Source organism: Brachyspira hampsonii (assembly GCF_002214805.1).
Taxonomy (GTDB): Bacteria; Spirochaetota; Brachyspiria; order Brachyspirales; family Brachyspiraceae; genus Brachyspira; species Brachyspira hampsonii.
Genome location: NZ_CP019914.1, coordinates 1,268,770 through 1,326,440, shown reverse-complemented (window position 1 = coordinate 1,326,440; position 57,671 = coordinate 1,268,770). Strand labels below are relative to the sequence as shown.

Genomic DNA, 57,671 nt, shown 5'->3' with positions numbered 1-57,671 from the left:
GCAGCTAAAGGCGACATTATTCTTTTAAAGTCATTATATATATTTAAAGCTTCTATTATTTTATTTTGTTCTATATATATATGACCTATAGCATACAAAGCAAATGCACCGTCCTGAGTAAGCTCATTAGTATATTTTGAATATGTACTTATAGCTTCATTATACATTTTATTATTAAGATAAATATTAGCTAAATCAAATTCAAGTCCTCTTCTTTCATCTCTAGTTAAGTCCGGCATTTTTAAAGTGTCGTTTAATATGCTTATAGAACTTGCTGTATCGCCTAAATTAGCATAAAGTATTGATATATCTTTATTAACACCTATTAAATGTTCTTTGCTTCTTGCTCTTTTTTTAGCTTCTAATTTTGCCCATAGAGTTTCTTCTATATCCTGTCTGTTTTGATATATATAATTAGCATAGGAAGAATAGCTTTCAAAAGTATCTTCTTTCATAGCCTGAGCTTTAAGATTATCAGCCTGCTGTCTTGTAGTTTTAAGCTGTGCATCTATTCTAGCAATAAATTGTTTTATTTGCTGATAAGTTTGATTTTGCTCTCTTGCTGCATCTCCCATGTCTTTTCCTCTATGGAAAGTTCTTTCTGCTCTTGAAAGAGTTTCTTTAGCTTTATTTAAATACTCTGCCTCTTTATCATAAGGAGTGTCTTTAGAACGTGCCAAATATTCATAAGAAGCGGCCAAATTAAAGTAAGCAGGATAAATAAGTTTTTCTAGTTTTATAAGCTCTTCAAACATTATAGCAGCTCTTTCATAGTTTCCGTCCATAATAGCCTGATTGCCCACAGCAAAGTATACATTAGACATATCAAAGCCTATAGTAAGCATTCTCTCTTCTTCCTGCTTTTTCAAATCCTGAAACTCTGCTATTTTTTGATTAGCTTCATCTCTTGTAATGCCATTTTTAGCAATGTCCCCATTACCCATAAAGCCTAAAAGTTTCTGATATGTTTTTATTCTTCTATTGTATAAATCTATTTTGGCAAGAGAATATGAACTTACAAATATCTCTCTTGTTAAGAAATCATAATGAGAAATCTCTTCAGCAGTTCCCTGCATAGTATAGCTGTTCCAATAATCTTCTTCCGTTTTAAACTCTGGGAAAGGAAGCTCATACATTTTTACGAAAGTTATCTCTTCGTTTCCGTCATAAATATTTTTTCTTGCTGCTGAAATTAAGCCTTCATCTAATAATGCATTTAAATCTGCTGCTATTTTTTCATTCTCATAATCTCTTTTTAAATGCTCTTTAGCAATATCTTTATAGTCATTAACAGTAAGTACCTTAAAGAACTCTAATTCATCAACTAAAGCATATTTAATAGGCTGAACTTTGAATACTAAACCATAAGCCTTGAAGTAGTAATCACCAAGCCTGTAAAGTCCGTCTCGTCTCCAAGCCATATAATAAGGTCTTCCAGACTCTATAAAGTCTTTATCAACGGCATCGCTTATATCTCCTAGCCATCTGCCGTCTGTTTTCATAAGGTTTCCGTATATTCTTTCAAATACATTACCCTTTTGGTCATATATTTTTAAATCTGGTCTTCTTCTTTCAACCATAGTGTAATATACAAGTCCGAATACTTGGTTGTCTCCTCCTTCTGTAGCAAATATTGCATTATCTGTAAGAGAGTTCATCATATTGTATGAATAGTCATGGTTGCTAAAATCTTTTGAGTTATTATTACGGCTTAGATTCATTACAAATATAGGAATCATTATTGCAAATATTGCTATAAGTGATATTGCATGATAAGGTTTTAATGTGGTATCTGCACTTTCTTCTTTAGCAGGTTTTAATACATTTTTTATATTAGTATTAAAATATTCCATATACCATTGAAAACCAAAGCCTATTATCACAAGCATATATAAAGTTGCTGGAAGGAAGAATACTTCTACAAATGATAAAGTTCTAACACTTGGAGGCGGATTAGTATATGCCATAAGCGATACGGCAAAACTTAAAAGCCCGAATACTGAAAATATACCTATAAATTTATTTTTCTTAAATATTTGAAATAGTCCCGGTATTAAGAACAGTAATCCTAATACTGTCAATTGAGTTTTAAAGATATTTATCAAAGCAGATACCTGTTCTGGGTGAAGTATGAATGCTGCAGCAACATCGTTTCCGGAAGTACCGTACTGTTTTCTATGTATCATACTAAATAAATAGCTTAAATTCTCCCAGCCTGAAGGTTCATTTAATTGTCCCCAGTTTAGAGGAGGCAAAGCTCTTGCTCTTATAGGCATGTACGCATATATCATAACGCCTACTGCAAGCATTAAAAGCATTTTATAATATGATATTGATATGCCTGTTATAAAATCATTATCATTATTAAATTTATCTATTTTGCACAAGAAATATCTATATACTAAGCACCAAACAACTACTAAAAATAAAGGCCAGAATACTAAAAACATTCCCTTGTATAGAGTAGGGTAGAATGGAGCTTTAAGATTCTGTATCATATCTGGTCTTAAATAAGAACCGTTTGCAAGTGCTGTAAATATATCGCTCATTATATTCATATCAGCGAAAGGCTTAAATATTATAGAGAATATTGAATCATTAGAAGCTACTCCCGGAGGGAAATACAAATAAGCCTCATAATTCATAATGAATCTATAGTACCCAAATCCTCCTATAAATAATAATACCAAAAATACGAATATTGATATAAAAGAAGTTTCTATATGATTAATGTATCTGTCTTTATGAACCAAAAATAAAACTATTGCTATAAACAAAAGCGGAGCAAAAGCAAAAGGTAAAGTTACATGGTGATTTGCAAGTGCTACACCATAAAGAAATCCAAAAGCCATTAAATATTTGTTTCCATAATAAGGCACTTCATCATCGGCATGTTTCCATACATTTTCAAACCAATAAACAAGTATTAAAAGCATAGAAGCTATTTGAAGTATGTTCAAACTGTAAACTTCAGCCATAGTAGCCTGTGCCCACATATTATCAGATATAGCGAATGCAATACTTGCAAAAAGTGCTGGTATTTGTACTATTGGAGAAAATCCTCTTTCAACTCTGTTTTGTCCAAGCACTTTTACCATAATAAGATAGAAGAAAATCATAGCAATAGCAGCACAAGTACCAGAAAATAAATTGGTTCTCCAAGCTATATTTCCAAAAGGTATATAAGTAAATAATTTGGACATTAAAGTATAAAAAGGATATCCCGGGGCATGCCCTACACCCAAGAAGTAAGCAGCCGTTGTAAGCTCTCCGTTATCTCCTGCTGAAAGTGAAGGAGTGAGTGTAAACAGATACAAAAAGAATGTGAAAAGAAAAGCTATAGCAGCAAATACAGCGTCTATTTTTGAAAGATGATATGGTTTTATTTCATACCTTTTAAAAATAGGCTCTTGATTATCTTTTTTTGAGAATAATTTTGAAAGTATATTTCCGCTGTTTTCTTTATTAGCTTTTTCTTTTTTGCCGTTATTTTTTGTACTAGTTTTTTGATTATTTTGCAGATTATTAATATATTCTTCTATTAACTCTCTGTCTTTTTCTAGCTTTTTTGTAAGCTCATCAATGCTTTTATTTTTGTAATTAGCTTTGATATACTCTTTTTCCAGATGTGAAAGTTTTGCCATTAATTATTTACCTCTTATTTTATTATATATTCAATAGTTTTCGATTGTTATTGTATTTTGGATATATGCGGCAATGAAGTTATTTTGTACTTTTTCCCGCCGCAAAAAGTACCAAAAAGTGCAAATACTTATTATCTATTAGTTTATATAACTTTACATAATAATATAATTTTTTAAATAATTCAACTATAGAAATTACTATTATATAATAAAATCGCTTATTATTCAAGAATGTAAAACCTATTTTATATTGAAATAAAATAAGTTTTAAATTATAGTATAATTATATTTAGAAGACATATTTAGGAAGTAAAATGAAATTCTTGAAAAAAATATATATTATATTAATACTCATTATAATTTCTTACATCTTTTATAATGATTTGATAAAAAATAATAATAAAAACTTAGAAAACAATATTCATAAATTAAACTATATAGAAAATAACTATATTATAGAAAATAATTATAATACAGACTCTGAAATTGAATATCAAAATATAAGAAGAAGAAGATACAGACATGATCTTGACCTTAAAGAAGACAGAGTATTTATTATGTTCACAGGCTCTCTTATTATAGGTTTTTTACTTAGTTTTATATTATTATCAAAAAATAAATTCTATAAAAAAGAATTAATTCCTGCCAAAATAATACTCATTTTATCTATTATAATTACAGGGATAATTATTTTTATAAATTATGAGAATATAAAAAACATATTGGAGTATTTATCTTTACCTATAGGCTTTATAATAGGCTTTGTATTGGCAAGATTAATATTTAAATGAAAATAATATATTTACTTAAATTAAACTTGATTTTCATTCCCGCCCTTTAAGATTTGTAAGCCTATTTTTTTTTAATAAATATTACTTACATTTAAAAGCTTCATTTATATTTTTGAGCACCCGCCCAAGTGTTTATTAATATTTGCAATTTATTCAACGCACGGTAAATTGATTAATAGGAAATATTTAAATTATAATATTAAACAGCTTTATTTTTTTAGCTTCACTCTGCGTGCGTTTAAATAACTAACAAATTTAAAAAATTTGGGCGGGCAGCTGAAATAACATGTTATATTAAAAAGAAATATAACACAAAAATTGCAGTTATAATAAAAAGCCTAAAGGGTGGGCAAATGTAATTAAGTTTTAAAACTTATTTTATTCTATCCACCCTTGTTTTTTAAGTTAACTTTATTTAATACAAAGTTAAGTAACATTATAAATCATAAATTTACAATATTAACTTAAGTAATTTTAAATTAATACTCAAAATATTCTTCTATATTATCTATTTCATCCTTACCTAAATATATATTATATAAATCCTGAGCTATATTTCCCACAGGTTCAGGTTTTCCATCTACTTCTAAAGCATGTACACGCCAACCATTTTCTTCATCATTTATTCTAAACTGTATTATTACATTAAATCCAAATAAATCACCATAAATATTAACATAATTTTTTCCATCATTAGCTACTATTTGTTCCCATTTAGGATTATCTATTGATCCATTTATTAACTCTTCTACGGTTATATTTGGCAAAGAATTAAATGTTGAGTTTTTTACTAATTGAATATATTTTCCATCTCGTGCAGCTGCTTTAGGTATTATAAGAAAAGAAATAATGAAAAATGCAATAACTGAACAAGCTGATATTATTAAAATTTTTTTATAATCAGAAGGAAATTTATGTATACTTTTAAATTTTTCTACTCTGCTTTCAGTATCTTTTTCAGTTTTGGCAATTTTTACTCTTTTTTTAAATGTTCTATAAAAAGCTCCGCTATTGCTTATTATGTAATTTATAGCAACTCCTATAAAAATTGACTCAAAATAATGAGCTGTGATACATGCTAAAATGATAAATGCAGCATATATTAATGATGATAAAAAAGCATATCCATTCATTCCGTAATAATAGTAATCTGCCATTGGTAAAAAACTTCCTAATGAAAAATTAGGTTTTTTAAATAGATATTTAATTACATTTGGTTTAGTATCATAGAATTTAAATAAAGTTGCATAACTGCCTATCTCTCTATTTTTATTATCATCTAATTCTCCTGTTATACACAAAAATGCTGCAATATATTGTTCATATTCTCCTAAGGCTTTCGCATTATTTTTTCCTATATACCTGTATTCTAAATTATCTGTTTTATTATATGATGTTTTTTCTATTTCAATGTATTCTTTTTCAGGATATTTTTCTAATTCTTTATTGATTTTATATATAAACAAATTAAGAGTTTTTTTATCATTAGTTAATCCATTTATATATTCACATAAATTTTCATTATAATTTATTGTGATTAAGGTATCTAACAATTCAACTTTATCTATTGTTTTTAAAGGTATTGAAAATTTTTCATTTATAATAGATTTAAAAATTAATCTTTCAGTAAATATAATTCTTTTTGTAGTTAAAATAACAAAAACTTTTTCATTACTAAAAGATTTAACTTTTTACCTTGTAACTAGATATTAATTTATGCAACAACAAAATAAAATATTTGTTTAGTGATAAAAGTAAATTTGATAATATAAATTTTATAGATAATGAATTAATTACTGTAGACTGTCACAAGATTTTTTCAAAAAAACTAACATAACCATGTATTTATGGTAATATAATATTTAATTGTTGTCAAGCATTTATAATATTGTAAATTATAATTTAATTTAAAAACTTCATTTTTTAGTTTTATTATTCATGCGGTGAGTATTTTATATAGATATAAAAAATATATTTTTAACTATACATGAGTTATATATATGTTTATTTTTTAATAACGCTTTGGGTGGGTTATGAAATTTAGAATTAAGTTCTAAAGATAATTAATATTACAATTTAAAATAAAGATTAAAAATTTAAAGGGCGGGGTATGTAATTAATTTTTTAAAAACTTACCCAAAATCCCACCCTATAGGCTTTCAGTTCTTTAAGACTTTTATAAACTATTTTTCTTTTAAATCTAAATAGTCATTTTAGCTGCCCACCCAATTTTTTTAAAATTTCGTACTAATTTTATCGCACGCAGAATGAGTTAAAAAATACAGCTTATTTGATATTAAAATTTTTGTTATATATTTAATTTAGTTCACCGTGCGTTATATAAATTCTAAATTTAATTAACTCTTGTGGGTGCTAAAATTTAGAATTAAGCTATAAAGATAATATATATAACTTTCTTAAATAAAAATTAAAATCCTAATTCTTCATCTATAAATATTATATGTATTCTATTCTTTATATGGCATTTATTAACTATAATAGTATACGCACATAATCTATTTTCTATATCGCAGTTTTCCTCATCACATATCATATCACCTGTACAGCAAGGATTATCTACTTTAAATCTAACAGAATTTTCACCTGCGGCAATACTTCTTACTCTTTTTATAGCATCTTCAACAGTATTACAAACTTTATTCCTTCCAACAATCAAAAATACTTTTTTAGGTCCGTAAATAGTGGCAGCAACTCTGTTTCCGCCTCCGTCTGTAGATACAATATCACCATTTTTTGTTATTGCATTGGCAGAACATAAATAAACATCGCTTGTAAATGCTTTTATCTCTGCTTCTGATTTTAATTCTTTATTGTTTCTGTCAATAAAATTTTTATATCCTTTTAAATCTTCCAATATACCCATTTGATTAACAGAAGTACTTCCTCCAAATGTTATAGTATCATTTTCTTTTATAAGAGATAATACAAACTTTTTTGCCTCTTCCTTATTACTAAAACTATCAAAAGCAAAGCCTTTTTTATTAAACTTTTCTTTTAAAACTAAAGATAATTTTTGAAAATATTCTTCCTGAACTGTCATAAAAATCCCTCATTTATTATATTTATTAAACTAGTATAAATAGAACTTATATTTTTTTCAATATTATTTTAACTCCAAACACTTAAAGATTTATCATTCATACTGCAATTTTAATACTCATTACATTCATAAATTCATCTGTTATTACAGCACTAATACAAGTATTTTTAATTTTACAATCTGCACAATGTAGAAAAACGGTAAGTTATTATATGTTTAAAAATAATTAATTAAAAATTAATCAGCTTTTTTATATTTTAAATCATCACTATGCACGCAAAGCTAAATTTATAATATATCATTATTTATAATTAAACAAAAATATGAAATTATAATCAATATTATTAATCTAATCAATATTTGGGTGGTATGCCTTTTATAATTAAAACATCTAATTTAAAATGGAGTTGTATGTAATGGTATTATAAAAAAATAGCCAGTCCCATTAAAATTAATGAGACCAGCTATTTTTAAATTAGTCTGCTATAAACGCACTAAATCATTGTACCAAACGTAAAACACCTTGGTTCATAGTATTAGCTTGAGCCAACATAGCCAAGTTAGTTTGACTAAGTATTTGGTCTTTAGCAAATTTAACAGAAGTTTCAGCCATATCAGTATCTCTGATTCTGCTTTCAGAAGCTGCAGTGTTTTCATAAGCAATCATCAAACCTTGAGCAGTAAGCTCTAATCTGTTTTGATAAGCACCTAAGTTAGATCTTTGTTTAGAAACTTTCATTAAAGCTTCATCAACTATACCTATAGCACTATTAGCTTTGTCTATAGAAGAAATAGAAATACCAGTACCTTCAGCAGTTTGTAAACCTAAAGCAGCAGCAGTCATAGTTCCTATATAAACTCTTCTTCTTTCATCCATGTTGGCCCCCATATGAAACCACATAGAAGCAACAGGAGAACCGCCTTCATTAGGATTAGCAAATCTTCCAGTTAACATGTTAAGAGTATTGAACTGAGCTTGGCTAGCTATACGATTAACTTCATCAACTAATTGAGAAACTTCAACTTGAATAAGCATTCTGTCAGCATCAGTATAGATACCGTTAGCAGATTGCACAGCTAATTCACGAATTCTTTGTAAGATGTCTTGACTTTCTTGAAGATATCCTTCAGTAGTTTGAATGAAAGATATACCGTCTTGAGTGTTTCTTTCAGCCTGACGCAAACCGCGGATTTGTGTTCTCATTTTTTCAGATACTGCAAGTCCTGAAGCATCGTCGCCAGCTCTGTTGATTCTTAATCCAGAAGATAAAGCAGCCATGTCTTTAGAAAGGTCTACATTTCTGAATTTTAAAGTACGCTGTGCATTTATAGCACTAATGTTATTATTGATGATCATCGTCATCCTCCATGATATTTATTCAAAAAGGCATCCGTGCCTAATTGGCAAAAAATATTAAAGAGAATTTAAGGTATTCCGACAATCTAAATGACTATATGAAGTTGCCAAAATACCATTAAATCCTATAATAGAATATATTAACGCCAAAATATATTCTTAATAAATTATATGGTATCAACTAAGCAAATAGGGAGTTCGAGACCGCCAAATACTTGAACTCTCATTTTGCTATATAATAATTTTCGGTCTAATCGGAATAAAGTTTAATTTGGTTTAGCATTTTTTTCCTTTTTTTCTAAAAGAAAACTAAAAATAATCATTATGTGATACATTTTATACATAAAATACAAATTTATTTAAAATCATCTTAATTTATATTTAAAAATATCAAATATAATCATCAAATTTATAGAAAATAATATCTATTTTCTATGTTTTTAGCTTCTAAACTTCAAATATTTTTTAATCTTTAGTAGTTTTATTAATTATTTTAAATAATTTTAAAATTAATCACATTAAAACCATAAATTTATAGATTACAAATTTAAATAGCACTTGGGCGGGCATATTAAAATTCTATATAAACATTTAAGAAAATTTAAATATTATTTTCTAAATGAATTAAAAAATATAAAGGGCGGGGTATGTAAATGATTTTTAAAATTTAATCACACTTGCCCACCCTCTAGCTTTATAACATAAATCTGGAATTCATATCTTTTATTTCTTTGTTATTAAAATTAGACTTTTTAATTCCCACCCTAATATACTTAGATTTAAAACTTATTCAGACGCATGCAGAGTAAAAATTTAGGGTATCTAAATAAAATTTTTTATTTTGTCTTATAACAAATTATAGATTTTAATCAAAATTTCCAATTTATTTCTAATTTTCATAGTAAAATTATATATTTGCGGCTAATTTTTTAATATTTGTAAATATATTTTACATTGATTGATTATATATAACTCATTTATGTATTATATGTATTAATAACTAATAAATATCTATATATTTTGTAAATTTTATGTAAATTATTTGTAAATAAATATTGCTTAATTTTTACATTCTGCTATAATTATAAATGTAAAGAGATTTTATAATATAAACCTAAGGAGATACATCATGACTAACAGCTTAAACCTTTTTATTAAAATTACACCTAGCAAATTACCTGAAAATATTAGAAGATTTATCGCTTCTAATTACAGCAAAGCTAAAATCGTTTATATTGACATAAGAAAAGAACAATATGAGATTAAATTAAATAATGGAATTTATATCAATTTCGATAAAAACCGAGCTTGGAATTATATAAGCAGTGATGACAAATTATCTGAAAATATACTTCCGAAAAATATAGCAGGTAAAATAAAAAACATAATGAAAAAATATAATAATGCTTATATTTTTGAAGTTAGCAAAAGAATAGAATTCTATAAAATAAGATTGACTAATTCTTTGGAAATATGCATAAGAAATAACGGACAATTAATAATGGCGTAACTCTTATCACTTTGTATCTCCTAAAGTAATTAAGTATAAACTAAGATTTATGCATTTTAGATATTAAAAAATAAAAATAAAGGTATACAGGGTATTGACAAAAAACTATTATATAATAAAATAATAAAAACTAAGAAGATATATGAAAAAAAGTAAGTAAAATGCAATCACTTTAATTATAAGTGATTGCATTTTTGTTTTATTAATTTTAATGCAAGTATAAGATTATATATTTTTATTAATTATAAAATCAATTCAAATTGTATATAAAATTCTTAAGTAAATTCAAAATCAAATCTGTAACTTAAACTTAATTTAAATAAAATTGTAATTTCAAAATATATTGATAAAAAATAATAAGATGCAGGTATGTAAACAAAGTTTTAAAACTTAAATTGCATATTCCCTCCCTCTAGACTTTTTATATTTATCATTCATGTTTATATTATTTTTCTTTTTAGTTTCAAACTGTTATTGCAGCACCCACCCTAGATTTATTTAAGTTTAAAAATATATTTAACGCACGAATAATAAAATTATAAATATCTGCTTATTTTAAATGATAATTTTTATTATGTAGAATAATTTTACACCGTGCGTAATTAAATAAACATCTATAGCGTATTGACAAAAAAACTACATACATTAAAATTGAAAGACTATATACGGTAAAATAATTTTAATTAAAGAGTACTTAAATAAAAATGAAAATTAAAAAAAATGATAGCAAAGATAATGTAATATTTTTTATACTATATCTATTCTTGTCTTTAATTATACCTTCTACTGCAATAACAATTTTTGCTATGGCTGATAGAAATATACAAGAAAAAAAAGAAATAATAGATAATAATAAACAAAATAATGCAGCAAATTTTGACAAAGAAGAAACACTTCAAAAAATAATAACATTATTATTATTAAAAGGAACTTCATCATCTAAATATAGCGGATCAAAAGCGGATTTGAATATTGTTGGTGTGAGAGTATTGCTTGTATATGCAATGACTTATATATTATCGCTTATAATTACATCACTTATAGCCCAAAAATATTATAATGAAGAGATAAAAATAAAAGAAGATATTAGAGAGACTATAGTATCAACATTAATAGGGTTAGCTACTTTGGCTGGAATTCTATTTCTTTTAATAGTAATAGTAATAAAAATGGAAAGTAATAGAGAATATTTAGCTTTCAGCGGAGTGATTTTTGGTTCTATAGCCTATATTATAATTAGGAAAATAACTTCTTAATTAAATTTATTAGTATTATAAAAAATATATATTGAAAATTTTTAACTTTATAATTTTTTTATTGTTCTTTTTTCCGCCGCACACCTGCCTACGGCACGCAGAGCGAGGCGGACTTCGTCAAAAGAACCTTATATCCTCGACAAGCTCGGATACGCTTCGTGAAAGTGCAAGCCTAAAAATAATATTAATTATGTTTTATATGTAGAATAAATTATTAAATTTAACCTAAAATATAGCCTTTTTGCTTCTTTGTGGCACGCCGCAGGCGGACAGCGTCCAAAAGAAGTGGGGTTGCCGAAGGCACGCAGAGCGGGGGCAAAGCCCTGCAAATATTTTAATTTGACTAATTATAATTGTTTAGGTATATACTAAAAATTTTTAGGTTTGTCAATTTAGTTTTGAAACAAGTCTGCTCTATTGACAAAAAAAGCATATATAAATAAAATATAGTTTAGGATTATGAAAAAAGTAAAATGCTTCTAAATTTAATTAGGCATTTATTAATTTACACAATACAGTTTTATTTTCTATTATAAAAGTCTATATTATCATAAATAAAAAAGTATTGTTTTTTAATCATTATATTTTACTAAAAAGATCTTCATAAATATATAAATTTAAAAAATATGAGGTAGTTATGAGAAATAGAAAATATAGAGAAGAAAATATTTATATAAGAGCTATTCTTGTTATTATATCTACTATGGCAATACTTATAGGATTGATATTGTTTGTTATTAATTCCCCTGCAATATTAAATAAGTATGATGTAGTAAATAATAAATCAGAAACGATTGCTAAATATTCTAAAAAATATGATTTGACTAATGAAAAATATGATTTGCTTAATTTAGTTATACATTCTATATATCCTAGACGACTTCATTATGGGAGATTTGAATGGATCCCAGAGAGTTTATTTTTTAGAGTTACAATCATGTTTCTTCTTAGCTTTTCATCATCACTGTTTGGTATTTTAGCAGTTCATAAAATAAAAAAAGAAGGATTAAAAAATAAGAAGGAGTTAATAATTAATTTTCTTCCATTACTATGGATTTTAATTACTATATTTGCTTTTCTTATGCTAAAAGATAATATTATAAATGCCAAAGAATATTTAAGTATAGCGGCTGGTATTATATTAGGTTTACTACTTGCAAATTATAAATACAAGTATTAATAATTAAGGAGAATAAAAAATATTTATGAAAGATATGATTTTTAATTTAATATACAAAATCAATATACCAGAAAATGATTTATTTAGAATGTCTGCATTATTTTTATGCTCTTTTATAATAGTGTTCTTAATATTAGTATTGATTAAAGGGGATTTGAATCTTGATGATTTTTTAGGTGATAGTTATGGTTTAGGTCCTGGTATAGTTATAATATTAATAATAGCATTTTTTGGAGTATCAGAATTTTTTATAATAAAATACATTGAAAACATTTATGAATATATATTTATAGCAATTGGTATTATAACGGCATTATTTAATATAAAAGATGAAAATATAAAAAAAACATTTTTTGTTGCTTTTATATTTTTTCTTATTATTTTATACGCAGCATTTTTTAATGCCCCTTCAACTATAAATGATACAGCTATCAATAATCAAAACATTACAAATAATTATACTAATGATTTGAAATCAACTTTATCTACTCAAAGAGATATTACTTACTTATTATTAGGATATAACAATCTTTTTGCTGGGGTTTTATTTGGTGATATTACATTAAAAGATTATATAATTATATCATTAATTCTAATTTTATCTACAATTGTAATTATTTATATAATTAAAAGAATTGAAAAGAGAAAATCAAAGTAATGTATTTTAATAATTTTAATTTTGCTATTTTTTATATTTTTATAATAGTTTCACTATAAAATTATTCATTCTTTTTATCCTTATCTCTAAGGTATTTACTAATTCTCAATGCTATAAATGATAGTATACCTCCAGAAAAGAAAGCCAATAACTCTATCATGCTTTCAACACTTCCGTTCATATTAAAAATAGCCATGTTTCCATGTATTTTATAAATAATGGCCAAACTCATTATAAGAATTACAGCAAATGTAATAAGATAAAATTTATAAGAGTAATTCTTAAAAAAAAGCATATCTACCAAAATGCCTATGACAGCACATCCTACAAAAAATATTATTACCAATCTAATAAATAAATCTTCTGAATCCTCTTCAAAATCTACATTAGGATGCTCTCTATCTCTCCATCTGAGGTAGTTACGGCGAATTTCTTTAGTTTCTATACTGTTATCAAAATCATAACTATTTTCTAAAATGACATTATTATCACTTACTATATAGTTTCCATTATAGATGTTTTTTTCTTCATTATTACTTTCTTCTATACTATAATGATATTTTGCCATTTCATCATAAAATATAAAAGAAAGAATAATTAATACAACTGCTAATACACTAATTTTCATAATACCTATCTTTTTAATAAAAAACAAATTAATACATGTTATTTATTATAAATTTAAATAATTTTTATTTCAAGGAATTTTACTATAACCCCCACCCTCTATCTTTTTTTAGTCTATTCTAAATTGCTGCTTTTTCTTTTTTACTGCTTAATTAACATCTATTAGCACCCGCCCAAGTTGTTTTTTAATTTAAAAATTTCACTAAACGCACGGTAAATGATATTTTAATAAATAAATTTTTATTGAATTGATAATTATATTTATTTCTTAATTTAACTCTGCGTGCGGTTAATAGGTGCAAAAATAAGAAAAATAAAAAACAAGAGTACCATTTTTAAGCAGCACCCTTGTTTTTATAATTATAAAAAATATTTTTTATTTACTATTTGATTTGATCCACTCTTCATTTATCTTTATTACTTCCATAATAGCACTCTCACTAGGACTTCCAATCATTGTTTTGTTTGAAACCTGAGCCTCTGGAGTTATACAAGCGTAGATATCGTCTTCAAATAAATCTGACTCTTTTTTATATTCTTCTATTGAAAGAGTAGAAAGATTTTTGTTGTTTTTTATTGAGTATACAACAAGACGACCTGAAACACCATGTGCATCTCTAAAAGGCATACCCTTTCTTACAAGATAATCAGCAACCTCAGTAGCATTCAAAAAACCTTCATTAACAGAATTAAGCATATTTTCTTTATTAACTTTCATAGTTTTTAATACATTAGGAAGTATTGATAAACAGTTTTTCACATTATCCAATGAATCAAATATACCCTCTTTATCCTCCTGCATATCTTTGTTGTATGCTAAAGGCAAAGACTTCATCACTGTTAATATAGAAAATAAATTACCATACACCCTTCCTGTTTTTCCTCGAATAAGCTCGAGTATATCTGGATTTTTCTTTTGGGGCATAAGGCTAGAGCCTGTGGTAAACTCATCATCAAACTCTACAAATTTAAACTCAGAAGTAGAATATAATATAAGCTCCTCAGAAAAACGGCTTAAATGCATCATTATTATTGATAAAACAGATTCTACTTCAATAACAAAATCCCTGTCAGATACAGCATCTAATGAGTTAAGCATAACATTCTTGAAGTTTAGAGTTTCAGCAGTCTTTTTATTGTCTATATTGTATGTAGAACAAGCCAAAGCTCCTGCACCTAAAGGCATAACATCTATTCTTTTGTAGGCATCGGCCAATCTGTCAAAATCTCTTTTAAACATCTCAACATAAGCCCCTAAATAATGAGCAAATGTTATAACCTGTGCCCTTTGAAGATGAGTATATCCGCTCATATAGGTTTTTGTATGCTCTTTTTGAATGCTTACCAATGTAGAAATTAAATCTAATATCAAAGATTTAATATTTTCTACTTTGTTTTTTAAATACATTCTTAAATCAAGTGCCACCTGATCATTTCTGCTTCTTCCTGTATGAACTTTTTTTCCTATTTCACCTATTCTATCAATAAGCCATCTTTCAACTTGTGTGTGAATATCTTCTAATTCAAAATCAAATTGAAGTTTATTATTATCAATATCATCTAAAATTTGCTTTAGAGCATTTATTATAGTTACGCTTTCATCGAGAGGAATAATAGAGCATTCACCAAGCATTTTTGCATGTGCTATGCTTCCAAGTATATCCTCTCTGTACATCTTACAGTCGAAAGCCAATGAAGAATTAAAATCATTAGCTTCTTTGTTAAGTTCTTTAGAAAAGCGTCCCCCCCATAATTTTTCTTTCATAATTAATTATTTTAACCCCATTTTTTTCACTTGCTCTTTCATCAAAGCATTAACTTTTAAAGGCAAACCGAATAATGTAATAAATCCCTGAGCATCATGATGATCATATAATTCGCCTGTAGTAAAGCTAGCCAAACTTTGATTATAAAGAGAATAAGGAGAAGTTACTCCTGCAGGTATAATATTTCCTTTATATAATTTTAATTTTACTTTACCTGTTACAGTTTCTTGAGTGCTGTCAATAAATGCACTTAAAGCCTCTCTTAAAGGAGTAAACCATCTTCCGCTATATACAAGGTCAGTTAATTTATGAGAAACTATATGTTTAAAATATAATGTTTCTCTGTCTAAACATAAATGTTCAATTTCTCTATGAGCAGCATAAAGAATAGTACCTCCCGGAGTTTCATATACACCGCGGCATTTTATTCCTACTACTCTGTTTTCTAATAAATCAACTATACCAACAGCATGCTTTCCGCCTATTTCATTTAAATATTTAACTAAATCAGAAGGAGAGAAAGTTTTTCCGTCTACTTTAGTAGGTATTCCTTTTTCAAATTCTAATTCTACAAATTGTCCTTCATTAGGAGCATTCTCTATAGTATTTGATAATTTAAGAAGTCTTTCATAATTAGGCATATTAGCAGGATCTTCAAGCTCTAATCCCTCATGTGATAAATGCCAAAGGTTCTTATCTCTTGAATAAGAATCATCTTTTTTCATAGGAACTTCTATATTTCTGTCTTCCAAATATTTAATTTCTTCTTCTCTTGAAGATATATCCCATTTTCTCCAAGGAGCAATAATTTCAAAATTAGGAGCTAATGCCTTAACTGTTAATTCAAATCTTACTTGGTCATTACCTTTTCCTGTAGCTCCATGTGCTATAGCAGTAGCACCTTCTTCTAAAGCAACTTCTACTAATTTTTTAGCTATTAAAGGTCTTGCAGCAGAAGTACCAAGTAAATATTTATCTTCATAAGTAGCTTCAGCTTTAACTATAGGATAAATATAATCTGTAACGAACTCATCTTCGCATTTTACTAATCTGTATTTTACAGCTCCTGTTTTTAAAGCTCTTTCTTCTAAGCCGTCAGTTTCTGTACCTTGACCAACATCCACACAAACAGCTATTACATCATAATCATAATTTTCTTTAAGCCATGGTATTATAACTGTAGTGTCCAAACCGCCTGAATAGGCTAATACTAATTTTTTTTTCATGATAAATCCTTTCTTTATTTATAAAATGTTTTTATTTAATTATTATATTTGTATTTTTAGCAAAACATATACAATTATAAAAACTTTTAAGAAGTCTCAGCAAAAAATCTGATAATCATTTTACCAAAAATAAAATTGTTTAAGTATATATTAATTTTCTATTATTCTTTTACTATACTGCTCATTATAGCCATTTGGGTATGCATTCTGTTTTCTGCTTCTTCATAAATATACTGAGAATTCATATTGAATACTTCTTCGCTAATCTCCTCGCCTTTATGAGCAGGTAAACAATGTAAAGCTATAGCACCTTTATTAGCAAGAGCAAATAATTCTTTAGTGAGAGTAAAGCCTTTAAATACATTAAGTCTTTTTTCTTTTTCACTCTCCTGACCCATAGAAGCCCATACATCAGTATAAACTACATCGCTGCCGCTTACAGCCTCTTTTACATCATTAACAATATCAACAGTACAGCCATTTTCTTTAGCTATTTTTTTGGCTATTTCTGTAGTTTTAGCATCAGGTTCATAACCCTTAGGAACTCCTACTTTGATATTAACGCCTAAAGATGTACAGCCTGTTAAAAGACTATTGCATACATTATTACCGTCGCCTATATATGATAATGTTAAACCTTTCAATTTACCGAAATGCTCTTTCATAGTAAATAAATCAGCCATAACCTGACAAGGATGCGAAAGATCTGTCAAAGCATTTATAACAGGAACCTTTGAATATTTAGCAAAATCCTCAACATCGCTATGAGCAAAAGTTCTAATCATAATTAAATCGCAGTATCTTGAAATAACATTAGAACTATCTTCTATACTTTCTCTCTGTCCTAATATAATCTCATCTTGTTTTAATACAAAAGCATCTCCGCCTAATTTTTTCATTCCTATTTCAAAACTTAAACGAGTCCTCAAACTAGGTTTTGAAAAATACATCACCATAGTCCTATTTTTCATTATATCTATTTCTTCTCTATTCCTAACTTTTGATTTTAACTCGAAGGTATAATCAATCAATGCTGATAATTCTTCGCTTGTAAAATCTTCCAAATTAATAAAATGTCTTCCAGATAAATTAACTTTTTTCATAATTTTTTCCCGTTTAAATTTTTATATTATTTTTTTGAGTAATACTATATATCGTTTTTATAATTTTGCAATATTATGTTTCTATAATTTTTACAATTTGAAAATAAAATATATAAAAAAAACGTATAACATAAAACTATGCCATACGCTTAATTAAGATATAAATATTCTATATTAAACTTGCTTATTTACTAATACTGATAATTTCCTATTAACAACATGCTCTTTGCCTTTATTGTTATAGCCTACTTTTTTACTTTCATTCAACACTTCTTTCATATTTGCAAATAAATCTAAAGCTTCATCAAAAAGTTTAGGAGCTAATTTATTTAAATGTTTTAATCTAGCCATTAGAGTAACTAATTCAAGACGAAGTGCTGATATTCTAGCTGTTTTATTTAATGGTATTCTTCTAATAATATCAGATAATGTTGCTGTTTCTGATAAATGAGGGAATTTATTCAATACTATTAAGTCTATTACATTTTCTCTCATTTTTCTAAGCTCATTAGCTTCTGTCATTTTCTCATTCTGATGATCACAGTATAAATGTATATCCTGCAATCTTGTATTAATTATAGAATTAACTTTTTTCTCTTCATCCTCTAATATTATTTTATATACTTCTATTTCTTTTGATAAAAGTATTTCGATTTTTGTAAGCTCTTCGTATAAGTTAAACATAAATACCACCTTTAAGTTAAAGCCAACCAATTTTATTAATCAGCTATGTGATAATTTATCGGCAGTTATTATGATTACTTTACATAATTTTTAAAAATATTATGTTAATTTTCTGTGTCTATTGACTTTATAGCTTCTAAACAGATATTTCTATATTCAGCATCAGAATAAGTAAACCAAGCAAGCAATGCCAGCTTTTTAGCGGCACAAGCTACTGTAATAATATGGTCATTATCTTCTAATTCTTTTTCATATACTATACTTTCTATTTTACCGCTTTGAGATTTAATATCAAGTTTTTCTCCTTTATCTTCTCCGGCAATGTCTATCTGTTTTAACACATATTCCATTATTACATCTATCTCTTCATTTGCAAAAGAATAAACCTGCATAGCTATATATACATTAATATCTTTGAATTCTATTAAAGATTTATTATTTTTAAATACATTCATACGCATAGGCAGAATGATAGTAAATCCTGCTGCTATAGAAAAACGAGCCTTTTCAAGTCTGAATCCTATCTGAAAAGCCGGCTGCTGATTAACTGTTTTTTTGCTTTCTATAAATTTAGCTAAATTTTCATCATCTAAATAATGAGCAATATCAATAAGTATATCCCAAGGGTATTTTAATGAAGAATCTTTTTTATATGCTTCCTGAAAGGCATACATAATTTTTTTGTACATAGTTTTTTCTTTATTATCAATAGCCTCTCTGAATGGGAAATAAAGCCAAATCATACTGATAAAACTTTTAAACCAAAATTGAGCATTTATATCTTCAGTATCCCATAAAAAGAAATCTGCTGCTAAAATTAATCTGTCCTCTTCATCGGCATCTATAAAATCAGCAAACCAATTTTTTCCCCAATATCCTAAAGAAGATAAAGCAAAATACTCTTTTTCTATTATAGGATAATCATAAGGCATAGATATCATAAAATTACTGAAGCCTTTATCATGATGAGCTATAAGCATTTTAGCATAATCAGCCAAAGAATTAACAAAAAATCTTTTTAAAGATTCAAAATCTCTGCTTTTAAAATAACCGCTTGGATCTTTATGAACTGAATCTTCTTTAAACTCTATATCAAGTCTTCTTGCTATTCTGTCCAATACACCAACTATAAATTTATGATATCCGGCTCCGAAAGAACCTGTACTAATGGTTATAAACAAAGTGCCTGCTTTAAACTCAAAATATATAGGATCAGCAGAAGGGTGAAAGGAATATATGAGAGTGTTTCCGTCTTCTATTATAGAAAACTCTGAAATCATTACAAGAGGATTAATATTAACTTCATTTAAAGAAGAAACTATCGCTTTAAATAATCTGTCTTGGTTAGGAATAACCCTTCTATTATCAAATGCCGCTGAAAGCAAAAATTCTATATTCATTTTAATAAAATTCTACTTAATTTTATAATATTTACATTATAATATAATAACATTTTTTATTATTTTAGCAATATATATTTAATAAAGTTTTACATACAAAATAGTAAAAATACAAATTTAATATGCTTTAATTTTATAAAATACTTGACTTTTTTTTAATGATATGCTAATATAATCTAACATTTCAAAAGAAAGGGCGATTAGCTCAGCTGGGAGAGCGGGTGCCTTACAAGCACTAGGTCGGCGGTTCGAACCCGTCATCGCCCAATTTTTTACCCCCGCGAAAATAAATCTTTTTTGATAAAACTTCCTACTAAATATGTTTTTTTTAACGATAATAAATTTGAATTTAATATTAATATATGTTAATATTATGTAAACAAATAATTTTTACAGAGTAATAATAAAATAATATGACCGTTTTACAATATGTTTTAGTAATAGCAACAATACTAGTAGTACTTGCCTTAATAAGTTTTATAATAAAAGCAGGATCTAAATATAAGGTATTTACAATAGCACTTATGACAATAATTGTATCCTCTATATCAGCTGTAGGAATCATATATATAAATAACACCAAAGATATAATATCTAGCTCTGATATAAAGCAGATTCAGCTTGAAGAGGAGAAAAAGAGAATAAGAAAAGATATAATAATAAGACCTGGAGCAATAGAAACTATAGCACTTCATTTAGCATATTCAAACAGAATATCGCCTCCAACTATAAAAAATAGAGAATTAGGATTTTATTTAGATGGGATATGGTTTAATTGGGCTAATGGAAAACTTCTAACTGATGAAGATATGACTAATCAGGATAATTATATACCTTTCGGATTCTACTCTTATACTGTAGACGGAATGCCTGAGGTGCAGAAAGAAACTCCGGAAAGAACTAAAGAACTTCAGGAATACTATAAAAAAAGGGTAAATAATACTAAATATATTAATAATAAATTCTTAGATACTCTTTATGACGGAACTAGTGAAAGGAGTATGGTAAAACATATAAGCACCAAAAGTATATTAGGCTATAAAGTAAGAGTTCATGACTATGTATATGAACCGCTTTCAAATGTAAGTGTAGAAGTAAAACTTATAGCACAGACTAATCAGGAAGTAGAAAATTTTCTTGATTCTTTAAAAATAGTAAGCGGATATGTTTGGAAAATAATTTCAAAAAGTGCAAGCAGAAGCTATCATAGTTATGGGGTTGCTTTTGATACTTTACCTAAGAAAAATAACGGTAAGCAAATATATTGGGCTTGGACTAGAGTTAATAATAAAGCATGGTATGCTGTGCCTTATAATAAAAGATGGCATCCGCCAAAAGAAGTTGTTAAAGTTTTTGAAAAGTATGGATTTATATGGGGCGGCAAATGGCATAATTATGATACAATACATTTTGAGTACAGACCTGAACTCATTATATACAATAAAATTAAAAATGATGAAGATGCTACATACGAACTTATAGAGAAGTACGGCATATTCTGAAAATAATCTGATAGAGAAACAAAATGAATGATACTATATTCACTAAAAATATAGAGCTTTTAAATAAAAATAAATATAATTTCAGAGCTGTAAAGAAATTAATAGAATATAATACCAAAAATAGTAAATACCAATTAAAACAGGCAAAAAATAATTTATTCGCTGTTATATATAATAATAAGCCTTTAACTTCTCTATATAATCCTATGGAAGAAGCTAAAAGATTAATATCGCAATTTATAACAAACAATAATGAACATATAGGAATATTTTTATCTATTGCTTCATTCTTTCATATAGAATATTTCTTATCTTTAAATGAACATAATAAAGCAATCATAATAGAAAAAGACATAGAAATAGTTAAACTCATTCTATCAAATTTAAAACTTTCAAATGAAAATATATTAAAAAACATAATACTTATTTTAAATGAAGATTTAGAAACAATATTGGCATTCTTTAATTTTTATATGAATGATAATGATTCAAAAAAAATAGTTTATATAAGACATGTAAGAGCTTCAAATATAGATAATGAAACAAGAGAATATTATGATAATATTAATATATCACTTGCAAACTCTATCAAAGAAAAATTAATGTCATTAACTTCTAATTATTATTTTGCTCCTATATGGACTAGAAACATATTGTATAATATGCATTTCAATGAAGGATATTCTATAAAAACATTCTGCAATATCTTAAAAAAAGAAATACCTATTTTATTTGTATCTGCCGGAGCTTCTGCTGATGACTATATAGAAAATATTAAAGAACTATCGAAAACTCATTTTGTTATAGTTTTATCACATGCTTTTAATACTTTAATAAAAAATAATATAAAACCTGATGCCGTTGTATCAACAGACGGAGGTTTTTATTCTTCAATACATTTAAAAGAACTTCTTAAAAAAGAAAATCAAAACATAAATATATTCACTACACATACAGCATATCCTTTTCCTCTTACTCATATAGAAAATAAAAGAATATTCTATTTTTCACATGATGAAAGTTTTGAAAAGATACTATATCCTATAAATGATGATAACAATAATAATATATACTTCTATATGGAAGGAAGCGTTATAATGCCTGCTTTAAGAATAGCATATATGCTTAATCCTAAATATATATTGCTTGCAGGATGTGATTTTTGTCATATTGATGATAAAACACATTCTAAATATTCAAATGCATCTGCCCATGATTATATTAACAGCAGTAAATTAAAAACTTTTGAATCTTCCAAATATAAAAGACTTAATGATAATCAAAAAGTAAAATGCTATGACAATGTTTATAGAAATACTTCTTCAGCACTTTTGAGTTATAAAAATCATTTTGAATCTTTAATACAAGAGATTTCTGAAATTACAGATATTTTTACTTTGACTATTCAATCAGCATTCATAAAAAATGTAAAAATATACAATCATAGCAATTCAAATTCTAATAATAAAAATATAGAAATTAAAAAATATTTAAAAGAAAATATAGACAAAGAAAAACTATTAAAAGAAATAGATGAATTTATAAAAAATATTAATAGCGAAAATATAGATAAAAATAATTTAAATAACAATATTAAAAATATTGCTTACATAATATCACCTTGGCATGTTGAGAAATTTGAAAAGTCTGTTATTAGCTATGAAGAGATTAAAAATTATATGAATAAATGGTATAATGATATAAAATCACTTATTTATTAAAAAATAATAATTTTAAGGTACTAATGCTATACATTTTTAGCGAGTTTATCGCTAGCAACAATAAAAAAAATTGATATTTTTTTATTTCTAATACTTTACAAAAAATTAACGAGAATTATAATTAAGTAAACATAATATATAAATAAACATAGGAGAATAAAAATATATATGAATAAAATTTTACTTCTATTTATAACATTATTAATAATATCAATGCAAGCATTCTCTGCTGCTGTAACTACACATTATAATAATTGGAAAATAAGAAGAATAAGCTATAACAATACTGATACAAAAACTGTTACAATGACTATAAAAAATAATAACAGTTTGGAAATATATATAGCTGCTAGAAATAATCAGCTTAGTGTAAGTATAAATTGGTATAAAGATAAAATAGATGAAAATACTCCAATAGTAGAATATAGTTTTAATAATTCTCCTTATAAATCTGTAGAGCCTTTTATGAGGTCTTCAAGCGATAATTTTGATATATTATATACAATATCACCTGCTTTTGGAATCATACAGGAAAAAGAAGTTATTGAATTTATGAATAAATTAATAAACAGCAAAACTTTATCAATAAAACCCAATACTGATGCTCAAGCATATACTATTGATGTTACAGGCTTAAAAGAAGCAATACAAAAAACTGATTTCTCAGGAACTTTATTTGAGAAATACAAAAGTCAAATATTAAAATAATACTAAGAATTTCACATTGATAACGCACGCAGAGTAAAGTTAAAAAATACAGCTTATTTGATATTCAAATTTTTATTATATTTTTAATTCAGTTTACCGTGCGTTAAATAAATTCCAAATTTAATTAACACTTGGGCGGGTGCTAAAATTTAAAATTAAGCTATAAAGATAATATAATATTACAATTTAAAATAAAGCTCTAAATTTTAAAGGGCGGGGTATGTAATTAATTTTTTAAAAACTTGCCCAAAATCCCACCCTATAGGCTTTCAATTCCTTCTGATTTTGATAAACTATTTTTCTTTTAAATCTAAATAGTCATTTTAGCCGCCCACCCAATTTTTTTAAAATTTCGTACTAATTTTATCGCACGCAGAATGAGTTAAAAAATACAGCTTATTTGATATTAGAATTTTTATTATATATTTAATTTAGTTCACCGTGCGTTAAATAGATTTTAAATCTAATTAACACTTGGGAGGGCATGCTTTTTAATATGAATAAAATATTTGATTTAAATTAATGCTATGAATTTTAAATGGTAGGATTTAAAATTGAGATTAAAAATATATATTTCTTTTTTGACTATATAGAAAATTGTGATACTCAATATAGAGAGTATTCAATATTTGTATAAGAATAAAAAATAATTTTATTGCTGTTTTAATTTAATAATATCAGTTTCATTTTCTTTTTTATATTCTTCTTCTTCATCGGAATTATTTATTATTACAAATTGGCATTTTCTGTCTTTATCATTATATTCAGATGAATGAACAGCACCATATCCTATATATCTAAGTCTTTCTTTATCTATTCCTTTATCAACTAGTTTATCAAATATAGCTTTTGCTCTGTTTTCAGATAGATATATATTATAATTTGAATCTCCGATGCTGTCGCTATGTCCTTCTATAATAAGATTTATATTTTTATTCTTATCTAAATATTTATAAATTTCATTTATACCTTCATCATATTCATCTTTTAATTTATAAGAATCAAAATCAAATTCTATTATATTTGCAGTAACAAGTATTTCATTATCATCTTGTTTTATGACTTCGGTTTGTTTTATAGTTTGTGTATTTTCTTTTTCAATAACATCATTATTTGTAAGATTTTCTTTTTCTATTGGCTGATTATTTGTACCATTTTCATTTACTGAATCAGCCATTATTTTTATGTCATCTTCTTCTTTTATAGAATCAGCTATAGTTTTTATGTTATCTTCTTGTATATAAGTTTTTGATGCAGTTTTTGTAGCCTGACTATTATCATTATAAAGCACAGCATGAAGCTGTTTACTGAAAGCTAATACTACAACATGCTTATCATTAGTAGAACATGAAACTGTAAAAATTAATAAAAATATTAAAGGTAAAATTTTATTTATCATAATAAACCTCTTAATACAATAATTTATATTTATTACCTTATTGTAAATCTAGCCCCAAGAAGCACCTCATGAGCATCATTAAAACCAAAACCTAATAAATATCTATATCCTAAATCCAAAGCAAACCAATCAAGTATATTATAAACTAAACCTGCATTAATTCCAAATGCAAAAGAACTTCTAGTAATAATAGCTTTTCCTATATCATCATAAACATAATGCATTTGATATAATCTGTTGCCAAAAGATAATCCAAAATATATGCTCATATTAGGAATTCTGCTGTAAAGAGCTCTTGTAGTGAGATTATCTAATTCATTGTTTTTCACAAAAAATATATTTATATCATAATATATACTTGCCATTATGCTTTGCATCCAAGTGTTTTTTTTACCAATTACTCCCTGAAACATATATTCTATATCAAGTCTTAAAGGCACTAATCTAGTTTTTCTAAATAAATCATATCCTACAGCAAACCCTCCTCCTACATAATTGTTTTTTTCAAGAAAAGGAAGTTTTCCTAGTTCTAGTTTATTTGTTTTATTTAGAGCCTCATGTTTAAAATTGATTTTAGGGGCTATATAAACACCTGAGAAAATTGCTGCAGAAAGGTTTTTACTAGAAAAAGCAACAATAAAAAATAATAATATAATTACTAATCGTTTCATATAACAACCCTTTTATTTTAAATAAACAAAATTTTTTCTAAATAAATTATTAGTGTTAAAAATAGTATTATTAAATAAATAATTGTTCATACCTAAACTATTATTTAAATTATAATTACTACTAAATTTATATTTGCTTTTCTCTCCCAAATAACTTTGAGGAGGATAAGCAGGCATTTGAACATTCTGCACAGGCATTATAATCATAGTTCCTGTTTTGCATGAAGCAAGTGCAATTAATATTAATAATAATAATAAAGCTATTTTTTTCATAAGTCTTATTTCCTAAGATCCGGTATTGGGAATCTTGCTGCTATAGCAAATTCATGTGATAAAACATTATCCAAACCATATAATATTCTGTATCCTATATCCAAGTTAAGGAAACTAGTAACATATATGTCAACTCCTACAGCACCCCCTATTGCAAATGTAGGACTAGGTACTGTTACAGTAGCTTTTACTCTTCCATTTTCTTCAAACCATCTGTCATAAGTATTTGCATTTATTTTTGTTCCCATTAATAGTCCTAAATATAATGACATTATAGGAGTTCTGCTATATATTTCTTCAGCTGTAATAGTTTTTAATTCGCTCTTTTTTATATGATATATATGCATACTGTAATAAGCGGCAGCTAATATAGAATGCTGAGATTGTTTTACTATGTTTGCAGTATGATAATTTCCTGTCATACCATCTTTGAAAGTATATTCCAATTCTAATCTCAAAGGTATGCTTCTTTGATATCTATAGAAATCGAAACCTGCAGAAAAACCTGCTCCAAGATAATTATTCATTATGCTCTGATTTTTATTATTTTTAAAACCAGAATCGTTAAAATTATATACAATTTTAGGTGCTATATAAAATGCATCTATTAGTGGAAACAAAGATGAACTCATAAAGCAAGTTATTATTGATATTAATAAAATTTTTTTCATACTAAAAACCTTACAAAACATTATCAATTATTAAAAAGATATACCTATAGCCAATCTAGGAAGCGGTATTAATCTAATGCCCGGTGTAAAAGAATAACCTATGTCAAGCAAAGATATATCTATAAACGGACGAACTTCCCAATTGGAGCCTGTTTTAGAAAATAAATCTATTCTAAATCCCATTTCTCCGGATATATAAAAGTCATAAACAGTAGTAGTTTTATATCTTGTAGTTCCGTCATCTCTTAATTCTTTACCATTCACTATGAATGTAGTCATACCAACTTTAGGAAGGAGGAAAAATCCGCTAGGGGTATCATTTTTATTTAAGTAAAATCTTACTCCTATAGAAGCAGGTATAGCTATTGTACTTCCATTATAAAATTTATTTAGAGCAGCAGAGGCTATGATATCTCCGGCACTATTTCTTACAGGTTCTGAATAATCACTGTAGTGAGTATCGAAAGCATAAAAACCTAAAGTGGCATCTATGGATTGTTTAGGGAGATAAGTGTAATTATATGTTAATCTTATTCCGAATTTACCATCATAAAATTTACCGCTTGCTCCTTCTTGTGTCTTGAATATTAGTTCAGTGATAAGCGGTATAGTACCCATAGAAAATAATGTAGTACCGAAATCTATTCCTAAAGAATGCTTTAAATAATCCTGAGCATTGATTATGGTACCTGATGTAAAAATTAGTACAGATGTAAAAATGATAATTTTCTTTATATTCATAATTCAAATCCATTAAAATCTTAAACTGAATCCAATTCTAGGAAACAATGCAAATCTTATATTTGAAAGATATTTAGCCCAATCAGGGAAACTGTTCCAAGCAGGTATATTAAATGCCGAAAAACCTGCAGTTAAAGAAGTAACACCTCCTGTTACTGTATTATATACATTTCCAGTCCAAGGTCTTACATAATATCCTATTTCAAGAATAGCAATATCAATAGTTGGTTTAACTCTCCATTCTTTAGTAGGGAATAACTCTATATTCCATCCCAATTCATAAGAAATATATAAAGCAGCATCATGAATTGTATGTTCAGTTTTTATTCCTGTAAGCCCATTTTCAGTAGTTACAGTATAGAAGAATGCATCTATTCCGAAACGAAATGCATTATAGAATTGTCTTTTAGGACCGTAAAATTTTACTCCAAATGTAGCAGGCATAAATATAAATGATGCATTGAAGGTAGTATCTTTACCAACAATAGTGGAATAATTTCCTTGTCCTAAAGCTTCTAATAATTTTCCAGCATTTTCTTTAGAAATAGTCAAATCATAAGTACTAGAATAAACACCTATTCCTGCTTCCAACGCTATTTGATTATGTACAAATAATGAATATGAAATAGCCGGAATATACCAAGCAGAACCTTTTGCATCAGCATAATCAAAATATTTATTTATATCTCCAAAATTGATGCCAATTAATCCTGTAAGATTTACAGCATTATTCACAGCAGTATTAAATAGTAACGGATAAAAAATAGCTCCGCCAGGATTTAAATTAAAGCTTATCATTTGTCTTCCTTTTATCCAACTGTAATCTTCACCTGTTACTTCTGTTGAAAGAGGAAGCCCTTTAGAATAGGCATAAATATGAAAACAAAATAGAACAGATAATAATATTAAATATTTTCTCATAATAAAAACCACTTATTTATTTTATAGCTTCTCCGGCAGTAAATCCGCCGTTAGAGTTTTTTAATATATTTTCAATTTCAGCTTTTTTGTCAGCAGGAAGATTAGTACCTTTTAATATTTCATCAGAATTGCTCAAATCTATTTTATCAGCACCTTTATCTATAATTGCACTTATCAAATTTCCAACAACAGCCTCTCCTCCTTCATCATCAAGAACATCAAGTATAGTATCTACTGCTTTCTTTGCATCTTCAGTCATCTTTACAACATAAAGTTCACTTCCGGCAGGGGCAGCCATTATATATTCTCCTTTGCTGTCTTTATATATTCCTCCTATACCTAGTACGGGTTCTTCAAAATTATAGCTTCCATTAAGATTTCCTGAACTTCCGCTAATGGTAAGTGTATTTCCATCTGCCTTTACACCAGCCCAATTACCGCTTTGCATTTTTGAGAGTATTAAATCTGCTCCGGGTTTAGTAACTTTTACCCCATAATCTTTAGTACATGAAGCTATTAAAACAATGAATATAACTGAAATAATAGATAGTGTTTTCATGGTATATTTCCATAAATTAATTTATTTTTTATAATATTTGTATAGTATACACCGGTATATAAAATATTGCAATTTATAATTATCTATTTTTCTATATTTTTTCTATATTTTTTAATATTTTTTAAAAAAAATTAATATAATTGTTTTACATTTTCTATTTTTATATATTACAAATTCTATAATCTATGTTTATTTTTATTAAAATGATATTTTTATTTATTTAAAATAAAGCAGATAGTGTATATTTAGTGTAATATTTATTATATAATAAAATTTTTTATGCTATATTTGTATATATAGGAAATAATTAATTTTAATCAGGTTATTATAAGATTAGGGATAATGTATTTGTTAATTTGGGAGCTATTTCATGCTTTTTTGTTTTTCTTTTTTATCTATTATTGATCTGCTTGCCAATTCATTTTTTATATCGTTAATAGTTATTCCTTTCTCTACCATTAAAACTAAGCTATGATAAAGTAAATCAGATAATTCGTATATAGTTTCTTTATTGGATTCATTTTTAGCACCTATTATAACTTCTGTGCATTCTTCGCCTACTTTTTTTAATATTTTATCTATTCCGCTATTAAATAAATAAGTTGTGTATGATCCTTCTGTTTGGTTAATTTTTCGTCCTTTTATTAGTTCATAAAGTTTATCTATAGAAAAATCCTTGTAATCTTCTTTTGAATATATTTCATTAAAAAAGCAGGATTCAGCACCTGTATGGCATGCAGGTCCGTCTTTAATAACTTCTATAACTAAAGCATCATTATCACAGTCGCTTTTTATTGATTGTATATGCTGATAATTTCCAGAAGTTTCTCCTTTTCTCCATAATTCTTGTCTGCTTCTGCTATAGAAGCAAGTTTTTCCTTCTTTGATGCTTATTTCAAGACTTTCTTTGTTCATGTAGGCTAGAGTTAAAACTTCTTTTGTATAATAATCTATAACTATTGCAGGTATTAAACCTTTGTCATCAAATTTTAATTTTTCTTTATTTTGATTTGTATTGCTCATAAATAATTCCTAAATATTATTAGGTGCAATTATGCTATAAATATAATTTTTTTGCAATATTTATCAGGAAATTGACAGCATTTTTAATTATCATTTTTTATTTGCTTTAAAAAAAATATATGATAAACCCTACAAATTATAATGGCTTTAATCGTAATTAATTTGCATTATTGATAACTAATTAATAAGAAATATTAACTAAAATTCAAAAAAATAATAAAAAAACTATTAAATACTATTGATTTTTTTGTATAGTTGCTTTATAATGCCCTAACTTTCATAAAAGCGATTAAAGCGTATAGTATGGTTTTTCTCACTATGATTAAGTTTTAATACTATAATTGCTCAGTTAATGAATACTGTTTCGTGTTTGAAGTTTTATAAAAGAAAATATTAATGTTGTCATTCCTTAAAAAATGGATTGGCTTGTAAAAAAATAAAAAATTAGAGGTTTTGTATTTTATGCCTACAATTAATCAATTAGTAAGAAAAGGTCGCAAGCGTATAATAAATAAAACAAAATCGCCTGCATTGATGAAATGTCCGCAAAGAGAAGGGGTTTGTACTCGTGTAACAACAACTACACCAAAAAAACCTAACTCAGCTATGCGTAAAATTGCCCGTGTAAGAATAACAAACGGTATGGAAGTAACAGCTTATATTCCTGGTATAGATCACACATTACAGGAACACAACCGCGTACTTATAAGAGGCGGAAGGGTTAAAGACTTGCCTGGTTGCCGTTATCACATAGTTCGCGGAAGCCGTGAAGCTACAGGTGTAGAAAAGAGAATGAAAGCTAGAAGTAAATATGGTACTAAAAAACCAAAGGCTTAATGGAGTAAAGTAATATGGCTAGAAGAAGAAGAGCACAAACTAGAAAAATAGATGCTGATCCTGTTTATGGAAGCGTTATTATTAGTAAATTCATAAATAAATTAATGTATGACGGTAAAAAAAGTAAAGCTGAAAATATATTTTATAAAGCTATGGATTTAGTTAAACAAAAAACAGGAAAAGAGGGTTTAGAGGCTTTTAACGAAGCTATTGAAAATATCAAACCTCGTGTAGAAGTAAAATCAAGAAGAGTTGGAGGTTCTACATATCAGGTGCCTGTTGATGTAAGACCAGACAGACAGAATTCTTTAGCGTTTACATGGCTTATAGATGCTTCAAGAAAAAGAGGCGGAAGAAGTATGGTAGAGCGTTTATCAAATGAAATAGCTGATGCTATAGATGGTAAAGGTCAGGCGGTTGCTAAGAGAGATACAGTTCATAGAATGGCTGAAGGTAACAAAGCATTTGCTCACTTCAGGTGGTAGTTTTTAAGGAGAAAGTTTAGTGGCACGTCAAATTTCATTAGAAAACACACGCAATATTGGTATTATGGCTCACATTGATGCTGGTAAAACTACTTTAAGTGAGCGTATTTTATATTTTACAGGTAAGACCCATAAGATTGGGGAAGTTCATGAAGGTGCAGCTGAAATGGACTGGATGGAACAGGAAAGAGAAAGAGGTATTACAATTACTTCTGCTGCAACAACTTGTTTTTGGAATGGTCATAGAATTAATTTGATAGACACTCCGGGGCACGTTGACTTTACTGCTGAGGTAGAAAGATCTTTGAGAGTATTAGACAGTGCAGTAGGTGTTTTCTGTTCAGTTGGAGGTGTTCAGCCTCAAAGTGAAACTGTTTGGAGACAGGCAAGCAATTATAAGATTCCTAGAGCTATTTTTGTTAATAAAATGGATAGGATAGGAGCTAATTTCTATTCTGTTTTAGATCAGACTAGAGAAAGATTAAAAGCTAACAGCCACCCTGTAGTTATACCTATAGGTGCAGAAAGCAATTTCGAGGGTGTTGTTGACTTAGTAAATATGAAAGAAATAATTTGGGTTTCTGAAGACGGTATGAAAATGGAAGAGAGAGAAATCAGACCTGAATTAAAAGAAAAAGCAGAAGAATACAGAAACTCATTATTAGAAGCAATCGTTGAATATGATGACGATGCTATGAATAAGTTCTTTGAAGGTGAGGAAATAGATGTTCCTACTATAAAAAGACTTATAAGAACAGCAACATTAACAGCAGATTTCTTCCCAATGTTCTGCGGTACAGCATTCAAAAACAAAGGTATTCAAGTATTAATTAATGGTGTTGTTGATTATTTACCATCTCCTGTAGATAAACCTGAGGTAGAAGGTACTGATTTAGATGGTAATGTTATAAAAAGAAAAATTTCAGATGATGAAAAATTCAGTGCATTAGCATTCAAAATAATGACAGATCCTCATGTAGGAAAAATAGCATTCTTGAGAGTTTATTCAGGAATTTTGGAATCAGGTTCTTATGTTCTTAATGCAACAAAAGGAAAAAGAGAGCGTATCGGAAGAATACTTCAGATGCATGCTAATAAAAGAGAAGAAATTGAACAGGTATATGCTGGTGATATAGCAGCAGCAGTAGGACTTAAAGATACTACAACAGGTGATACATTATGTCCTGAAAATGCTCCTATAATACTAGAATCAATTAACTTCCCAGAGCCTGTAATAAATGTTGCTATAGAGCCTAAAACAAAAGGCGACAGAGATAAAATGTCAGTAGCTTTATCAAGACTTGCTGAAGAAGACCCAACATTCAGAGTTAGCTTTGATGAAGAAACAGGTCAGACAATCATAGCAGGTATGGGTGAGCTTCACTTAGAAATTATCTGTGATAGAATGAAAAGAGAATATAAAGTTGAGGCAAATGTAGGACGTCCTCAAGTATCTTATAGAGAAGGTATTAAGAAAACAGTTGAGGTACAAGGTAAATTTGTTCGTCAGTCAGGCGGTAAAGGTCAGTATGGTGATGTATGGCTAAGAATAGGACCTAATGAGCCTAATGGCGGATTCAAATTCAATAATGAAATCGTTGGAGGAGCAGTTCCAAGAGAATATATACCTGCAGTAGAAAAAGGCTGTATAGAATCTATGAATACAGGAGTTCTTGCTAATTATCCTATGCTTGATGTTATAGTATCAGCTTATGACGGATCATTCCACCCTGTAGACTCATCAGAAATGGCATTCAAAATTGCTGCTTCAATGGGCTTTAAAGAAGGCTGTAAGAAAGCAGATCCTTATTTGTTAGAGCCTATGATGACAGTAGAGGTAGTAACTCCTGAAGATTATATGGGTGATATAATAGGGGACTTAGCTTCAAGAAGAGGTCAGGTTCATGGATTTACAGACAAATCTGGTTATAAATCTATCAATGCTACAGTACCTCTTGCTGAGATGTTTGGTTATACAACAAGTATAAGGAATGTTTCTCAGGGCAGAGCAAGCTATACAATGCAGTTCTCACATTATGAGGAAGTACCTAAAAATGTAGCAGAAGAGATAATAGGTGCTAGAATGGGTAATAGTAAGTAAGTAACTAATAAAATATTAGTATTAAAATAAAAAATAAATTTCCTAAAGGATAAATAATTGGAGGATTAAAATGGCTAAAGGAACTTACGAAGGTACAAAAACACACGTAAACGTTGGTACTATTGGACACGTAGACCATGGTAAAACGACATTAACATCAGCAATAACAGCAGTATCATCTGCTATGTTCCCAGCAACAGTACAGAAAGTTGCTTATGACTCAGTAGCAAAAGCTTCTGAAAGTCAAGGTAGAAGAGACCCAACAAAAATATTAACAATCGCAACTTCACACGTTGAATATGAATCAGATCACAGACACTACGCACACGTAGACTGTCCAGGTCACGCTGACTACATTAAAAACATGATTACAGGTGCTGCACAAATGGACGGAGCTATCTTGGTAGTATCAGCAGAAGACGGTGTAATGCCTCAAACAAAAGAACACGTACTTCTTTCAAGACAAGTAGGTGTAAATTACATCGTAGTATTCTTAAACAAATGTGATAAATTAGATGACCCAGAAATGGCTGAAATCGTAGAAGCAGAAGTAATAGATGTATTAGACCACTATGGTTTTGACGGATCTAAAACTCCTATTATTAGAGGTTCTGCTATTAAAGCTATTCAAGCTATTGAAGCAGGTAAAGATCCTAGAACTGATCCTGATTGTAAATGTATAATAGACTTATTAAATGCATTAGATACATATATTCCAGATCCAGTTCGTGAAGTAGATAAAGACTTCTTAATGTCAATAGAAGATGTATACTCAATTCCTGGAAGAGGTACAGTTGTTACAGGAAGAATTGAAAGAGGTAAAATAGAAAAAGGTAATGAAGTTGAAATCGTTGGAATAAGACCTACTAAGAAAACTACTTGTACAGGCGTAGAAATGTTCAAAAAAGAAGTAGTAGGTATAGCAGGTTACAATGTTGGCTGTCTTTTAAGAGGTATTGAGCGTAAAGAAGTAGAAAGAGGACAAGTATTAGCTAAACCTGGTACAATTACACCTCATAAAAAATTCGAAGCTGAAGTTTACATCTTGAAAAAAGAAGAAGGTGGAAGACACAGCGGTTTCGTAACAGGTTACAGACCACAAATGTACTTCAGAACAACAGATGTAACAGGAGTAATCAATTTAGCAGAAGGTGCACAAATGATTATGCCTGGTGATAATGCTAACTTAACTATTGAACTTATCACTCCAATAGCTATGGAAGAAAAACAAAGATTTGCTATTCGTGAAGGTGGTAAAACAGTAGGTAACGGTGTTGTAACAAAAATATTAGAATAATTAGAGCGAAATAAAAGGGTATGCCTTTTTAATTAAAGATATACCCTTTAATAAATTAAGAGAAAGCGAGTAATTCAAGCTATGAAAGAACAGAAAATACGAGTTAAACTAAAAGCCTTTGATATTGAGCTTATTGATCAATCAGCTCAGTCTATAGTAGCTAGTGTAAAGAAAACAGGAGCTAGAGTATCAGGACCTATACCATTGCCTACAAGTATTCGTAAGGTAACAGTAATAAGAAGTCCGCATGTAAATATTAAATCAAGAGAACAATTTGAGATGCGTATATATAAAAGATTAATAGATATCTTTGATGTAACACCTCAGACAACAGAGTCTCTTAAGAAATTGGCGCTTCCAGCTGGGGTTGATGTTCAGCTTAAATAAGCGTTTAATTAAAAAATATTAAAGATAAAGCTTTACTACGTTTTATCTGTAATAGTTTGAAACATTAAAAAGTAGTAAGTAAAATCATTATAGAGGATTCGCCGATGGTAGGAATAATTGGCAAAAAATTGGGTATGACAACAGTTTTCGATGAGACTGGTAATGCTATAGCAGTAACAGTAGTAGAGGCTGGACCATGCACAGTTATGCAGATAAGAGATAATGAGAAAGATGGCTACAGTGCTATTCAATTAGGCTATGGTGCCGTAAAAGAAAAGCATTTAAAAAAGCCTCAAATAGGTCAGTTTAAAAAAGCAAATTTAGAGCCTAAGAAATATTTAAAAGAGTTCAGAATGGACGATGCTAGCTCTTATACAGTAGGTCAGGAGCTTAAAGCGGATATATTTCAAGCAGGCGATTTTATAGATGTTAGTTCTTTGAGTAAGGGTAGAGGTTTTGCCGGCGTAATGAAAAGACATAATTATGACGGTGGTCCTATGAGCCACGGTTCTAATTTCAGAAGAAGAGCAGGTTCTATAGGATGTAACAGTTATCCTGCAAGAGTATGGAAAGGTAAAGGTATGCCTGGACATATGGGTAATACTTTGACTACTATACAGAATTTAAAGGTGGTTGAAATAAGACCAGATGATAATTTGATTATGATTAAAGGTGCTATACCTGGTGCAGTTAATAGCATAGTTAAATTAACATCAGCAGCTAAAAAACGCAATAAGAAAAAGAACTCAATGAATTAATAGAGTGAAATAATAACAGGATGATAAAATGGAAGTAGTAATACTAAATGAAAATGGAGATAGCGTAGGCAATTTAGAGATTGTTGATGAGATATTTAAATCAGAAGTTAACAATAATCTACTTTACGAAGCAATCAAAAATGAATTAGCTAACAGACGCCAAGGAACTCACTCTACAAAAACAAGAGCAGAAGTTTCAGGAGGCGGTAAAAAACCTTGGAGACAAAAAGGCACAGGTAGAGCTAGAGCAGGTTCTACAAGATCCCCAATTTGGGTAGGCGGCGGTAAAACACATACACCTAAGCCTCGCGATTATAGCTATAGATTGCCAAAGAAAATGAAACGTAAGGCTCTATTGTCTGTTTTATCTTTAAAATATGGAAACAATGTTCTTAAAGTTTTTGAAGATTTCACTTTTGATGCTCCAAAAACAAAAAGAATGGCTAGTTTTATAAGTAAGGTTAAAGAACCAAATACAAGAAAAGTGGCATTTGTAGTAGGTAAAGATGAATCTTTAGGTGATAATTATAATAAATTGTTATTATCTTTAAGAAACATCAAAGATTTAAAGCTTGTAAATGCAGACAGTATGTCTATACATCCTTTATTTTATGCTGATGAGGTATATTTTACTAAAACAGCTTTATCTAAATTAAATGCTAGAATTAAGGGTTAAAAAATATGAGTATGTATTCACTTTTAATTGAACCTATACTTACAGAAAAAAGTAATATGCTTAGAACTGAGCCTAGAGGAACAGAGAAGCGTTATTATGTATTTAAAGTAAGACAGGATGCTAATAAGCAGGAATTGATGAAAGCGGTTGAGAAGATATTTAATGTGCATCCGCTAGATTGTAAAATAATAAATGTTAAGCCAAAAAAGAAAAATCGCAGAATGAGCAGACGCGGATATACACGCAGTTATAAAAAAGCGATAATAGTTCTTGACGGCAAAGAATCAATAGATATAGTAAAATAATGAGGGATAACCGATGGCTATTAAGAAATTTAAACCGACAACACCAAGTTTACGCTATCGTACAGTAGTGGACTTTTCGGATATTACGACAAATGAGCCTTGCAAATCATTAGTATGCGGAAAAAAGCGTATAAGCGGACGCGGTTCTAATGGTCGTATAACTATGCGTCGTCGCGGAGGCGGACATAAAAAACTTTTTAGATTTGTAGATTTTAGAAGAGATAAGCATGATATAGAAGCTAAAGTGGTTTCTATAGAGTATGATCCTAACAGAACTGCTCGTATAGCACTATTACACTATACAGATGGCGAAAAAAGATACATAATATGGCCATTGGGACTTAATGTAGGTGATAGAGTAGTAAGCGGAGAAAATGCAAAAGTTAAAGTTGGCTGTACTTTACCATTGAAAAAAATTCCATTAGGTACTATAATACATAACATTGAAATAACTCCTGGAAAAGGCGGTCAGCTTGTTAGAGCAGCAGGCGGTGGTGCTCAAATAACAGCTAAATCAGGCGGTTATTGTGTAATAAGACTTCGTTCTGGTGAAGAAAGAAGAATCTTAGAAAATTGTTATGCTACTATAGGTCAGATTGGCAACTTAGATCATTTCAATACTACTGATGGTAAAGCTGGTACTACAAGACATAAAGGCAGAAGACCAAAAGTAAGAGGTGTTGTAATGAACCCAGTAGATCACCCACATGGCGGTGGTGAAGGTAAAAGCGGACAAGGTAATCCGCACCCTGTTTCACCAACAGGCGTGCCTACTAAGGGTTACAAGACTAGAAAGAAACATAAATATTCTGACAGATTAATAATCAAAAGAAGAGGGGGTAAAAAATAATGTCTCGCTCTATAAAAAAAGGACCTTTTGTAGATAAAAATCTTTTTAAGAAAATACAGGCTGGAGATAACAAGCACCAAATAAAAACTTATAGCCGTGCTTCAACAATTATTCCAGAGATGATAGGTTTCACTATAAATGTACATAATGGTAAAACATTTGTAGCAGTTTATATACAAGAAAATATGATAGGTCATAAACTAGGCGAATTTGCACCAACAAGAAAATTTATATCTCATGCAGGTGCCGCTAAAGTAGGTAAGAAATAAGGATTTAGACTATGGATTATAAAGTAAAGGTACGTTATTTACGCATTGGCCGCAGAAAAGTAGCAAGACTTCTTCCTTTTGTTAAAGGCGAGTATGTTAACCATGCTATATCTAATCTTGCAGCAATGCCTCAGATGTCATCAGTAGTTCTAAGAAAGGCTATTAAAAGCGGAATAGCTAATGCTATATTCCAATCAAGAAATATCAATCCGGATACATTATGGGTAAAAACTGCTTATGTAGATAAAGCACCTACTCTAAAAAGAATACGTGCAGCAAGCAGAGGCAGTGCAGATCCAATATTAAAAAGACTTTCACATATTACTATAATTTTAAGTGATGATAAAAAACCTGAAAAGAAAAAATTAAAAGCTAAAAGTGCTAAAACAGAAGAAGCACCTAAAGCAGCGGAGGTATAAACTATGGGTCAAAAGGTTAGTCCAATAGGCTTAAGACTCGGAATTAACAAAACTTGGTCTAGTAAATGGTTTGAAGATAGCAGAACTTATGCAGACAGCTTGCATGAAGATTTATCTATCAGACGCTATATAATGAATTACTATTATAAAACATTAAAAGAAGAACAAAAGAAAATAGGCGGAAAGAAAGAGTCTTTTGACCCTGCTATATCTGATATACAAATAGTTCGTTTCCCAGATAGAATAAATATTTTCATCTCTACTGCAAGAGCAGGTGTTGTAATAGGACCTAAAGGTCAGAGAGTTGAAACTGTAAAAACAACAGTTCAGAAAATGGTTAAAAAACCAGTTCATTTCTCTATTACAGAAATCAGAGATGCAGAGTTAGATGCTACTTTAGCGGCACAGAATGTGGCTCGCCAATTAGAAATGCGTGTTGCTTTCAGAAGAGCTATGAAAAGCGTTATAACTCAAGCTATGAAAAAAGGTGCTAAAGGTATAAAAGTTATGTGTTCTGGCCGTTTAGCAGGAGCTGATATTGCTAGAACAGAACAATACAAAAATGGTTCAGTACCATTACATACATTAAGAGCTAATATAGATTACGGCACTGCAGAAGCACTTACTACATTCGGTATTATCGGAATAAAAGTGTGGATCTATAAGGGAGAAATTCTTGATAAAAAAGAACATAAACAAGATGATGCAGGTAAAGTTATCAGTGCCAAAGGAGATAGATAATGTTACAACCATCAAGAATGAAATATCGTAAACATCATAGAGGCAGAATGAAAGGCAAATCAAAGAGGGGAAGTAATTTAACTTTCGGAGATTACGGCTTAATGGCATTAGAACCTGTATGGCTTACAGATAGACAAATTGAGGCTGCGCGTATTGCTATATCAAGACATGTTAAACGTGTAGGTAAAATGTGGATAAAAGTATTTCCAGATAAACCTTATACTAAAAAACCTGCTGAAACTAGAATGGGTAAAGGTAAAGGTAATGTTGAATATTGGGTAGCTGTAGTTAAACCTGGAAAAGTAATATTTGAAATAGCAGGTGTTCCAGAAGAGTTAGCTCAATCAGCTTTCAGACTAGCTGGTTTTAAGCTCCCTATAAAAACTAAGTTCATTAAGAGGGAGGCTATATAATGGCTAAAGATAAAAAAGATTATAAGTCATTAGGTTTAGAAGAGCTTAAAGGTGAACTTCTAAAATTAGAAAAAGAATATCAAGAGCATAGATTTGAAAAAGTAGTTGGTGATGCAAGACAAACACATCAGCTTAAAAAAGCTCGTAAAGATATAGCTAGAGTTAAGACATTTATTCGTCAGCATGAACTTGGCATAAAAAAATAGTGAGGTATTACTGTGGAAAGCAAAGCAAAAAAATATAAAAGAGTACTTGAGGGAATTGTAGTTTCTGATAAAATGGATAAAACTATAGTTGTAAAAGTAGAAAGCAAGCAGAAACACCCGCTTTATGGTAAAACTATTAGTAAAAATAAAAGATATAAAGCTCATGATGAAAAAAATGAATGTCATGAAGGCGATTTAGTAAGAGTGATAGAGTGCAGACCTCTTAGTAAAGATAAAAAATTCAGATTAACAAAAATAATCAAGAAAGCAGAGCGTATAGATAAAGATTCTATAGACAGCGATGTAGAAAGCGTATTAAAACGTGAAAAACATGCTCCAGAAGCAGCAGTTTCTTCACAGGTTGAAGGAGAGTAAGAATTATGATACAAGTACCAAGTACTCTTAATGTAGCCGACAACACTGGCGTGAAAAAGTTAAAATGTATTAAGGTATTAGGCGGAAGCAGACGCAGATATGCTACTTTAGGTGATGTAATTGTTTGCTCTGTAACAGATATAATACCTACTTGCTCTATAGAAAAAGGTAAAGTAGTAAAAGCCGTAATAGTAAGAGTAAAAAAAGAAGTTAGACGCCCTGACGGTTCATATATTCGTTTTGACGAGAATGCTGCTGTTATAGTAGACGATAAAAGAGAGCCACGCGGTAAACGTATATTCGGACCGGTAGCTCGTGAACTAAGAGACAGAGGCTTTATGAAGATAGTATCACTTGCACCAGAGGTAATATAATTATGATAAAGAAACAAGATTTAAGTAAGACAAAATACAAAGTAAAAAAAGGCGATACTGTTGAGGTAATAGCTGGAGAGCAAAGCGGAGAACGCGGAGAGGTATTGTCTGTAGATAGAACAAGAGGCAGAGTTTTAGTAAAAAACATCAATATGGTTAAAAAAACTATGCCTAAAAGCCAAGAGAATCAAAAAGGCGGTATAGTTGAAAAAGAAGCTTCAATACATATATCCAATGTAATGGTAGTAAACAAAGCTGGAAAAGCTACTAGAGTTGGAAGAAAAGAAGTAGATGGTAAACTAAAAAGATATGCCAAAAAATCGGGCGAAGTTCTTGATAAGTAAGTAGGAGAAATAAATTATGTCAGTATTGAAAGATAGGTATGAAAAAGAAATTAAACAGTCTCTTCTAAAAGATATGAATTTAAGCTCTACTATGGCTATCCCTAAAATAGAGAAAATTATAATCAATATGGGAGTAACTCAGGCTGTAACAGACAAAAAATATGTTGATTCTGCTGTAGAAGAACTAAGCCAAATAGCAGGACAAAGAGCTGTTGTAACAAGAGCTAAAAAGTCTATAGCTAATTTCAAATTAAGACAAGGAATGCCTATAGGCTGCAGAGTAACTTTAAGAGGCGAAAGAATGTATGACTTCTTAGAGAGATTAATATTCATAGCATTACCAAGAGTAAGAGACTTCCAAGGTATTCCTAGAAGAGGTTTCGATGGTAATGGCAACTATAACTTAGGAATAAAAGAACATACTATATTCCCAGAGATAAGTTTTGATAAAACAGATGCCGTAAAAGGCTTAAATATAACAATAGTAACTACTGCAGATAATGACGATATGGCACGCACTTTATTAGAAAGAGTAGGTTTGCCATTCCGTGCAGCACCTAAAAGTCAGGAGAATAAATAATGGCTAGATTGGCACTTAAAGTTAAAGCTACAAAAAAACAAAAATATAAAACAAGACAATATAACAGATGCCCAATATGCGGCAGACCTCGTGCTTATATAAGACAGTACAAGATGTGCAGAATATGTTTTAGAGATTTAGCAAATAAAGGTTTGATACCGGGCGTAACTAAGTCTAGTTGGTAATTTAAGGAGAATTATAAATGAGTGTACATGATCCAATAGCAGATGCTTTAACTATAATAAGAAATGGTTGTAGAGCAAAAAAAGAGTCTGTTGCTATACCTTTTTCTACAAAAATGGAAAATATACTTGCAATTTTAAAGAAAGAAGGTTATATTAATGACTTCAAAAAAGTAGAAGTAAAAGATAAAAATTTCTTCCGCATAGAAATAGATTTGAAATATTATGAGGGAAGTTCAGTAATAGAAGGAATTCAAAGAGTATCAACTCCAGGTTTAAGAGTTTATACATCAGTAGATACTATACCTCAAGTAAAAAATGGTTTCGGTATATCTGTAATATCTACAAGTAAAGGTGTAATGACAGATAAAGAGGCTAGAAAAGAAAAAGTCGGCGGCGAAGTTTTATGCCACGTTTGGTAATAAATTATTAGAGGGTATTAATAATGAGTAGATTGGCAAATAAACCTATAGCGATACCTCAAGGTGTTGAAGTTAAGATAGACGGACATAAAGTAATCGTAAAAGGTAAAAGAGGGGAGTTGACAAGAGAGTTTTTTGATTATATAATAATTGAACTCGAAAATAATTCTCTTTGGGTTAAACCTCCTAAAATTGAAAGTACTGATGAGAAAGCTATTAAAGAAAATAGAGCTAAATATTCTGCACAATTAGGTCTAGTGTGGAAGCTCGTTTCTAATATGATAGAAGGCGTTACTAACGGATATAAAAAAGTTCTTCAATTAGAAGGTACAGGTTATCGTTCTAATGTTCAAGGAGATACTATAACATTGCAATTAGGCTTTTCTAGTGATGTGAAAATGAAAATACCGGAAGGTGTTAAAGTAACAGTAGAAAAAGATACTAAAATAATTATCGAAGGCAATGATAAAGAACAAGTAGGTGAGCTTGCTATGAATATCAAAAAGAAAAGACCTGTTGAACCTTATAAAGGTAAAGGTGTTAGATTTGACGGCGAGCATGTAAAATATAAAGAAAGTAAAAAGGCTGCTAAGTAAGGGGTTTTTTATGAGTTTAAGAGAAAAGATTAAAGCTCAACGCGAAAGAAGAAAAAGAAGTATTCGTATAAAAATAGAAGGAAGTTCAGAGCGTCCAAGACTTACAGTTCATAAAAGTCTTAAATATGTATCTGCTCAAATAATAGATGATAGTAAAGGTATAACTTTAGCATCAGCATCTTCTCAGGAAAAAGATTTAAAAAGCGGTAAAAATGTGGATATAGCTAAAGAAATAGGTAAAATTTTAGCCGCAAGAGCAAAAGAAAAAAATATAAATGAAGTTGTATTTGACAGAAACGGATATATATATCATGGAAAAATAAAATCCCTAGCTGACGGTGCTCGTGAAGCAGGATTGAAATTTTAAGGAGTATTACCTTGGCACACGATATAAATAACAACGAAGAAAAAAGTATGTATGAAGAGCGTCTAATAACTTTAAACAGAGTAGCTAAAGTTATGAAAGGCGGAAGACGTTTTAGATTTGCTGCTTTGATGGTTTTAGGCGATAAAAATGGTCATGTTGGTTTAGGTTACGGTAAAGCAAACGAAGTACCAGATGCTATAAGAAAAGCTATAGAGCAGGCTAAAAAAAATATGATAGAAGTGAACTTAAAAGGTGAAACTATACCTCATAATACAGTTGGTGTATTTAGAAGCAGCAGAATAATAATGAAGCCGGCTTCTAAAGGTACAGGAGTTATTTCAGGCGGTCCTGCACGTGCAGTGTTGGAATTAGCCGGAGTAAAAAATATTCTTTCTAAGTCTTTAGGAAATAACAACTCTATGAACCTAGCTAAAGCTACTTTTGAAGGGTTAAAATCTTTGAAAACAGTAGAGTATATGGCTAATAAAAGAGGTGTAAGTATAGATCAGGTTTATGGGAGGGCAGAATAATGGCTAAAGTTGTAATAAAATTAGTAAAATCTCCTATAGGCTATGAGAAATCTCAAAGAGACACAGTTGTAGCTTTAGGTTTCAAAAAAGGCAAAAGAGTTGTAGAACATGAAGCAACTCCTCAAATAAATGGAATGATAAATAAAATATCACATCTTCTTAAAGTAGAGTATAAGTGAGGTTCTTAAAAATGGCACAAGAAAATACAAAAATATTAAGAGCTCCTAAGGGATCTAGTAAAAAACGTCATAGAGTAGGACGCGGACAAGGTTCTGGCTGGGGCTGTACTGCAGGCAGAGGTGATAAAGGTGCTCAGTCTCGTGCCGGTTACAGCAGAAGAGCTGGTTTTGAAGGCGGACAAATGCCTTTACATAGAAGAATTCCTAAAAGCGGATTCACTAATGCAGCTTTCAAAAAATGTGTTAATGTTATCAATGTTGGTGATTTAGATTCTATAGGCGGTAATGAAATCACAAGAGAAACTTTACTTCAAATGGGTTTCTTATCATCTAAGAGAGATTATATTAAACTTCTTTCTATGGGTGAAGTAAAAAATGCTGTTACTATAACAGTTGATATGGCTAGTAAAAAAGCTATAGAAAAAATTGAGAAATCAGGCGGTAAAGTTATAATACATGAACGTAAAAAATATATTAGAAAAAAAGAAGATAAAAAGTCTTAAGGTAAATTATAATGTTTAAATCGTTTGCTAATATATTTAGAGTACAAGAATTAAGAAGCAGAATCTTATTTACTGTTATTGCTATATTAGTTTATAGAATAGGAAGTCATATTCCTACACCTGGTATAGATCCTACAGCCCTTTTAGGCTTCTTGTCCTCATCTCAAGGCGGAGGAGGACTTTTAACTATTATGGATTTATTTTCAGGCGGTGCTTTATTTAGATTTTCTATATTGGCACTTGGTATTATGCCTTATATTTCTGCTTCAATTATAATGCAGCTTCTTGGTGTAGTTATTCCTGCTTTGGAAAGAATGCAGAAAGAAGGTGAAAGCGGTCGTAAAAAGATAAATCAGTATGTTAGATATCTAACTCTTGTTCTTTGTATAGTACAATCTGCAGCTATGGCTAGTTGGATTCAGAGTATAAATGAAGGTGCTATGATATTTATGGATCCCGGAATAGGTTTCATACTTCTCGTAGTTGTAACAGCTACTGCTGGTACCATGTTCTTGATGTGGCTAGGTGACCAGATTACAGAACGCGGCCTTGGTAACGGTATATCTGTTATAATTTTTGCCGGTATTGTTGCTCGTATTCCTGCTGGCGTGTATGATGTTATACAAAAGAGAGAAAGTGAATATTTAAACTCTTTAGTAATAGTTCTTTTCTTTATAATCTTCGCAATAGTTATATTTTGTGTAGTTTATGAAGAAAGCGGACAAAGGAGAATCCCTGTTCAGTATGCTAAAAGAGTTGTAGGCAGAAAAGTATTCGGAGCTCAATCAACTCATATACCTTTCAAGATCAATCCTTCCGGTGTAATTCCTATAATATTTGCTTCAGCTTTGATGGCAATTCCTGCTCAGATAGCTAGCTTAACAAGAGGAGTTCAATGGAGATGGCTTGATGCCTTGCTTAGATTCTTTTCTTATGGAAGTTGGGCATACATAATTCTTTATTGTTTATTAGTTATAATGTTTGCCTATGTTTATACATCAGTACAGTTCAATCCTGATGATATAGCAGAGAATCTTAAAAAATCAGGCGGTTTTATACCGGGATACAGACCGGGTACTCAAACTGCAGAATATCTTAAAACAGTATTAAGCAGAATAACTATAGGCGGTTCAATATTCTTAGCAGCTATAGCAGTATTCCCAGATTTAATGTCTAAGATTCCTATATTTGCTCCTTTCAGAGGTACAAATAATTCTCTTGTTTATTTGATGGGCGGAACATCTGTAATGATTAGCGTGAGTGTTGCTGTTGAGTTATTAAAACAAATAGAATCCTATTTGCAAATGCATAACTATGACGGCATATTAAAGAAATCTAAGGTGAGAAGGTAATAATATGGCTGATAGAGAAACTATAGAAGTAGAGGGTACTGTAGTAGAGCCTCTTCCAAATGCCACTTTTAGAGTAGAGTTAGAAAATGGTCATAAGATATTGGCTCATATATCCGGTAAAATGCGTATGAATTTTATCCGCATACTTCCTGGAGATAAGGTAACTATAGAAATGTCTCCCTATGATTTGACAAAGGGCAGAATAATTTATCGTTATAAGTAATAAATTAAATGGAGATTAGTTACAATGAAAGTAAAAAGTTCTATAAAAAAACGTTGTAATGACTGCCAAATAGTTAAAAGAAAAGGCGTCGTTAGAGTTATATGTAAGAAAAACCCAAGACATAAACAAAAACAGAAGTAATTAATTTAAGGAGATAATTAATATGGCACGTTTAATGGGTGTTGAAATAAGAAATAATAAAAGAATAGAAATAGCCCTTACTGATATATACGGTATAGGTCGCACTCTTGCTCATGTTATTTGTGATAAGGCTAATATAGATTACTCTATTAAAGCTAAAGATTTAACAGATGCACAAATTACTGCTTTAAGAGATGCTATAGAAGCCACTACTAAGGTAGAAGGTGATTTGAGAACAGAACTTTATAATAATATAAAGCGTTTGAAAGATATTCACTCATACCGCGGAATGCGTCATATTAAGAGGCTTCCTGTACATGGTCAGCGCACTCGTACTAACTCTCGTAATGCTAGAGGCGGCGGTGCAAGAAAAGCTATTGCTGGTAAGAAAAAAGCACCAGGTAAAAAATAATTAATGGGGGAGAATAGTGGCTACTCAAAAAGGTAAAAAAACTCTAAAAGATAAAAAAATTAAAAAAGATAGAAAAGTTGAAGCTTTTGGTATAGTACATATAAAGGCTAGTTTTAATAATACAATAGTTACTATAACAGATAGAAATGGCGACACTTTATCATGGGCTAGTGCAGGTTTGGATGGAGATTACAAAAGCAGTAAAAAATCTACACCTTTTGCTGCTCAAGTTGCTAGTGAAAAAGCATCTAAAAAGGCTTATGAAATGGGTGTTAGAGAAGTAGAAGTTTATGTTAAAGGTCCTGGAATGGGAAGAGAAAGCTCAATCAGAGCTGTTGAAGCTTCAGGTCTTAAAGTTAAACTTATTAAGGACGTTACTCCAATGCCTCATAACGGCTGCCGTCCTAGAAAAAGAAGAAGAATATAATATTTGTATTTAAGTAGTATTAATAGGAGATAAATAATTATGGCAAGATATAGAGATGCTAGTTGTAGATTATGTCGCCGTGAAAAAATGAAACTTATGTTGAAAGGTGATAGATGTCTTACTGCTAAATGTGCTATAACAAAAAAGAGAGATGTACCAGGTCCTGCTAACCGTAAAATGAAACAGTTGTCAGAATATGGTATTCAGATGAGAGAAAAACAAAAAGTTAAACGTATTTACGGCGTTTTAGAAAAACAGTTTAGAAATTATTATCATGAGGCTATTCGTGTAGCTGGTGTATCCGGTGAAAACTTACTTAGATTATTAGAACTTCGTTTGGATAATGTTGTTTACAGACTTGGACTTGCTAAAAGCAGAAGTCAGGCTAGACAATTTGTAGCTCATGGTTTTATATCAGTTAATGGTAAGGGAATGACTATTCCTTCTTATTGTGTTAAAGTAGGTGATAAAATTTCTATCACTGATAGAGGTAATGCAATAGCTGAAGTAAAAACTATAACAGAAGGTTTAAAAAGCGAATATGTTCCTGCTTGGTTAAGTTTAGATCTTTCCAGCAAGACAGGTGAAATAGTTACTTTGCCTATAAGAGAGCATATAGAGTATCCTATTAATGAACAGCTCATCATTGAGTATTATTCTAAGTAATGGAACTCTTTTATAAGGGGTATTATAATAATGGCATTAAAAGAAATATTAGAATCTATTAGACATCCTCATAGAGTTACTTTTGAAAAAAAAGATTTAACTCCTACTTATGGTAAATTTATAGCTCAGCCTTTTGAGAGAGGATATGCGGTAACTGTTGGTAATGCTTTAAGAAGAGTACTATTATCTTCTATACCTGGTTATGCTATTACTACTATCAAAATAGATGGTGTTAGCAATGAATTTGAAAATGTACCCGGCATGAAAGAAGATACTATAGTGATGATTATGCATCTTAAAAATGTTGTGGTTTCTCTTCCTACTCATTTGGATACTAAAACTATTCATATGAAAAAAGAAGGTCCTTGTGTTATTACTGCTAAAGATTTAGTAGCTGATGATACAGAAGCTCAAGTGCATAATCCTGATTATTATATAGCCACAATTGCTGAGGGATATACTTTTGAGATGGATATTCAAATCGAAGGCGGATACAGCTATGTGCCTGCTGAAATGAATATTGAGTTATTAGAAGATATTAATGCTATAGCTATAGATGCTATTTATTCTCCTATTGTAAGTGTAAAATATAATGTTGATCCTATCAGAGTAGGTCAGCGTATAGATTACGGAAAACTTACTCTTGAGATAGAAACTAAGGGAAATATAGCTCCTGATAAGGCTTTATCTCAAGCTGCTAAAATCTTAAGAGATAATTTAAAGCATTTTATGGATCCTGAAGAGGCTAATGGTGATGATGAAAAAATAGAGGAAACTCCTAAAGATTCTGTGCTTGATTCTCTTAAAGGTAAGCATATTGAAGAAGTAGAATTCTCTGTTAGAACTGCTAATTTCTTAATGGCTTCTGATCTTAAAACTTTAGATAAAGTTGCTGTAAAAACTGATGCTGATTTATTAAGACTTATAGGTGCTAATGAAATGATTATCGAAGAAATCAAAGAAAAACTAGCAGAGTATAATGCTCATCTTGGTATGAGAGGTTAAGAGGATAATATAAAAGTTAATAAACTTTCAAGGATAGTAAAATGAGACATAGAGTTACAGTAAAAAAATTTAATAGAACAAGTGCACATAAAAAAGCTATGCTTTCTAATATGCTTACTTCTCTTTTTAAATACGAGAAAATAGAAACTACTAAAGAAAAAGGAAGGGCTATTAAGCAATTAGCTGATAAAATAATATATAGAGCTAAAGTTGATAATGTTCATAATAGAAGAACTGTAGCAAAGTATATTAAAGATGAAACAGTACTTGCTAAACTTTTTAAAGATATAGCTCCTAGATATGCTGCTAAAAACGGCGGTTATGTAAGAAAAATTTTATCATATAAGAGATTCGGAGATGCTGCTGATATGTGTGTTGTTATGCTTTGCGAATCTGACAGCACTTCTGCTAAAACTGAAAATAAATAATAAATAACAATAAATTAAATCAAGTTTATAAATCTAATATAAGCAAATTAAGATAAATATTATCATATAGTTATAGCGAATATTCGCTATAACTTGTTATGATTATTCTTTATCGGAGGAATTATTATGCCTTTTCCAACTAAAAAACGTGTAAAACTATCTAATGAAAACGAAGAAATGGAAGCATCTGCAGCTCAGCCGAAAAAAGTTGTTAGGAAAAAAGTTGTAAAGCAAGTTGTTTCTGAAGCTAATGAAGAAAATACGAATAATATAGAAACTGTACAGGAAAAATATGAATTGGCTAAGGATTTAGAGGATAATAATAACGAGGTAAAAGAATTAAAAAGACCTCATGATATACTTTATATTAGCAAATTGAGTGTTCTAACTTTTGAAGAGTTATTGGAATTTGCTGAAACTTATGGCATAAAAAAGGATACCGGAAACAATATCAGAAGACAGGAGCTTATGCATGCTATATTAAAGGCTCAGATTGCTTTAGAAGGAAAAATAGTTGCTGAAGGTACTTTAGAAACTTTGCAAGATGGTTTTGGTTTCTTGCGTTCAAAAAATAGTAATTATTTAGTAGGACCTGATGATATATATATTTCTCCTGCTCAGATAAGACTTTTCGGACTTAGAACAGGTGATTTAATTACAGGTGAGGTTAGACCTCCTAAAGATAATGCTGGTGAGAAATTTTTTGCTTTACTTAGAATAGAATCTGTTAATGGAGAAGAACCTAATAATTTATACAAAAGACCTCATTTTGATAAATTAACTCCAATTTTTCCTAATGAGCGTATAAATCTAGAGTTTGCACCTAATAAAATTTCTACTCGTATTATTAATCTTGTTTCTCCTATAGGTAAAGGTCAAAGAGGATTAATAGTAGCACCGCCTAAAGCAGGTAAAACTATGATGCTTCAGGAAATTGCTAATGCTATATGCAAAAATTATCCTGATATTAAACTTTTCATTCTTCTTATAGATGAGCGTCCTGAAGAAGTTACTGATATGAGAAGACAAGTACCTGAAGCTGAAGTTATAGCATCTACTTTTGATGAAACCCCTGATAAACATTGTCAAGTTTCTGAAATGGTGCTTGAAAAAGCTAAAAGATTGGTAGAAAATAAACATGATGTTGTTATAATACTTGATTCTATTACAAGACTTTCAAGGGCTTATAACTTGGTAGTTCCTGCAAGCGGTAAGGTTTTAACAGGAGGAGTAGATTCTAATGCTCTTCATAAGCCAAAAAGATTCTTTGGTGCTGCCCGTAATATAGAAGAAGGCGGTTCTCTTACTATAATTGCTTCTGCCTTAGTAGATACTGGAAGTAAGATGGATGATTATATATATGAAGAGTTCAAAGGTACTGGTAATATGGAGCTTCATTTAGACAGAAAACTTGCTAATAGAAGACTTTTCCCTGCTATTGATATTGATTCTTCTTCTACTAGGAGAGAGGATTTACTTCTTACTGAAGAGGAAAAAAATAAAATGTGGGCATTGAGGAAATATATGCAGTCTCAGGGTATAGATGAAGATCAGTTAATAGAGACTGTTATTGATAAAATGAATTCCACTAAAGATAATGCTGAGTTCTTAAAATTATTAAATTCGTAAATATTTTTTAGGATTTTATCAATATGTCAAAAAACTCTGAAGAAGAAAGAAGATTATTTGAATTCTATTTAGAGCATGGATATTTTCCTGATGAGTTTAATAATAAAAAAGAAAATATAGAAAAAGAATTTAATAATGATAAAATTAAAAAAGAAAATATAAATGATTTAAAAAAAGAATCAGCATACACTAAAGAAGATGAAGAAATGTTTTTAAATGCAATTAAAAACCTCGATTGCACTAATCATTCTAAAAAGTCTATTTATGATAGAAAAGTCAATACAAAATTCAAGCCTAATATAAAAAATGCAGTTCCGAAAGAAAGGCTTGATTTGCACGGACTTACAAGTGAAAGGGCATTAATAGAAATTAAGCATTTCATTTATGAATGCAAAAAAAATAAGATAAGCCCTATTCTTATAATACATGGCAAAGGTTTTGGAAGTGAAAATAGGATACCTGTTTTAAAAAATTTAGTTGAATATTATTTGGCTACAGAAGGAAAGAATCATATAAAATATTTTTTTGATGCTCCTATAAATCTTGGAGGAAGCGGTGCTAAAATAATTTATCTTGATATATAATATTTTTCTTTTATAGTCTATTTTAAATCCCACCATATATATTTATTATTTAATTTAGAATATTTAATTAATTTTTCTTTTTAACTTATTTGTAAATTATAATACCCACCCAAATTTTATTTAGATTTTTTATTATCTTACCGCACGCAGAGCAAAGTTATAAATCTAGATTTATTAATAATTACAAACTAATTATATATAAAATTTTATTAACCGTGCGTTAAATAGATTTTAAATCTAAAAACAACTTGGGCGGGTGCTTTATTTTCTAATAGAATGAAAAATCTAAATTAAGTTTTATATTCATATAAAATTTATAAAGAATAGAGGGCGGGGTATGTAAATAAATTTTAATATTTATTATATACCACAAGAGTGAATTCTTTTTTGATAGGCAGAATTAATTTTGAATGAGTTTTATGATTTTCATCATATATTTTTAAATGAGTATGAGGTTCTAAATTCTGATTAAAAAGTCTTAAATCACATAATGCAAGTCCGAATCCTGCACTTTCTGTATTATCCAATTGCTCCATAAAAAATTTTTCTACTAAATTGTTTTTATAATATTCTTTAAATGTTAATCTTTTAGAATCTATTCTTGTTCTGCTAATCATTGTAAGAGGAGCATCATTTATTATTTCAAATTCTATGTTATTTTTATTGAATTTAACTACTAATGTTATAGTAAGTTTATTATTGCATATTAATAATTTTGAATATATATTCTCATCAATTTCAATATTGTTATCAATATCTTTAATGAGTTTTTTTTCTAATTTTATGAATTCTTTTAATTTTTGTAATGTTTCTTCATCTTTTAATATATTTGAATATTCACTCATTATATCATAATCATTAAAATATTCTTTATTTTCTATTTTTTTTATAAAATCAGGAAATTTTTCTATTAAAGTATTGATAGTAATAACATGAAGATATCTAGCTTTTATTGCATTTGAGATAAGCTCCATTATAATATAATGTGCATCATTTGTATATTTTGTTATATTATATTTTTTTAATATTTCTTCCAAAATGAAATTTATTTTTTGTTTAGAATTACTGTCAAGCCAAGTAATATTAAATTTGATAGGCTCTTTTTTATGATTTTTTATATATTTTTTTATTTCTTCTATATCAGTTTTAGAATCTATCATGATTTTATAATCTCTTTTGCTATACGATCAAGTACATTTTTTTCACCTAAAGTTTCTCTCACTCTAAGTAAATTACTGCTTACTTTCTTATAGTATTCTTTATCGGTTAAATATTTTATAATATGACTTGTAATAGCATTTGGATTGCAGTCATTTTGCAAAAGCTCAGGAGCAGCTTCCTCATTAAGAAGAACATTAGGCATACCCACATATTTTATATTTGTAAATAATTTTCCAAGCAGGAAAGTTATAAATGATATTTTATAGCATATAACCATAGGTTTTCCGTAGCATGCTGCTAAAAGACTAGCTGTACCGCTTGACATTATTAAGGCATCAGAATAAGAATAAACATAATCCTTATCATCACCGCATAATAAAGAATATGAAACATTTTCTAATAAATTTTTATAATTATCTAGAATCTTTTCTATAGGTTCTTTATATTCAGGATATGCTATAGGTATTACGAATCTTATATTTGAAGAAAGCATATCATTAAGCATTTTCATAGATTTTATAAATACAGGTGCTAACTTTTTTATTTCCTGATTTCTGCTTCCAAATAGAACACCAACAGTATATTCTTTTTTAGGCATATTTAATTCAGGTACTTTTTTATTATAATCCAAATCTGCAAATGGGTGTCCGCTGTACATTACATCACAGCCGAATTTTTTATATACTTCATAATCGAAGAAAAAAGGAGTAATGATTTTTTTGGCAGAAAGAAGCCTTTTAGCATTCCAAGCTCCCCATATACCTACATGCGGCGGAAAATAATATATATAATTTATATTATTAGCCTTACAATATTTTGCTAATAATAGATTTACGCCTTGATTGTCTACAAGAAGCATAATATCAACTTTATTGTTTTTTAAATATTCTTTTAATCTATTAAAAGCACCAAGATTTTTAAAAGCCACTTTAGGATTTGCCCCTTCAAATATTCCTATAGTTGATAAAGTAGACATATCTGATAATATATTAACATTAGCTTTTTGCATTTCAACACCGCCGAAACCATCTAATATAATATTAGGATCCAGCTCTTTTATTTTTCTTGCTAATAAGGCACCTTGAATGTCGCCTGATACTTCACCTGTAGCTATAAATATTCTCATAAATTATTTTATTTTATACAGTTTTTTTAGGAGTTATTCCTCTTCTAGCTTTGGATATAAACACTACAATATCTCTAGCTATAGGATTTAATGAAGTGTCATTTAAATATGTATCTAAAAACTCTTGTTTTGTTTTATTCCAATTAAACCACATGTCATAAGCTTCTTCAGCTTGTGATATTTGTTCTGATGTGAATCCAGCCCTTCTCATACCAACTAAATTAAGCTTATAAATAATAGCTTCACCTGCATGGGCAGTTAATGCAAATGGTAGTATATCTCTTCCGACAGCTGACATACCGCTTATCATAGCATACTGTCCTATAGCACAAAATTGATGTATTACACAGTTTCCTGATATAAAAGCACCTTTTTCTACTCTGACATGTCCTGCCACTAAAGCCCCATTACATATTATAACATTATCATTTATCTCACAGTCATGAGCAACATGTCCTGTAGCCATTATATAACAGTTATTTTTTATAATAGTTTTAGCATTTTCTTTAGATGCTCTATGAAGATTAGCAAATTCTCTAATTTCATTTCCATCACCTATTTCAAGGAAAGTTACTGTTTTTCTATCAAAATGTATGTCTTGAGGAAGCCCTCCTATAACGGTATGATCATGTATTATATTATTTTTACCTATTGTAGTATATTCTTTTATTACAGAGTGTGCTCCTATAGATGTATTTTCACCTATATTTACCTCTCCCTCTATAATGGCATAAGGTCCTATCTTTACATTATCTGCAATTTTAGCAGAATCAGAAATTATAGCTGTAGGATGTATATTATTATTCATTATTATTTCCTATTATTATTTTTCTATTTTCATAGCTTTTTTATCAACTAAAAATAAGCCTAAATCTCCAGAGCATGCCAATTTATCATTAACTTTTACTTCGCCATGTGTTTTAAGCAGATTGTTGCTGAATGCTTCAACAGTAACAAACATGTCCATAACATCACCCGGTATTACAGGATTTTTGAATTTTACATTATCTATCTTGGCAAAGAACATAAATTTTTTACCATATTCATCAGGCTTTAAAATCTTTGTATAGCAGTATATTCCAGAAGTCTGAGCCAATGCTTCAATCATTAAAACCCCAGGCATAATAGGGCTTTCAGGAAAATGTCCTGTAAACTGCGGCTCATTAAAAGTTACATTTTTTACAGCATGTATTTTACCTTCTTCAATGCTTTCTACTCTATCAACTAGTAAGAAAGGATATCTATGCGGTAATAATTCCATTATTTTGTTTATATTAATTTTTTCCATTTGTCATATTTCCTTTAAATCAAAAAAAATAAAAAAAATTATACTAATATATATATATAGAATTATACCATATAATGCTAAACCTTACAAGTAAAAAATATGTGTGATATATATTTGTCATAATAATAATTTTTTAATATTTGCTTTTTAGTTGATAAATTATACGCGATAATAAAAACAACATTTTTATATTGTCTATATTCAAAACGAGTTTTATTTATTTTTTAAGCGAATCCGCCAGAAATTCAAAAAAATTTTGTGATATCAAAGGTATTAAAACTTTTTTCGCATTATGTCATAGTTGGATATTTTTATAAATACCGCTTTCATATATCGTTAATAAAAAAATCTCGCTTTAGTGTGCTGACAACTAAAGTTATCAGCGGCTCGATTTTTTTATCGCCAAGACAAAGGTCTTGAATAGGGTATCGAGACAACACCTTTTGGTGGTTATGCTACTGAAAAATCCCGCTTTCCTATATCACTAATAAAAAAATCTCGCTTAAAGGTGCTGACAACTAAAGTTATCAGCAGCTCGATTTTTTTATCGCCAAGACAAAGGTCTTGAATAGGGTATCGAGACAACACCTTTTGGTGGTTATGCTACTGAAAAATCCCGCTTTCCTATATTGCTAATAAAAAAATCTCGCCTTAAGGTGCTGACAACTAAAGTTATCAGCGGCTCGATTTTTTTACAGCCAAGCCAAAGACTTGAATAGGGTATCGAGACTCAAAACTTATAATAAAGATCGAGAAGAAATCCCGCTTTCCTACATTACCATTATAAATAAAAAATCGCTCGTTAATAATCCCTGCCATTCTCTCGAATGTCAGGCACTCGCAATTTTTTATCTAGGCACGCAGAGCGTAGTAGGGTATCGAGACATAGAAAAAGGTTCCAAATTATCTAGAGAATCCCGCTTTCCTACATTTCCATTATCAATAAAAAATCGCTCGTTAATAATCCCTTCCATTCTCTCGAATGTCAGGCACTCACAATTTTTTATCTAGGCACGCAGAGCGTAGTAGGGTATCGAGACCCAAAAGATTTATTTGAAGAAATGAATAGATCCCGCTTTCCTATATCGCTAATAAAAAAATCTCGCCTTAAAGTGCTGACAACTAAAGTTATCAGCAGCTCGATTTTTTTATCGCCAAGACAAAGTCTTGAATAGGGTATCGAGACTTTTCTTCAGAGTATGACGAATACATGAAATCCCACTTTCCTATATCACTAATAAAAAAATCTCGCTTTAAGGTGCTGACAACTAAAGTTATCAGCAGCTCGATTTTTTTACAGCCAAGGCATAATACTTGAATAGGGTATCGAGACTTAAAGAGAAAGATTTCTCTGAAAATAGATCCCGCTTTCCTACATTACCGAAGGCACGCAGAGCGTAGTAGGGTATCGAGACAAAATATATTTTGATTTTGAAACTTTTTGATCCCGCTTTCCTACATTTCCATTATCAATAAAAAATCGCTCATTAATAATCCCTGCCATTCTCTCGAATGTCAGGCACTCGCAATTTTTTATCTAGGCACGCAGAGCGTAGTAGGGTATCGAGACCAACATGCAAATGCACTCACAATGAATTACATCCCGCTTTCCTATATCACTAATAAAAAAATCTCGCTTTAGTGTGCTGACAACTAAAGTTATCAGCGGCTCAATTTTTTTATTGCCAAGCCAAATACTTGACTAGGGTATCGAGACTCAAAACTTATAATAAAGATCGAGAAGAAATCCCGCTTTCCTACATTACCGAAGGTACGCAGAGCGTAGTAGGGTATCGAGACATATAAAAGAATTAGTAGAAGGGATTAAAATCCCGCTTTCCTACATTGAGTAGGGTATCGAGACAATCTTTTTTTAGCTTTTATATTCTTTTCACATTAATATGTAAATAACATATAAACATGTCAAAGAACTATATACATAATACTATATATTATTATTTTTGCAAGTATTTTATTCTTATTTTTTTATATAAATAAATATTATACCGGATAAATTGATTTATTATTACATATACTTATTTTTATGTGATTGTGTATCACACATTAAATTATAGTTTTTTTAAAAAAACTCATAATTTTATATATACACTAACATATTTTTGCATTTTTTTAAAAAAAATATTGATATTTTTTATCTCAATGATAATATTTATATATGGATTGGAGAATTGTAATTATTGAAAATGAGGGAAAACTATCTTTAAAAGATGGGAATCTTCTTTTTACTAATAAAAAATATTCTAAATCTGTGCCTTTAGAAGATATTGATTATATTATACTTGATAACAGACAAATCGTAATAACTCATCCTTTAATGACTAAATTAACTGAAATGGGTATATTATTAATGACTACAAATAAAAGGCATGAAGTAAGCGGAATTCTTTTTTCTTATTGGAATCAATACAGAAAATTAGATACTTTAGAAAAACAATTACAAATATCGCCTATATTAAAAAAACAACTGCATAAAACTATAATACAGCAAAAAATTATTAATCAGGCACTATGTCTTAAAAAATTATCATTAAGCAAATATAAAACATTAATAAATTATTCT

General features: G+C 29.2%; 66 protein-coding genes and 1 tRNA gene (2 of these 67 only partly in view). 45 read left to right on the top strand and 22 right to left on the bottom strand.

What is annotated here, in order from left to right; translation table 11 throughout:
* On the bottom strand, positions 1–3,644 hold the 5' portion of the coding sequence (locus BHAMNSH16_RS05650) for a glycosyltransferase family 117 protein (protein ID WP_069731895.1). 94 nt of this gene lie to the left of the window's left edge; only the first 3,644 of its 3,738 coding nucleotides appear in the window; its start codon is at positions 3,642–3,644; its stop codon lies beyond the left edge, outside the window.
* 314 nt (positions 3,645–3,958) lie between these two features.
* Between BHAMNSH16_RS05650 and BHAMNSH16_RS05645 the strand changes: the two genes are divergently transcribed.
* A complete protein-coding gene (locus tag BHAMNSH16_RS05645) occupies positions 3,959–4,435 on the top strand; it encodes a hypothetical protein (RefSeq protein ID WP_069731894.1) in 477 nt (158 codons plus the stop codon).
* A gap of 479 nt (positions 4,436–4,914) precedes the next feature.
* Here BHAMNSH16_RS05645 and BHAMNSH16_RS05640 read toward each other — a convergent pair whose 3' ends face one another.
* The 3 genes from BHAMNSH16_RS05640 to BHAMNSH16_RS05630 all read right to left on the bottom strand — a co-directional run bounded on the left by BHAMNSH16_RS05640 (position 4,915) and on the right by BHAMNSH16_RS05630 (position 8,853).
* Complete coding sequence (locus BHAMNSH16_RS05640; RefSeq protein ID WP_069731893.1) at positions 4,915–5,988, bottom strand: hypothetical protein; 1,074 nt, start codon at positions 5,986–5,988, stop codon at positions 4,915–4,917.
* 875 nt (positions 5,989–6,863) lie between these two features.
* Positions 6,864–7,496, bottom strand: a complete 633-nt coding sequence (locus tag BHAMNSH16_RS05635) for a lactate utilization protein (RefSeq protein WP_008728897.1) — start codon at positions 7,494–7,496, stop codon at positions 6,864–6,866.
* Positions 7,497–7,995: 499 nt separating this feature from the next.
* Positions 7,996–8,853: a flagellin N-terminal helical domain-containing protein gene (locus BHAMNSH16_RS05630; RefSeq protein ID WP_008728898.1), complete on the bottom strand. Its 858-nt coding sequence runs from the start codon at positions 8,851–8,853 to the stop codon at positions 7,996–7,998.
* Positions 8,854–9,982: 1,129 nt separating this feature from the next.
* On the opposite strand from BHAMNSH16_RS05630, the gene BHAMNSH16_RS05625 reads away from it, so the two are divergent.
* From BHAMNSH16_RS05625 to BHAMNSH16_RS05610, 4 genes are all read left to right on the top strand, one after another.
* On the top strand, positions 9,983–10,363 hold the full coding sequence (locus tag BHAMNSH16_RS05625; RefSeq protein WP_069732030.1) for a PepSY-like domain-containing protein: 381 nt from the start codon (positions 9,983–9,985) through the stop codon (positions 10,361–10,363).
* 698 nt (positions 10,364–11,061) lie between these two features.
* Entirely contained in the window at positions 11,062–11,619 is a 558-nt protein-coding gene (locus BHAMNSH16_RS05620; RefSeq protein WP_069732031.1) for a hypothetical protein, read from the top strand.
* Between the two features lie 637 nt (positions 11,620–12,256).
* Positions 12,257–12,799: a hypothetical protein gene (locus tag BHAMNSH16_RS05615; protein WP_008730373.1), complete on the top strand. Its 543-nt coding sequence runs from the start codon at positions 12,257–12,259 to the stop codon at positions 12,797–12,799.
* A gap of 25 nt (positions 12,800–12,824) precedes the next feature.
* Positions 12,825–13,457 carry a hypothetical protein gene (locus tag BHAMNSH16_RS05610; RefSeq protein ID WP_069732032.1) on the top strand — a complete coding sequence of 211 codons (633 nt, stop codon included), beginning with the start codon at positions 12,825–12,827 and terminating at the stop codon, positions 13,455–13,457.
* Positions 13,458–13,518: 61 nt separating this feature from the next.
* On the opposite strand, the gene BHAMNSH16_RS05605 is transcribed toward BHAMNSH16_RS05610, so the two are convergent.
* The 6 genes from BHAMNSH16_RS05605 to BHAMNSH16_RS05580 form a co-directional block, all read right to left on the bottom strand.
* A complete protein-coding gene (locus BHAMNSH16_RS05605) occupies positions 13,519–14,085 on the bottom strand; it encodes a hypothetical protein (protein ID WP_008730352.1) in 567 nt (188 codons plus the stop codon).
* A 375-nt stretch (positions 14,086–14,460) separates the two neighbouring features.
* Entirely contained in the window at positions 14,461–15,849 is a 1,389-nt protein-coding gene (argH, locus tag BHAMNSH16_RS05600; RefSeq protein WP_008730353.1) for an argininosuccinate lyase, read from the bottom strand.
* 6 nt (positions 15,850–15,855) lie between these two features.
* Complete coding sequence (locus BHAMNSH16_RS05595) at positions 15,856–17,076, bottom strand: argininosuccinate synthase (RefSeq protein ID WP_008730354.1); 1,221 nt, start codon at positions 17,074–17,076, stop codon at positions 15,856–15,858.
* A gap of 161 nt (positions 17,077–17,237) precedes the next feature.
* Complete coding sequence (argF, locus tag BHAMNSH16_RS05590; protein ID WP_069732033.1) at positions 17,238–18,179, bottom strand: ornithine carbamoyltransferase; 942 nt, start codon at positions 18,177–18,179, stop codon at positions 17,238–17,240.
* A gap of 174 nt (positions 18,180–18,353) precedes the next feature.
* Positions 18,354–18,863, bottom strand: coding sequence for a flagellar export chaperone FlgN (flgN, locus tag BHAMNSH16_RS05585; protein ID WP_008730356.1), 510 nt, complete (start codon positions 18,861–18,863; stop codon positions 18,354–18,356).
* Positions 18,864–18,967: 104 nt separating this feature from the next.
* Positions 18,968–20,263 (bottom strand): hypothetical protein, encoded by a 1,296-nt coding sequence (locus tag BHAMNSH16_RS05580; protein WP_008730366.1) that lies wholly within the window; start codon positions 20,261–20,263, stop codon positions 18,968–18,970.
* A gap of 194 nt (positions 20,264–20,457) precedes the next feature.
* Here BHAMNSH16_RS05580 and BHAMNSH16_RS05575 point away from each other — a divergent pair.
* The 4 genes from BHAMNSH16_RS05575 (at position 20,458) to BHAMNSH16_RS05560 (ending at position 24,194) form a co-directional block, all read left to right on the top strand.
* A tRNA-Val gene (locus BHAMNSH16_RS05575) sits at positions 20,458–20,530 on the top strand.
* A 146-nt stretch (positions 20,531–20,676) separates the two neighbouring features.
* Positions 20,677–21,765, top strand: a complete 1,089-nt coding sequence (locus tag BHAMNSH16_RS05570; protein WP_008730368.1) for a M15 family metallopeptidase — start codon at positions 20,677–20,679, stop codon at positions 21,763–21,765.
* Between the two features lie 23 nt (positions 21,766–21,788).
* Entirely contained in the window at positions 21,789–23,486 is a 1,698-nt protein-coding gene (locus BHAMNSH16_RS05565) for a motility associated factor glycosyltransferase family protein (RefSeq protein ID WP_069732034.1), read from the top strand.
* A 168-nt stretch (positions 23,487–23,654) separates the two neighbouring features.
* Positions 23,655–24,194, top strand: a complete 540-nt coding sequence (locus BHAMNSH16_RS05560) for a hypothetical protein (protein ID WP_069732035.1) — start codon at positions 23,655–23,657, stop codon at positions 24,192–24,194.
* 652 nt (positions 24,195–24,846) lie between these two features.
* On the opposite strand, the gene BHAMNSH16_RS05555 is transcribed toward BHAMNSH16_RS05560, so the two are convergent.
* The 8 genes from BHAMNSH16_RS05555 to hisIE all read right to left on the bottom strand — a co-directional run bounded on the left by BHAMNSH16_RS05555 (position 24,847) and on the right by hisIE (position 30,452).
* The gene (locus BHAMNSH16_RS05555) at positions 24,847–25,593 is read right to left on the bottom strand and encodes an OmpA family protein (RefSeq protein WP_008727139.1); all 747 of its coding nucleotides are present in this window, start codon (positions 25,591–25,593) and stop codon (positions 24,847–24,849) included.
* Positions 25,594–25,625: 32 nt separating this feature from the next.
* Positions 25,626–26,264, bottom strand: a complete 639-nt coding sequence (locus BHAMNSH16_RS05550) for an outer membrane protein (RefSeq protein ID WP_008727138.1) — start codon at positions 26,262–26,264, stop codon at positions 25,626–25,628.
* A 12-nt stretch (positions 26,265–26,276) separates the two neighbouring features.
* Positions 26,277–26,537 carry a hypothetical protein gene (locus BHAMNSH16_RS05545; protein ID WP_008727136.1) on the bottom strand — a complete coding sequence of 87 codons (261 nt, stop codon included), beginning with the start codon at positions 26,535–26,537 and terminating at the stop codon, positions 26,277–26,279.
* Positions 26,538–26,542: 5 nt separating this feature from the next.
* Positions 26,543–27,208 (bottom strand): hypothetical protein, encoded by a 666-nt coding sequence (locus tag BHAMNSH16_RS05540; RefSeq protein ID WP_008727133.1) that lies wholly within the window; start codon positions 27,206–27,208, stop codon positions 26,543–26,545.
* A 30-nt stretch (positions 27,209–27,238) separates the two neighbouring features.
* Positions 27,239–27,949, bottom strand: coding sequence for an autotransporter outer membrane beta-barrel domain-containing protein (locus BHAMNSH16_RS05535; protein ID WP_008727131.1), 711 nt, complete (start codon positions 27,947–27,949; stop codon positions 27,239–27,241).
* 12 nt (positions 27,950–27,961) lie between these two features.
* The gene (locus BHAMNSH16_RS05530) at positions 27,962–28,870 is read right to left on the bottom strand and encodes a hypothetical protein (protein ID WP_008727128.1); all 909 of its coding nucleotides are present in this window, start codon (positions 28,868–28,870) and stop codon (positions 27,962–27,964) included.
* A gap of 16 nt (positions 28,871–28,886) precedes the next feature.
* A complete protein-coding gene (locus BHAMNSH16_RS05525) occupies positions 28,887–29,429 on the bottom strand; it encodes a hypothetical protein (RefSeq protein ID WP_008727127.1) in 543 nt (180 codons plus the stop codon).
* 363 nt (positions 29,430–29,792) lie between these two features.
* Positions 29,793–30,452 (bottom strand): bifunctional phosphoribosyl-AMP cyclohydrolase/phosphoribosyl-ATP diphosphatase HisIE, encoded by a 660-nt coding sequence (gene hisIE, locus BHAMNSH16_RS05520; protein ID WP_069732036.1) that lies wholly within the window; start codon positions 30,450–30,452, stop codon positions 29,793–29,795.
* Between the two features lie 462 nt (positions 30,453–30,914).
* Here hisIE and rpsL point away from each other — a divergent pair, with 462 nt between their 5' ends.
* The 35 genes from rpsL (at position 30,915) to BHAMNSH16_RS05345 (ending at position 51,515) form a co-directional block, all read left to right on the top strand.
* On the top strand, positions 30,915–31,289 hold the full coding sequence (rpsL, locus tag BHAMNSH16_RS05515) for a 30S ribosomal protein S12 (protein WP_008723364.1): 375 nt from the start codon (positions 30,915–30,917) through the stop codon (positions 31,287–31,289).
* Between the two features lie 14 nt (positions 31,290–31,303).
* A complete protein-coding gene (rpsG, locus tag BHAMNSH16_RS05510) occupies positions 31,304–31,774 on the top strand; it encodes a 30S ribosomal protein S7 (RefSeq protein WP_008727124.1) in 471 nt (156 codons plus the stop codon).
* Positions 31,775–31,793: 19 nt separating this feature from the next.
* A complete protein-coding gene (fusA, locus tag BHAMNSH16_RS05505; RefSeq protein ID WP_008727122.1) occupies positions 31,794–33,875 on the top strand; it encodes an elongation factor G in 2,082 nt (693 codons plus the stop codon).
* Between the two features lie 70 nt (positions 33,876–33,945).
* The gene (gene tuf / locus BHAMNSH16_RS05500; protein WP_008727120.1) at positions 33,946–35,172 is read left to right on the top strand and encodes an elongation factor Tu; all 1,227 of its coding nucleotides are present in this window, start codon (positions 33,946–33,948) and stop codon (positions 35,170–35,172) included.
* An 81-nt stretch (positions 35,173–35,253) separates the two neighbouring features.
* Positions 35,254–35,559 (top strand): 30S ribosomal protein S10, encoded by a 306-nt coding sequence (gene rpsJ, locus BHAMNSH16_RS05495; RefSeq protein ID WP_008723370.1) that lies wholly within the window; start codon positions 35,254–35,256, stop codon positions 35,557–35,559.
* A gap of 104 nt (positions 35,560–35,663) precedes the next feature.
* The gene (rplC, locus tag BHAMNSH16_RS05490; protein WP_008727118.1) at positions 35,664–36,317 is read left to right on the top strand and encodes a 50S ribosomal protein L3; all 654 of its coding nucleotides are present in this window, start codon (positions 35,664–35,666) and stop codon (positions 36,315–36,317) included.
* 28 nt (positions 36,318–36,345) lie between these two features.
* A complete protein-coding gene (gene rplD / locus BHAMNSH16_RS05485; protein WP_008723372.1) occupies positions 36,346–36,993 on the top strand; it encodes a 50S ribosomal protein L4 in 648 nt (215 codons plus the stop codon).
* An 11-nt stretch (positions 36,994–37,004) separates the two neighbouring features.
* Positions 37,005–37,298, top strand: a complete 294-nt coding sequence (gene rplW, locus BHAMNSH16_RS05480) for a 50S ribosomal protein L23 (protein WP_176720004.1) — start codon at positions 37,005–37,007, stop codon at positions 37,296–37,298.
* A 13-nt stretch (positions 37,299–37,311) separates the two neighbouring features.
* Entirely contained in the window at positions 37,312–38,148 is an 837-nt protein-coding gene (rplB, locus tag BHAMNSH16_RS05475) for a 50S ribosomal protein L2 (RefSeq protein ID WP_008723375.1), read from the top strand.
* Complete coding sequence (gene rpsS, locus BHAMNSH16_RS05470; protein WP_008723378.1) at positions 38,148–38,417, top strand: 30S ribosomal protein S19; 270 nt, start codon at positions 38,148–38,150, stop codon at positions 38,415–38,417. Before rplB ends, rpsS begins: the two co-directional genes overlap by 1 nt.
* An 11-nt stretch (positions 38,418–38,428) precedes the next feature.
* Entirely contained in the window at positions 38,429–38,836 is a 408-nt protein-coding gene (gene rplV, locus BHAMNSH16_RS05465) for a 50S ribosomal protein L22 (RefSeq protein WP_008723380.1), read from the top strand.
* Between the two features lie 3 nt (positions 38,837–38,839).
* The gene (rpsC, locus tag BHAMNSH16_RS05460; protein ID WP_008727116.1) at positions 38,840–39,577 is read left to right on the top strand and encodes a 30S ribosomal protein S3; all 738 of its coding nucleotides are present in this window, start codon (positions 38,840–38,842) and stop codon (positions 39,575–39,577) included.
* A complete protein-coding gene (rplP, locus tag BHAMNSH16_RS05455; RefSeq protein WP_008727113.1) occupies positions 39,577–39,990 on the top strand; it encodes a 50S ribosomal protein L16 in 414 nt (137 codons plus the stop codon). The genes rpsC and rplP overlap by 1 nt, the downstream gene beginning before the upstream one ends.
* Positions 39,990–40,196, top strand: a complete 207-nt coding sequence (gene rpmC / locus BHAMNSH16_RS05450; RefSeq protein WP_008723386.1) for a 50S ribosomal protein L29 — start codon at positions 39,990–39,992, stop codon at positions 40,194–40,196. Before rplP ends, rpmC begins: the two co-directional genes overlap by 1 nt.
* 12 nt (positions 40,197–40,208) lie before the next feature.
* Positions 40,209–40,571, top strand: coding sequence for a 30S ribosomal protein S17 (gene rpsQ / locus BHAMNSH16_RS14830; protein ID WP_008723388.1), 363 nt, complete (start codon positions 40,209–40,211; stop codon positions 40,569–40,571).
* 5 nt (positions 40,572–40,576) lie between these two features.
* Positions 40,577–40,945 carry a 50S ribosomal protein L14 gene (gene rplN / locus BHAMNSH16_RS05440; protein ID WP_008727111.1) on the top strand — a complete coding sequence of 123 codons (369 nt, stop codon included), beginning with the start codon at positions 40,577–40,579 and terminating at the stop codon, positions 40,943–40,945.
* A gap of 2 nt (positions 40,946–40,947) precedes the next feature.
* Complete coding sequence (gene rplX, locus BHAMNSH16_RS05435; protein ID WP_008723393.1) at positions 40,948–41,289, top strand: 50S ribosomal protein L24; 342 nt, start codon at positions 40,948–40,950, stop codon at positions 41,287–41,289.
* A gap of 16 nt (positions 41,290–41,305) precedes the next feature.
* Complete coding sequence (gene rplE / locus BHAMNSH16_RS05430) at positions 41,306–41,869, top strand: 50S ribosomal protein L5 (protein WP_008723394.1); 564 nt, start codon at positions 41,306–41,308, stop codon at positions 41,867–41,869.
* Positions 41,869–42,054, top strand: a complete 186-nt coding sequence (locus tag BHAMNSH16_RS05425) for a type Z 30S ribosomal protein S14 (protein ID WP_008723403.1) — start codon at positions 41,869–41,871, stop codon at positions 42,052–42,054. Before rplE ends, BHAMNSH16_RS05425 begins: the two co-directional genes overlap by 1 nt.
* Positions 42,055–42,071: 17 nt before the next feature.
* On the top strand, positions 42,072–42,473 hold the full coding sequence (gene rpsH, locus BHAMNSH16_RS05420) for a 30S ribosomal protein S8 (protein WP_008727108.1): 402 nt from the start codon (positions 42,072–42,074) through the stop codon (positions 42,471–42,473).
* Between the two features lie 23 nt (positions 42,474–42,496).
* Positions 42,497–43,069 carry a 50S ribosomal protein L6 gene (gene rplF, locus BHAMNSH16_RS05415; protein ID WP_008727106.1) on the top strand — a complete coding sequence of 191 codons (573 nt, stop codon included), beginning with the start codon at positions 42,497–42,499 and terminating at the stop codon, positions 43,067–43,069.
* 10 nt (positions 43,070–43,079) lie between these two features.
* Positions 43,080–43,436, top strand: a complete 357-nt coding sequence (rplR, locus tag BHAMNSH16_RS05410; RefSeq protein WP_008723408.1) for a 50S ribosomal protein L18 — start codon at positions 43,080–43,082, stop codon at positions 43,434–43,436.
* Between the two features lie 11 nt (positions 43,437–43,447).
* Positions 43,448–43,966 carry a 30S ribosomal protein S5 gene (gene rpsE, locus BHAMNSH16_RS05405; protein ID WP_008727103.1) on the top strand — a complete coding sequence of 173 codons (519 nt, stop codon included), beginning with the start codon at positions 43,448–43,450 and terminating at the stop codon, positions 43,964–43,966.
* The gene (gene rpmD / locus BHAMNSH16_RS05400; protein WP_008727102.1) at positions 43,966–44,145 is read left to right on the top strand and encodes a 50S ribosomal protein L30; all 180 of its coding nucleotides are present in this window, start codon (positions 43,966–43,968) and stop codon (positions 44,143–44,145) included. Before rpsE ends, rpmD begins: the two co-directional genes overlap by 1 nt.
* 11 nt (positions 44,146–44,156) lie before the next feature.
* Complete coding sequence (gene rplO / locus BHAMNSH16_RS05395) at positions 44,157–44,648, top strand: 50S ribosomal protein L15 (protein ID WP_069732037.1); 492 nt, start codon at positions 44,157–44,159, stop codon at positions 44,646–44,648.
* An 11-nt stretch (positions 44,649–44,659) separates the two neighbouring features.
* A complete protein-coding gene (gene secY / locus BHAMNSH16_RS05390) occupies positions 44,660–46,000 on the top strand; it encodes a preprotein translocase subunit SecY (RefSeq protein ID WP_008727098.1) in 1,341 nt (446 codons plus the stop codon).
* Positions 46,001–46,004: 4 nt separating this feature from the next.
* Complete coding sequence (gene infA, locus BHAMNSH16_RS05385; RefSeq protein WP_008727096.1) at positions 46,005–46,223, top strand: translation initiation factor IF-1; 219 nt, start codon at positions 46,005–46,007, stop codon at positions 46,221–46,223.
* Between the two features lie 24 nt (positions 46,224–46,247).
* Positions 46,248–46,364 (top strand): 50S ribosomal protein L36, encoded by a 117-nt coding sequence (gene rpmJ / locus BHAMNSH16_RS05380; protein WP_008723415.1) that lies wholly within the window; start codon positions 46,248–46,250, stop codon positions 46,362–46,364.
* Between the two features lie 22 nt (positions 46,365–46,386).
* Positions 46,387–46,776 (top strand): 30S ribosomal protein S13, encoded by a 390-nt coding sequence (rpsM, locus tag BHAMNSH16_RS05375; protein ID WP_008723417.1) that lies wholly within the window; start codon positions 46,387–46,389, stop codon positions 46,774–46,776.
* A gap of 16 nt (positions 46,777–46,792) precedes the next feature.
* On the top strand, positions 46,793–47,203 hold the full coding sequence (rpsK, locus tag BHAMNSH16_RS05370) for a 30S ribosomal protein S11 (RefSeq protein WP_008723418.1): 411 nt from the start codon (positions 46,793–46,795) through the stop codon (positions 47,201–47,203).
* A gap of 39 nt (positions 47,204–47,242) precedes the next feature.
* A complete protein-coding gene (gene rpsD, locus BHAMNSH16_RS05365) occupies positions 47,243–47,869 on the top strand; it encodes a 30S ribosomal protein S4 (RefSeq protein ID WP_008727093.1) in 627 nt (208 codons plus the stop codon).
* A 30-nt stretch (positions 47,870–47,899) separates the two neighbouring features.
* A complete protein-coding gene (locus BHAMNSH16_RS05360) occupies positions 47,900–48,874 on the top strand; it encodes a DNA-directed RNA polymerase subunit alpha (RefSeq protein ID WP_008723424.1) in 975 nt (324 codons plus the stop codon).
* Between the two features lie 41 nt (positions 48,875–48,915).
* Complete coding sequence (gene rplQ, locus BHAMNSH16_RS05355) at positions 48,916–49,302, top strand: 50S ribosomal protein L17 (protein ID WP_008727091.1); 387 nt, start codon at positions 48,916–48,918, stop codon at positions 49,300–49,302.
* Positions 49,303–49,428: 126 nt separating this feature from the next.
* Positions 49,429–50,931: a transcription termination factor Rho gene (rho, locus tag BHAMNSH16_RS05350; protein WP_008727089.1), complete on the top strand. Its 1,503-nt coding sequence runs from the start codon at positions 49,429–49,431 to the stop codon at positions 50,929–50,931.
* A gap of 23 nt (positions 50,932–50,954) precedes the next feature.
* On the top strand, positions 50,955–51,515 hold the full coding sequence (locus tag BHAMNSH16_RS05345) for a Smr/MutS family protein (RefSeq protein ID WP_008727087.1): 561 nt from the start codon (positions 50,955–50,957) through the stop codon (positions 51,513–51,515).
* A 350-nt stretch (positions 51,516–51,865) separates the two neighbouring features.
* Here BHAMNSH16_RS05345 and BHAMNSH16_RS05340 read toward each other — a convergent pair whose 3' ends face one another.
* Genes BHAMNSH16_RS05340 through fabZ form a run of 4 tightly spaced genes read right to left on the bottom strand, consistent with a single transcriptional unit; the run spans position 51,866 to position 55,090 of the window.
* Positions 51,866–52,675, bottom strand: a complete 810-nt coding sequence (locus tag BHAMNSH16_RS05340) for a hypothetical protein (protein ID WP_069732038.1) — start codon at positions 52,673–52,675, stop codon at positions 51,866–51,868.
* Positions 52,672–53,802 (bottom strand): lipid-A-disaccharide synthase, encoded by a 1,131-nt coding sequence (lpxB, locus tag BHAMNSH16_RS05335; protein WP_008729338.1) that lies wholly within the window; start codon positions 53,800–53,802, stop codon positions 52,672–52,674. The genes BHAMNSH16_RS05340 and lpxB overlap by 4 nt, the downstream gene beginning before the upstream one ends.
* A 13-nt stretch (positions 53,803–53,815) precedes the next feature.
* The gene (gene lpxA / locus BHAMNSH16_RS05330) at positions 53,816–54,610 is read right to left on the bottom strand and encodes an acyl-ACP--UDP-N-acetylglucosamine O-acyltransferase (RefSeq protein WP_008729337.1); all 795 of its coding nucleotides are present in this window, start codon (positions 54,608–54,610) and stop codon (positions 53,816–53,818) included.
* A gap of 15 nt (positions 54,611–54,625) precedes the next feature.
* Complete coding sequence (gene fabZ, locus BHAMNSH16_RS05325; RefSeq protein WP_008729336.1) at positions 54,626–55,090, bottom strand: 3-hydroxyacyl-ACP dehydratase FabZ; 465 nt, start codon at positions 55,088–55,090, stop codon at positions 54,626–54,628.
* A 2,176-nt stretch (positions 55,091–57,266) separates the two neighbouring features.
* Here fabZ and cas1 point away from each other — a divergent pair.
* Positions 57,267–57,671: the 5' portion of a type II CRISPR-associated endonuclease Cas1 gene (gene cas1 / locus BHAMNSH16_RS05320; RefSeq protein WP_069732039.1), read on the top strand. 525 nt of this gene lie beyond the right edge of the window; 405 of the gene's 930 nt are visible here — the first part of the coding sequence; the start codon lies at positions 57,267–57,269; its stop codon lies off the right edge, out of view.

Coding starts and splice junctions, on each gene's coding strand:
- BHAMNSH16_RS05555 (WP_008727139.1), bottom strand. CDS start 25,593: ATGATAAATAAAATTTTACCTTTAATATTTTTATTAATTTTTACAGTT.
- BHAMNSH16_RS05635 (WP_008728897.1), bottom strand. CDS start 7,496: ATGACAGTTCAGGAAGAATATTTTCAAAAATTATCTTTAGTTTTAAAA.
- BHAMNSH16_RS05595 (WP_008730354.1), bottom strand. CDS start 17,076: ATGAAAAAAAAATTAGTATTAGCCTATTCAGGCGGTTTGGACACTACA.
- BHAMNSH16_RS05545 (WP_008727136.1), bottom strand. CDS start 26,537: ATGAAAAAAATAGCTTTATTATTATTATTAATATTAATTGCACTTGCT.
- rplO (WP_069732037.1), top strand. CDS start 44,157: ATGGCACAAGAAAATACAAAAATATTAAGAGCTCCTAAGGGATCTAGT.
- BHAMNSH16_RS05360 (WP_008723424.1), top strand. CDS start 47,900: ATGGCATTAAAAGAAATATTAGAATCTATTAGACATCCTCATAGAGTT.
- BHAMNSH16_RS05610 (WP_069732032.1), top strand. CDS start 12,825: ATGAAAGATATGATTTTTAATTTAATATACAAAATCAATATACCAGAA.
- rplP (WP_008727113.1), top strand. CDS start 39,577: ATGTTACAACCATCAAGAATGAAATATCGTAAACATCATAGAGGCAGA.
- infA (WP_008727096.1), top strand. CDS start 46,005: ATGGCTGATAGAGAAACTATAGAAGTAGAGGGTACTGTAGTAGAGCCT.
- secY (WP_008727098.1), top strand. CDS start 44,660: ATGTTTAAATCGTTTGCTAATATATTTAGAGTACAAGAATTAAGAAGC.
- rpsH (WP_008727108.1), top strand. CDS start 42,072: ATGAGTGTACATGATCCAATAGCAGATGCTTTAACTATAATAAGAAAT.
- rpsC (WP_008727116.1), top strand. CDS start 38,840: ATGGGTCAAAAGGTTAGTCCAATAGGCTTAAGACTCGGAATTAACAAA.
- tuf (WP_008727120.1), top strand. CDS start 33,946: ATGGCTAAAGGAACTTACGAAGGTACAAAAACACACGTAAACGTTGGT.
- argF (WP_069732033.1), bottom strand. CDS start 18,179: ATGAAAAAAGTTAATTTATCTGGAAGACATTTTATTAATTTGGAAGAT.
- rplC (WP_008727118.1), top strand. CDS start 35,664: ATGGTAGGAATAATTGGCAAAAAATTGGGTATGACAACAGTTTTCGAT.
- BHAMNSH16_RS05550 (WP_008727138.1), bottom strand. CDS start 26,264: ATGAAACGATTAGTAATTATATTATTATTTTTTATTGTTGCTTTTTCT.
- BHAMNSH16_RS05645 (WP_069731894.1), top strand. CDS start 3,959: ATGAAATTCTTGAAAAAAATATATATTATATTAATACTCATTATAATT.
- fabZ (WP_008729336.1), bottom strand. CDS start 55,090: ATGGAAAAAATTAATATAAACAAAATAATGGAATTATTACCGCATAGA.
- BHAMNSH16_RS05615 (WP_008730373.1), top strand. CDS start 12,257: ATGAGAAATAGAAAATATAGAGAAGAAAATATTTATATAAGAGCTATT.
- rplR (WP_008723408.1), top strand. CDS start 43,080: ATGAGTTTAAGAGAAAAGATTAAAGCTCAACGCGAAAGAAGAAAAAGA.
- BHAMNSH16_RS05530 (WP_008727128.1), bottom strand. CDS start 28,870: ATGAGAAAATATTTAATATTATTATCTGTTCTATTTTGTTTTCATATT.
- BHAMNSH16_RS05625 (WP_069732030.1), top strand. CDS start 9,983: ATGACTAACAGCTTAAACCTTTTTATTAAAATTACACCTAGCAAATTA.
- rplE (WP_008723394.1), top strand. CDS start 41,306: ATGTCAGTATTGAAAGATAGGTATGAAAAAGAAATTAAACAGTCTCTT.
- flgN (WP_008730356.1), bottom strand. CDS start 18,863: ATGTTTAACTTATACGAAGAGCTTACAAAAATCGAAATACTTTTATCA.
- BHAMNSH16_RS05345 (WP_008727087.1), top strand. CDS start 50,955: ATGTCAAAAAACTCTGAAGAAGAAAGAAGATTATTTGAATTCTATTTA.
- rplB (WP_008723375.1), top strand. CDS start 37,312: ATGGCTATTAAGAAATTTAAACCGACAACACCAAGTTTACGCTATCGT.
- rpsG (WP_008727124.1), top strand. CDS start 31,304: ATGGCTAGAAGAAGAAGAGCACAAACTAGAAAAATAGATGCTGATCCT.
- rplV (WP_008723380.1), top strand. CDS start 38,429: ATGGATTATAAAGTAAAGGTACGTTATTTACGCATTGGCCGCAGAAAA.
- rplW (WP_176720004.1), top strand. CDS start 37,005: ATGTATTCACTTTTAATTGAACCTATACTTACAGAAAAAAGTAATATG.
- BHAMNSH16_RS05580 (WP_008730366.1), bottom strand. CDS start 20,263: ATGAATATAGAATTTTTGCTTTCAGCGGCATTTGATAATAGAAGGGTT.
- rplQ (WP_008727091.1), top strand. CDS start 48,916: ATGAGACATAGAGTTACAGTAAAAAAATTTAATAGAACAAGTGCACAT.
- rpsD (WP_008727093.1), top strand. CDS start 47,243: ATGGCAAGATATAGAGATGCTAGTTGTAGATTATGTCGCCGTGAAAAA.
- BHAMNSH16_RS05570 (WP_008730368.1), top strand. CDS start 20,677: ATGACCGTTTTACAATATGTTTTAGTAATAGCAACAATACTAGTAGTA.
- rplD (WP_008723372.1), top strand. CDS start 36,346: ATGGAAGTAGTAATACTAAATGAAAATGGAGATAGCGTAGGCAATTTA.
- BHAMNSH16_RS05630 (WP_008728898.1), bottom strand. CDS start 8,853: ATGATCATCAATAATAACATTAGTGCTATAAATGCACAGCGTACTTTA.
- rpmD (WP_008727102.1), top strand. CDS start 43,966: ATGGCTAAAGTTGTAATAAAATTAGTAAAATCTCCTATAGGCTATGAG.
- BHAMNSH16_RS05535 (WP_008727131.1), bottom strand. CDS start 27,949: ATGAATATAAAGAAAATTATCATTTTTACATCTGTACTAATTTTTACA.
- rpsS (WP_008723378.1), top strand. CDS start 38,148: ATGTCTCGCTCTATAAAAAAAGGACCTTTTGTAGATAAAAATCTTTTT.
- BHAMNSH16_RS05525 (WP_008727127.1), bottom strand. CDS start 29,429: ATGAAAACACTATCTATTATTTCAGTTATATTCATTGTTTTAATAGCT.
- BHAMNSH16_RS05605 (WP_008730352.1), bottom strand. CDS start 14,085: ATGAAAATTAGTGTATTAGCAGTTGTATTAATTATTCTTTCTTTTATA.
- rpmJ (WP_008723415.1), top strand. CDS start 46,248: ATGAAAGTAAAAAGTTCTATAAAAAAACGTTGTAATGACTGCCAAATA.
- rpsM (WP_008723417.1), top strand. CDS start 46,387: ATGGCACGTTTAATGGGTGTTGAAATAAGAAATAATAAAAGAATAGAA.
- hisIE (WP_069732036.1), bottom strand. CDS start 30,452: ATGAGCAATACAAATCAAAATAAAGAAAAATTAAAATTTGATGACAAA.
- lpxA (WP_008729337.1), bottom strand. CDS start 54,610: ATGAATAATAATATACATCCTACAGCTATAATTTCTGATTCTGCTAAA.
- BHAMNSH16_RS05425 (WP_008723403.1), top strand. CDS start 41,869: ATGGCTAGATTGGCACTTAAAGTTAAAGCTACAAAAAAACAAAAATAT.
- BHAMNSH16_RS05560 (WP_069732035.1), top strand. CDS start 23,655: ATGAATAAAATTTTACTTCTATTTATAACATTATTAATAATATCAATG.
- BHAMNSH16_RS05340 (WP_069732038.1), bottom strand. CDS start 52,675: ATGATAGATTCTAAAACTGATATAGAAGAAATAAAAAAATATATAAAA.
- BHAMNSH16_RS05565 (WP_069732034.1), top strand. CDS start 21,789: ATGAATGATACTATATTCACTAAAAATATAGAGCTTTTAAATAAAAAT.
- rpsJ (WP_008723370.1), top strand. CDS start 35,254: ATGAAAGAACAGAAAATACGAGTTAAACTAAAAGCCTTTGATATTGAG.
- rpmC (WP_008723386.1), top strand. CDS start 39,990: ATGGCTAAAGATAAAAAAGATTATAAGTCATTAGGTTTAGAAGAGCTT.
- rplN (WP_008727111.1), top strand. CDS start 40,577: ATGATACAAGTACCAAGTACTCTTAATGTAGCCGACAACACTGGCGTG.
- argH (WP_008730353.1), bottom strand. CDS start 15,849: ATGAAAGAAAAATTATGGGGGGGACGCTTTTCTAAAGAACTTAACAAA.
- rpsL (WP_008723364.1), top strand. CDS start 30,915: ATGCCTACAATTAATCAATTAGTAAGAAAAGGTCGCAAGCGTATAATA.
- lpxB (WP_008729338.1), bottom strand. CDS start 53,802: ATGAGAATATTTATAGCTACAGGTGAAGTATCAGGCGACATTCAAGGT.
- rplX (WP_008723393.1), top strand. CDS start 40,948: ATGATAAAGAAACAAGATTTAAGTAAGACAAAATACAAAGTAAAAAAA.
- BHAMNSH16_RS05540 (WP_008727133.1), bottom strand. CDS start 27,208: ATGAAAAAAATTTTATTAATATCAATAATAACTTGCTTTATGAGTTCA.
- rho (WP_008727089.1), top strand. CDS start 49,429: ATGCCTTTTCCAACTAAAAAACGTGTAAAACTATCTAATGAAAACGAA.
- rplF (WP_008727106.1), top strand. CDS start 42,497: ATGAGTAGATTGGCAAATAAACCTATAGCGATACCTCAAGGTGTTGAA.